The following is a 50,584-nucleotide window of genomic DNA, read 5'->3' as shown; positions in this document are numbered from 1 at the left end:
TGTATTGGGTGAGGAGAGGGGGCGCTGCCCCCATCGCCGTTCCGGCGACTCCCCCGGAGTTTATGGGCAAGATGAAGCTATATCAGCGCCATCACTAGCAGGTAGAGCGTCGCGAAGAAACCAATCGCCCAGATCACCGAGCGCCACGGCACCCAGCCAAAGACATAGGCGGGCACGTAGAGCACACGGGCGGCAAGGTAGATCGCGCAGGCAATGGCGGTGCGGCCGTCGCCCTGACCGGAATAGGTGATCACCATCACGGCGATGCCGAAGAGGATCAGGCCTTCGAAATGGTTGTTCATCGCCCGTTGCAGGCGGCCCGCCTTGCCGGTGAGTTGCACCGGCGTATCGCGTGGGCTGAGTGCCTTTTTGGTGCCGACCTGCATTTGGGCCGTGATGGAATAGGCCGCGAATTGCAGCACTTGCAGCAGGGCGGCGAGGGTGAGGGCGGTGAGTTCGGGGTTCATGGGCGCGTCCCGTGGTGCGTGAGATCACGCACCCTACCGACTGGCAGGGTGCGTGCGCACATTTTTACAGATCCATCAGCAATCGGCGCGGATCCTCGAGCGCTTCTTTCACGCGGACGAGGAAGGTCACGGCGCCTTTGCCGTCGACGATGCGGTGATCGTAGCTGAGCGCAAGATACATCATCGGGCGGATCTTGATCTCTCCGTTGATGACCATCGGGCGGTCCTGGATCTTGTGCATGCCGAGGATACCCGATTGCGGCGGGTTGAGGATCGGCGAGGACATGAGCGAGCCGTAGACACCGCCGTTGGAGATGGTGAAGGTGCCGCCCTGCATTTCGGCCATGGAAAGCTTGCCGTCACGGGCGCGGCGGCCTTTTTCGGCAATCGCTTTCTCGATCTCGGCAAAGCTCATCTGGTCGGCATCGCGGATGACCGGAACCACCAGACCCTGCGGCGTGCCCGCAGCGACGCCCATATGGACGAAGTTCTTGTAGACGATGTCGGTGCCGTCGATTTCGGCATTGACCTCGGGCACTTCTTTCAGAGCATGGCAGCAGGCCTTGGTGAAGAAGGACATGAAGCCAAGGCGCACGCCGTGTTTCTTTTCGAAGAGGTCCTTGTATTCGTTCCGGAGCGCCATGACCTCGGTCATGTCGACCTCGTTGTAGGTGGTCAGGATCGCGGCGGTGTTCTGCGCGTCCTTGAGGCGGCGGGCGATGGTCTGGCGCAGGCGGGTCATCTTGACCCGTTCCTCGCGGGCGGCGTCATCTGCGGGCACCGGCGCGCGCGGGGCGGCGGCGGGGGCAGAGGTCTGCGCCGGGGCAGAGGCGGCTGCGGCCACGGCCTTGGCCACGTCTTCCTTCATCACGCGGCCATCGCGGCCCGAGCCCTGCACCTGATCCCGGCTGACACCGGCTTCGGCCATGGCCTTCTTGGCAGCGGGGGCGTCTTCGACATCCGATTTCGGACGGCCATTGCCCGCGTCGGGGGTGGTGTATTGCTCACCGCCTGCCGCATCGCTGCCGGGTACGGTGGCTTCGCCGGTCACACCGGCACTGCCGCCGATCACACCAAGCTTGCCGCCTGCGGCAACGGTGCTGCCCTCGGGGGCGACGATTTCGGACAGGACGCCAGCGGCCGGGGCGGGCACTTCGACCGAGACCTTGTCGGTTTCCAGCTCGCAGAGCATCTCGTCCTGGGCCACGGTGTCGCCGACTTTCTTGAACCATGTGGAGACGGTTGCCTCGGACACGGACTCGCCCAGGGTCGGCACCATCACATCGACCGAAGCCCCACCGGAGGAGGCTTTGTTTTCGGCGGGCTTGGCAGAGGGCCGTTCCTCGGGGGTGGCCGATCCGGCCTCGCCGGCCTCGGCAATGTTGGCCAGCAGGGCATCAACGCCCACGGTGTCGCCTTCCTTGGCCACGATATCCGCCAGCTTGCCCGAGGCGGGCGACGGCACTTCGACCGTCACCTTGTCGGTTTCCAGCTCGCACAGCATTTCGTCCACGGCAACGCTGTCACCCGGCTTCTTGAACCATGTGGCGACCGTGGCTTCTGTCACGGATTCGCCCAGGGTGGGCACTCGCACTTCGGTTGTCATGTCTTAGTTCCCTTCGATCGTCAGCGCTTCGTTCACGAGCGCGGCTTGCTGTGCTTTGTGTTGGCTGGCCAGACCCGTTGCAGGCGAGGCCGATGTGGCGCGGCCCACGTAGCGCGGGCGCGGATGCGCGGCGTTGATGCGGCCCAGCACCCATTCAAGGTTCGGTTCCATGAAGGTCCAGGCCCCCTGGTTCTTGGGCTCTTCCTGACACCAGATCATCTCGGCCTGCGGGAAGCGTTCCAGTTCCTTGACCGCGGAGATGGCCGGGAAGGGGTAGAACTGCTCGAAGCGCAGGATGTAGATGTCGTCGATGCCCCGGGCGTCGCGTTCCTCGAGCAGGTCGTAATAGACTTTGCCCGAGCACATCACGACGCGCTTGATCTTGTCGTCACTGACCAATGTGGTGTCCGAGTTGCCATATTGCGCATCGTCCCAGAGCACCCGGTGGAAGCTTGACCCGGTGGTGAATTCGTCCGCCTTGGAAATCGCCAGCTTGTGACGCAGGAGCGATTTCGGGGTCATCAGGATCAGCGGCTTGCGGAAAGACCGGTGCAGCTGACGGCGCAGGATGTGGAAGTAGTTGGCCGGCGTCGAGCAGTTCGCCACGATCCAGTTGTCCTGACCGCACATCTGCAGGAAGCGTTCGAGGCGTGCGGAGGAGTGCTCCGGTCCCTGACCTTCGAACCCGTGCGGCAGGAGGCAGACGAGGCCCGACATGCGCAGCCACTTCGATTCGCCCGAGCTGACGAACTGGTCGAACATGATCTGCGCACCGTTGGCGAAGTCGCCGAACTGCGCTTCCCAGAGCGTCAGCGCGTTGGGTTCGGCCAGCGAATAGCCATATTCGAACCCAAGCACCGCGTATTCCGACAGGGCGCTGTCGATCACTTCGTAGCGCGCCTGACCTTCGCGGATGTGGTTGAGCGGGTAGTACCGCTCTTCGGTTTCCTGGTTCACGATACCCGAATGGCGCTGGCTGAACGTGCCGCGTGTGCTGTCCTGACCGGCAAGGCGCACCGGATAGCCTTCGGTGAGCAGCGACCCAAAGGCCAGCGCTTCGGCCGTCGCCCAATCGAAGTTGCTGCCGGAGTTGAACATCTCCTTGCGGGCGTCCAGCAGACGTTCGACGGTCTTGTGCACCGGGAACCCGTCGGGAAGACGGGTGAGCGCCTCGCCCACCTGTGCCATGGTCTCTGGAGGAATGGCGGTCTGGCCGCGCTGGTAGTCGTCCTTGTCCTGACGGTCGAGATGGCTCCAGCGCCCGTCAAGCCAGTCGGCCTTGTTGGGCTTGTAGGTCTTGCCGGTTTCGAACTCTTCGTTGAGATGCGCCTGGAACGCCGCCTTCATGTCCTCGATTTCGCCTTCGGGGATCAGGCCGTCCTTGACCAGACGCTCGGTATAGAGCGACAGCGTGGTCTTCTGCTGTTTGATCTTCTTGTACATCAACGGGTTGGTGAACATCGGTTCATCGCCTTCGTTGTGACCGAAGCGGCGGTAGCAGAACATGTCGATGACCACGTCCTTGCCGAATTTCTGGCGGAACTCGGTGGCGACTTTTGCGGCATGCACCACCGCTTCGGGATCGTCGCCGTTGACGTGGAAGATCGGGGCTTCGACCACCAGCGCGTTGTCCGTCGGGTAGGGGGACGAGCGCGAGAAGTGTGGTGCTGTGGTAAAGCCGATCTGGTTGTTCACGACGATATGGATCGTGCCGCCGGTCTTGTGACCGCGCAGACCCGAGAGGGCGAAGCATTCGGCCACGACACCCTGACCGGCAAAGGCTGCATCGCCGTGCAGCAGGATCGGCATCACCGCCTTGCGCTCGGCGTCGCCCAACTGGTCCTGTTTGGCGCGGACCTTGCCCAGCACAACCGGGTTCACCGCTTCGAGGTGCGACGGGTTCGCGGTCAGCGACAGGTGCACCGTATTGCCGTCGAATTCACGGTCGGAGGACGCGCCGAGGTGGTATTTCACGTCGCCGGATCCGTCGACATCCTCGGGCTTGAAGCTGCCGCCCTGGAATTCGTTGAAGATCGCGCGGTAGGGCTTCTGCATCACGTTGGCCAGTACCGACAGGCGGCCCCGGTGCGGCATGCCGATGACGATTTCTTTGACGCCAAGGTTGCCGCCGCGCTTGATGATCTGCTCCATCGCCGGGATCAGGCTTTCGCCACCATCGAGACCAAAGCGCTTGGTGCCCATGTATTTGACATGGAGGAATTTCTCGAAGCCTTCAGCCTCGACCATCTTGTTCAGGATCGCCTTGCGGCCCTCGCGGGTGAAGGCGATTTCCTTGCCGTAGCCTTCGATCCGTTCCTTGAGCCAGGCGGATTGCTCGGGATCGGAGATGTGCATGTATTGCAGCGCGAAGGTGCCGCAATAGGTGCGCTTCACGATGTCGAGGATCTCGCGCATGGACGCGATCTGAAGACCCAGCACGTTGTCGATGAAGATCGGACGGTCCATGTCGGCTTCGGTGAAGCCGTAGGATTTCGGATCAAGTTCCGGGTGGGCGGTCTGTTCGCGCATGCCCAGCGGATCGAGATCGGCGGCAAGGTGGCCCCGGATGCGGTAGGCGCGGATGATCATCAGGGCGCGGATGGAATCCAGCACGGCGCGCTGGATCGCGTCGTCCGTGACCTCGACACCCTTTTCCTGCGCCTTGGCCTTGATCTTGTCGCCGGCGCTTTTCGCTTCTGCCGGTGCAACTGGCCATTGGCCGTCGAGCGCTGCGGTCAGGTCGTCGTTCGGCATCGGCGGCCAGTCGGGGCGCGCCCAGCTTGGGCCGGTGGCCTCTTTCTTGACGCTGACTTCGTCATCGCCCAGTTGCCTGAAAAACGCCTGCCATGCTTCGTCGACCGCGTTGGGGTCGTTGGCGTAGCGCGCATACATCTGTTCCAGATAGGCCGCGTTATGCCCCTGCATGAAGCTGGACGCGTGGAAAAGATCGTTAGGGCTTTGATCCGTCATGTGTCGTGGTCCTCCCGAACCGGTCTGATCAAGCAGCAGGAAAGCGGATCTCGTGATCCGCTGTCGCGCGGCTTTCTGTGTGTGCGCAAGCCGGGCAATCGCCCGGCCTACAGGTTGTCTCGGCGGAGACCGGGCGGCTGCCCGGCCCATGGCTTAGCCTTTGATCGCCTCAAGCACCGCTTCACCCAGCTGGGCGGGGCTTTCGGCCACCACGATGCCTGCGGATTTCATCGCCTCGATCTTGTCTTCCGCGCCGCCTTTGCCGCCTGCAACAATTGCGCCAGCATGGCCCATGCGGCGGCCCGGAGGGGCGGTGCGGCCTGCGATGAAGCCTGCGGTGGGCTTCCAGCGGCCTTTCTTCTTTTCGGAGGCGAGGAATTCCGCGGCTTCCTCTTCGGCGGAACCGCCGATTTCACCGATCATGATGATGCTCTCGGTCTCGTCATCCGCCAGGAACCATTCCAGCACGTCGATATGCTCGGTGCCTTTGATGGGGTCGCCGCCGATGCCGACGCAGGTGGACTGGCCAAGGCCCACATCGGTGGTCTGCTTGACCGCCTCGTAGGTCAGAGTGCCCGAGCGCGAGACAACGCCGACGCTGCCGCGACGATGGATGTGGCCGGGCATGATGCCGATCTTGCAGGCGTCAGGTGTGATGACACCGGGGCAGTTTGGGCCGATGAGGCGCGACTTGGAGGTTTCGAGCGCGCGCTTGACGCGCATCATGTCCATGACCGGGATGCCTTCGGTGATGCAGACGATCACTTCCATCTCGGCGTCGATCGCTTCGAGGATCGAATCCGCGGCGAAGGGCGGCGGAACGTAGATCACGGTGGCGTTCGCTTCGGTGGCGTGCTTGGCCTCGTGGACCGAGTTGAAGACCGGCAGGTCGAGATGGGTCATGCCACCTTTGCCGGGCGTGACGCCGCCGACCATCTTGGTGCCATAGGCGATGGCCTGTTCGGTGTGGAAGGTGCCCTGAGAACCGGTGAGGCCCTGGCAGATCACTTTGGTGTTTTCGTCGATGAGTACGGCCACGGTGGCTCTCCTACTTCTGTCGTTCGGTCCGCGCGACGCGGAATTATTCGTAAATCTGGCTGTACCCGACCGAGAGGGAGACCCCCCTGTCGCGGATCCAGCTGTGCGAGACGGCGAAATGGCGTTCCTTGGGGACGCGGAAGACCCATTGGTGTGCGGCCTCGTGCGGAGACGGTTTGTCCATCTCGTCCGAGAGTGCACCGGGATATGTCGCGTCGATCCGTGACTGCATCGTATCTCTCAATGCAGTGAAGAACGCCTCGGTTCCGGGGTCGGGCGGGATGTTGAGCTGGCAGGCCATCGAGTCGATCCGGCGCGAGAACACCACATGCGCGCCACCGGGATTGCCAAACATGGCGGCCTCGTCCGAGGCCAACACCTGCGGCAACCCTGCGGCGGTTGCGAGTTCCTGCGCGGATGCGAAGAGCGCGTCGAAGTCGAGCGATGTGGTGACACATGCCTCGCCGATCAACGCGCCTGCGTCTGCCGGATCGTCAAACGGTCCGGCAGCGACCCAGCCGGGAATGGCCGCAACGGCAAGTGCGGTTATCCAGCCAGCGCGGTTCATCAGCCCTTGACCGCCTTCACGATCTTCTGCGCGCCGTCCTTGAGGTCGTCGGCGGCGATCACGTCGAGGCCGGAGTTCTGGATGATCTCCTTGCCCTTTTCGACGTTTGTGCCTTCGAGACGCACAACCAGCGGCACCTTGAGACCGACCTCTTTGACCGCCGCGATCACGCCTTCCGCGATCACGTCGCAGCGCATGATGCCGCCGAAGATGTTGACGAGGATGCCTTTGACGTTGGGGTCGGAGGTGATGATCTTGAACGCCTCGGTGACCTTTTCCTTGGTCGCCCCACCGCCCACGTCGAGGAAGTTGGCGGGTTCGGCACCGTAGAGCTTGATGATGTCCATCGTCGCCATGGCAAGACCCGCGCCGTTCACCATGCAGCCGATTTCACCGTCGAGCGCGATGTAGTTGAGGTCATACTTGGACGCCTCAAGCTCTTTCGGGTCTTCTTCGGTGGTGTCGCGCAGTTCGGCGATATCCGGGTGGCGGTAGATCGCGTTGCCGTCAAAGCCCATCTTGGCGTCGAGGCACTTGAGATCGCCTTCATCGGTGATGATGAGCGGGTTGATCTCGAGCATCTCCATGTCTTTTTCGACGAACATCTGGTAGAGTGTGCCCATCAGCTGAACGCATTGCTTCACCTGCTTGCCTTCGAGGCCGAGGTTGAACGCGATGCGGCGGCCGTGGAACGGCTGATAGCCGGTGGCCGGATCGACGCTGAAGCTGAGGATTTTCTCGGGTGTGCTTTCGGCCACTTCCTCGATGTCCATGCCGCCTTCGGTGGAGGCCACGAAGGACACGCGCGATGTCTGGCGGTCGACGAGAAGGGCCAGGTACATCTCGGTCTGGATGCCCGATCCGTCCTCGATATAGATGCGGTTGACCTGCTTGCCCGCGTCGCCCGTCTGCTTGGTCACGAGGGTGCGGCCCAGCATTTTCTTGGCTTCCTCGGCGGCTTCCTCAACCGACTTGGCAAGGCGCACACCACCGGCTTCGCCAGCGCTTTCTTCCTTGAACTTGCCCTTGCCGCGACCACCTGCGTGGATCTGGGCCTTGACCACCCAGAGCGGCCCGTCCATTTCGCCTGCCTTGGTCTTGGCCTCTTCGGCCTTGAGAACCACGCGGCCGTCCGACACCGGAGCGCCGTAGCTGCGTAGCAGGGCTTTCGCCTGATACTCGTGGATGTTCATCGGTCAACTGTCCCGTTTCTTGCTGTGATTTGCGGCGATATAAGGAGGGTAAGGGCCAACGCAGAACGGTTTTTTTGACGCAGGGTGGGCAAATCGGCAAAAAACCGACATTTGTGATCACAGGAAAAAAACGTGTGATCACAAATCATCGGCTTGCTGCGCGCCTGCGGCGATTGCCGCGCCCGAATGTTTGATTCTCTTTGGATGTCGCCATCCAGTTGCTTCAACGAGCCGTCAGGTCACGCGGATTTTTGCATCAAGACCCGCTGACCGTTTCCGTAGGCGGACTCGGTCAGCGTCGACACCGTGCCGACAGAAGAAAGCACCTTTGTTCCCCGCGCTGCGCGACCTGTTCTCAAATCCAGGATGACAGCACCACCCGGCTTTACGCCGGACTGGAAGAACTCGAGATATGTCTCACACGGATAGTGGAACCCGCATGAGATAAAACTCACCGCGAGGTTCACGGCAGGTTGGTCGGCCAGAGATGTTTTCTCGGGATTGACGCAGACAATGTCGTCTGGAGTGACGCCGTTCCGTTCAAGAAATCGGCGTGCGATCTCGAGGTTCGAATAGGCCGCGCCTTTGTCCTGGAACCCGAAATGGCGGTCGTCGCTCTGCTCGAGGTCGATCAACAAAAGCCTGCCGGGGTGATCCATCCAGAGAAACAGATCGAACAGCGCGTAGCCGCATCCGATGTCAGCGGTGGACTGGGGATGCATGGCGTCAATTGTCGGTTTGATCTCTTGATATTCCAGCCAGATGATTGCAGCGGCACGGCGGATCAAGTCGTCGCCCATCTTGTCGACCAGTGCCAGTGCAGGTCCGGCATTGCCGGCGGCCCAAGCCTGAACAACCTTCCCCGGACGCGGTTGGTCGCGGATGATCTCGGACCTTTGCAGAATGAGATTGACCACGTCGTCTGTTGAGAAACACGTGACATCAAGGGATTTGATTGTGTCCGTGTCACACGCTTCGAGCGATTGTTCAAACGTGATCAAAGCAAAGCCTCGCGCGCAGATGTGTGGACGCCGTGACCGAGATGCTAATTCGGTTCATAGAGTGCGACAACCGTCGTGATCTCTTTGCGGGATCGTGTGCGCTGTCCATGCGCCACAAAAAAACGCAGCGACTTGGGGTCGCTGCGTCTTGGCCGAATATCAGGTCGGCTTAATTCAGGCTTTCGTCGATGCCTTTGCACGCTTCAACTAGGCCTTTGACGGCGTTGACCGAGTTGTCGAACATCGCCTGCTCGTCCTTGGTGAGCGAGATGTCGACGATCTTTTCGATGCCGCCTGCGCCGATGATGGTGGGGACGCCCACGTAGAAACCATCGAGGCCGAATTCGCCGTCGCAATAGGCGGCGCAGGGCAGGAGGCGCTTCTGGTCCTTGAGGTAGGCTTCGGCCATTTCGATGGCGGAGGTCGCCGGGGCGTAGAAGGCGGAGCCGGTTTTCAGCAGGCCGACGATTTCCGCGCCGCCGTCACGGGTGCGCTGCACGATGGCGTCGAGCTTGTCCTGGGTGGTCCAGCCCATCTTGACCAGATCGGGCAGGGGGATGCCTGCGACGGTCGAATAGCGGGTCAGCGGAACCATCGTGTCGCCGTGACCGCCCAGAACGAAGGCGGTGACGTCTTTCATGGAGACATCAAATTCGAGGCTCAGGAAGTGACGGAAGCGGGCGCTGTCCAGAACGCCGGCCATGCCGCAGACCTTGTTGGTCGGCAGGCCCGAGAACTGCTGGAGCGCCCAGACCATCGCGTCGAGCGGGTTGGTGATGCAGATCACGAACGCGTCCGGTGCGTTGGCGGCGATGCCTTCGCCCACGGATTTCATGACCTTGAGGTTGATGCCCAGCAGGTCATCGCGGCTCATGCCCGGCTTGCGCGGGACACCGGCGGTGACGATGCAGACGTCTGCGCCCGCGATGTCGGCGTAATCCTGTGTGCCCTTGAGGCGGGCGTCGAACCCTTCGGAGGGGCCGGATTCGGCGATGTCGAGGGCCTTGCCCTCCGGGGTGCCTTCGGCGATGTCGAAGAGCACGACATCACCCAGTTCTTTGAGTGCCACGAGGTGAGCAAGGGTGCCACCGATCTGTCCCGCGCCGATGAGGGCAATCTTGGGTCTGGCCATGGAATTTGTCTCCGGTCCGTTTTGAATTTGCGCTGTGCTAGTCCGACTTAGGCTATTTCGCAAGTGCGGCGCAGAAGCACGTCAGTGCTGGCAGGTTGGGGCGTGGCGCGATATGTCAATGAATTGCCGTAGGAAAGTGGGGCTTTCATGGAGGCTTTGAGCTGGACTGTTTTTGCGCTCGGCGTGCCTGCGGTGGTGTTCGCGGGGGTGTCGAAAGGCGGGTTCGGGTCGGGGGCCGCCTTTGCCAGCGCGTCGATTCTGGCGCTGGTGGTGGAGCCCGCGATTGCGCTGGGGATCATGCTTCCGCTGCTCATGCTGATCGATGTGGCGAGCCTTCCGGCCTATTGGAAAAAGTGGAGCTGGCCGGAAACGCGGCTGCTCCTGTGGGGCGGTGTGCCGGGGACGTTTCTGGGCGCGCTGTTCTTTGGCTGGGCGGATGATGATGCGATCCGGTTCCTGATCGGTGGGATCTCGATTGCCTTTGTCCTGTGGCAACTGGTGCAGGCGGCGGGCTGGGTGAGGATCGGGGAACGGCCGATGTCGCCGACGGCGGGTGTCTCGGCGGGGGTCGCGCTGGGGTTCACTAGTTTCGTCAGCCACGCGGGCGGGCCGGTGGCGGCGGTGTATCTGCTGGGACGAAAGCTGAGCAAGACCGCGTTTCAGGCGACGACGGTGATCGTCTTCTGGGCGATGAACGTGCTGAAGGCGGGGATTTATGCCGCGATGGGCTTTTTCACGCTGGAGACGCTGACGCTGAACCTTGCGCTGGCGCCGTTTGCGATTTTGGGCACCTATCTGGGCGTCCGGGCACATCATATCGTGCCCGAACGGGTGTTTTTCGGCCTGACCTATGTGTTGCTCATGGTGACCGGATCAAAGCTGATCTTCGACGCGCTGACCTAGGCGTCCTCGGCCGGTGTCGGCAGGGTTTCCGTGATCCGTTCAAACGCCTGACCGCTGGCGACAAGGCAGGTAAGGCCGGAGGCGTTGGTGACGGTGATCGTCCATGTGCCGGTGGTGGTGGAGGCGAAGACCTCGACCATGGTGTTGTTCTGCGCAAGGCCGATGGATTGGCGCGTTTCGCCGTAGGCGCTGGCCAGTCGTTCGATCACCAGATCGCGTGCAGCGCAATTCTGCTGCGCCTGCGTCAGTGTCGATGAGGCCATCAATGCGCCAATGGCCAGCCCCGTCAGTGTCCAGAAGTCTCGTTTCATCGCCTTCCCCCTTTTCGGCTGTGATGGGGCAGAGCGTCCGGCGGATCGGTTTTAAATTGGTTAACGATACGTTCGAATGCGGGTGCAGCAGCTTTTTTCTGCGGTGCGGCAGATCACCTCTTGCAGTTTTTGCAAAAGAATGTAGCTCTCTGGCGCAACATTATTACTCGAGACTCGCTCAGGAGACCACCATGGACATGCGCAGCCGCCCCTATCGCTCGGTTCTTTACATTCCGGGGTCGAAAGACCGTGCGCTTGAAAAGGCGCGGGGTTTGCCTGTTGATGCAATCATCTTTGACCTCGAAGATGCGGTGGCTGTCGATGAAAAGCCCGCCGCGCGGGAAACGCTGAAAGCGGCGCTGGCGGCAGGTGGGTATGGTGCGCGGGTGCGGATCGTGCGGATCAACGGGCTGGACACCGAGTGGGGCCGGGCGGATGCCGAAGCCGTGGCGCAGATGGACTGCGATGCGGTGCTGCTGCCCAAGGTGGAAAGTGCTGCGCAGTTGGATGCGCTGGCCGAGATCACCGGCGATCTGCCGATCTGGGCGATGATGGAAACGCCGCGCGGAATCCTGAATGCCGCCGAGATCGCGGCGCATCCGAAGATGGCGGGGATGGTGATGGGCACCAATGACCTTGCCAAGGAATTGCAGACCCGGTTCCGCCCGGACCGCCTGCCGCTGCTGACCTCGCTGTCGATCTGCCTGCTGGCGGCCAAGGCCGAAGGGCTGGTGATCGTGGACGGTGTGTATAACGCGTTCAAGGATGATGAGGGGCTGAAGGCGGAATGTACGCAGGGCCGGGATATGGGGTTCGATGGCAAGACGCTGATCCACCCCGCGCAGGTGGACATTGCCAACACCGCCTTCGCGCCCGCGCCCGAAGAGATCGACCTTGCCCGCCGCCAGATCGCCGCGTTCGAGGCGGCGGAGGCCGAGGGGCAGGGGGTTGCCGTGGTGGATGGCAAGATCGTCGAGAACCTTCACGTTGCCACGGCCCGCGAAATACTGGCAAAAGCAGAGGCAATCGAAACCATCCAAGCGGGGTAAGCCATGATGGGTCTTCTTGTTCTCGGACTGCTGATTTGGGTCGGAGCCCATATTTTCAAGCGCGTCGCGCCCGAACAGCGCGCGGCGATGGGCGACAAAGGCAAGGGCGTGGTGGCGGTTCTGCTGCTGATCAGCCTTGGTCTGATGATCTGGGGCTATCGCGGGGCCGAGTTCATCCCGGTGTGGAACCCGCCTGCCTTCATGGTGCATATCAACAACCTGCTGATGCTGATTGCCGTGTTCGTGTTCGGCATGAGCGCCACGACCGGCCGTCTGCGGGGCAAGATGCGGCATCCGCAACTGACTTCGGTCAAGATCTGGGCGGTGGCGCACCTTTTGGTGAATGGCGATGTGGCGTCGATCATCCTGTTCGGCGGGATGCTGGCCTGGGCGGTTCTTGAGGTGATCCTTATCAACAAAGCCGTGCCGGTCTGGGATCGTCCGCAGCCGGGTGAGGCCAAGAAAGACGTCGTTCTTGTTGTGATCACGCTGGTGATGTTCGGGCTGATGACCGGCATTCACGCATGGCTCGGCGTTTGGCCGTTTCCGGGGTAAGCCATGAAGATCTATCGACTTTTGACCGAAGATGACACGTCGGCCTTTTGCCACAAGGTATCTCTGGCCCTGAGCAAGGGGTGGGAGCTTTATGGCGATCCCACCTATGCGTTCGATCATGCCAATGGCGTGATGCGCTGTGGGCAGGCGGTGACCAAAGAGATCGACACCCCCTACAGTCCGGAGATGAAACTTGGCGAACAGTGACACACTCGACCGACCCGCGACCACCGCAAAGGGCGCTGCGATGACGAAAACGAATGAAGGCCGTTTCTTTGAGGATTACGCGGTCGGGCAGGTGATCCGCCACGCGGTCCCGCGCACGGTGTCGGGTGGGGAGCGGGCGCTGTATCATGCGCTCTATCCGGCGCGGCATGCGCTTTATTCGTCGGACCTTTTTGCGCAGAACTGTGGTCTGCCGTCGTCGCCGATTGACGATCTCGCGGCGTTCCATGTGGTGTTCGGCAAGACGGTGCCCGATGTGTCGCTGAACGCGGTGGCCAATCTGGGTTATGCCGAGGGGCGTTGGCTGGCCCCGGTCTATGCAGGCGACACGCTGCGGTCGGAATCCGAGGTGATCGGGCTCAAGCAGAACTCGAACGGCAAGACCGGTGTGGTCTGGGTGCGCACACGCGGTCTGAACCAGAACGACCAGTTGGTGATGGACTATGTGCGCTGGGTCATGGTGCGCAAGCGGGACGCGGATGCGGCAGCACCCGAGACCGTGGTGCCGGAGTTGAAGACGGTTCTGTCCGTGGACGACCTGACCATTCCGCGTGGTTTGGACTTTACTAACTACGATTTCGAACTGGCGGGCGAGTCGCATCGTTGGGGGGACTACGCCATTGGCGAGAAGATCGACCATGTGGACGGCGTGACCATCGAGGAAGCCGAACACATGATGGCGACGCGGCTGTGGCAGAACACGGCCAAGGTGCATTTCGACGCCACGTTCCGGCCCGATGGGCAGCGGCTCATTTATGGTGGGCATGTCATCAGCATGGCGCGGGCGCTGTCGTTCAACGGGCTGGCAAATGCGCAGATGATCGTGGGCCTGAACGGCGGGGCACATGCGAACCCGTGTTTCAGCGGCACCACCGTGCGCGCATGGTCCGAGGTGCTGGGCAAGGCCGAAACCTCGGCCCCCGGTGTGGGCGCGGTGCGGTTGCGTCTGGTGGCGACCTCGGCGGGCGGGTCGATGGAGTTGAAAAGCGAGGACGGGAAGTACTTGCCGCATGTCTTGCTTGATCTCGATTATTGGGCCTTGATGCCTGTGTGAGATACGCGCTTGCCCTTTTGGCTGCCGGTGTCCCCGGCGGCCTGATGGCCGACGAGGCGGAGGATGCTTTCGTCGAAGCGAATATCCTTGGGATTTTCTATCACGAGCTGGGTCATGCCCTGATCGACGTGATGCAGATGCCTGTCTTCGGGCAGGAGGAAGATGCTGCGGATGTCGCGTCGATCCTGCTCATCGACCATCTGTTCGAGCCGGAGTCGGCGCTTGAGATGGCCTATGACGTGGCCAACGGGTTCTGGGCCGAGGCGGTGGCGAATGCCGATTATCCCGTGCCCTATTGGGACGTGCATGGGCCGGACGAACAGCGGTTCTACAACACCGTCTGCCTGTTCTACGGCGGAGATCCGGACACCCGGGACGATTTTGCCGAGGATATGGACCTGCCCGAGGAGCGGGCAGAGTATTGCGTCGAGGAATACGAACTTGCTGCCGACAGCTGGGGTGCGGTGTTCGACGACCTGACCCAAGGCGGGGCGCCGATGGTGTTTACTGCCGAAATCGAGGGCAGTTTCACTGCCGGGATCATCGAAGCCGAGGTCGAGGCGCTGAATGCGGATTTCGGGTTTCCAAGCACGATTCAGGTGATTTCTGGTCCCTGTGGTGAGGCGAATGCCTTTTACGATCCATCGGATCGGTCGATCACCATGTGCGAGGAATTCGAGGACCACTTGCGCATGTTGTATGGGATGCTTGACCAGCAATAGGCCGGGCAGCATTGGCAGGCGATCCCGGAATGCCGCCGCAAATGCGCAGCTTTCTGGATGTGATCACAGTTTTCCTACGTGTGATCACAAAAGTGGAAATTTCTGACCTGTTGCGCCAAAAAACCGCGCCTTTGATGCTTTGGGCGGAGTGACACGCTTTGCAAAACAAATAAAAAGGCACTCAGGAACCGGAAAGGACTCAGACCATGGCTGACGTCAATCGGGGCAATCGACCCCTGTCACCACACCTGCAAGTTTATCGCCCCCAGCTTACATCGATCACGTCGATCCTCACACGGATCACCGGCAACGCCTTGATTGTTGCGGCCCTGATGATCGTCTGGTGGCTTCTCGCGGCCTCGACAGGCCCCGAATATTTCGCTTTTGCCAACGGCTTCGTGACAAGCTGGTTCGGCGATCTCGTGATGTTCCTGTCGCTTTGGGCGCTGTGGTATCACACGCTGGCCGGCATCCGTCATTTGATCTGGGACAACGCCAAGATGCTGGAAATCGACCGGGCCGAGATGCTGGGCTGGATGGTTGTCATCGGCTCTGGCGTGCTGACCGTCTTTTCCGTCGTCGTGCTTTGGTAAAGGGGGCGCAACATGGCTTTTCTGACTGACCGCAAACGCGCCATCGGCATGGGTGCAGCTAAATCCGGGACCGAGCATTTCTGGGCGATGAAGAAATCGTCCGTCGCGCTGCTTGTTCTGATCCCGTTCTTCGTCTTCACGTTCGGCGGCATTCTAGGTTCGTCGTTCGAGGAGGTGCAGGCCTATTACGCCCGCCCGTTCCCGGCGATCATCGCGGCTCTGACCCTGATCGTGGGGTTCAAGCACTTCAATGACGGTTTCCAGGTTCTGATCGAAGACTATGTGCATGGCATCTGGGAGAAAATCCTGATCCTCGGCATGACCTGCATCAGCTACGGCGCGGCTGCCGTGGGCATCTTTGCCATCGCCAAGATGGCCCTTTGACTAGCGGAGTTTCCAGCAACATGGCTGCATACGAATACGAGACGCATGAATATGACGTCGTGGTCGTCGGCGCAGGCGGCGCAGGTCTGCGCGCCACGCTTGGCATGGCCGAACAGGGATTGCGCACAGCTTGCGTGACCAAGGTGTTCCCGACCCGGTCGCACACGGTGGCGGCGCAGGGCGGGATTGCCGCATCGCTCTCCAACATGGGCCCGGACCACTGGCAGTGGCACATGTACGACACCGTGAAAGGGTCGGACTGGCTGGGCGATACGGACGCGATGGAATACCTCGCCCGTGAAGCGCCCAAGGCGGTTTACGAGCTTGAACATTACGGCGTGCCGTTCTCGCGCACCGAGGAAGGCAAGATCTACCAGCGTCCGTTCGGCGGTCACACCACCGAGTTCGGTGAAGGCCCGCCCGTGCAGCGCACCTGTGCGGCGGCGGACCGGACCGGCCATGCGATCCTGCACACGCTCTATGGTCAGTCGCTGAAGAACAACGCCGAGTTCTACATCGAATATTTCGCCATCGACCTGATCATGTCATACGACGGCGCCTGCACCGGTGTCATCTGCTGGAAGCTTGACGACGGCACGATGCATGTCTTCAACGCCAAGATGGTGGTGCTGGCGACGGGCGGCTATGGCCGCGCCTATTTCAGCGCGACAAGCGCCCATACCTGCACCGGTGATGGTGGTGGCATGGTGGCCCGCGCTGGTCTGCCGCTTCAGGACATGGAGTTCGTGCAGTTCCACCCGACGGGCATCTACGGCTCGGGCTGTCTGATCACCGAGGGCGCACGCGGGGAAGGTGGATACCTCACCAACTCCGAAGGCGAGCGGTTCATGGAGCGCTATGCGCCCAACTACAAGGACCTTGCGCCGCGTGACTATGTCAGCCGGTCGATGACGATGGAAATCCGCGAAGGTCGCGGTGTGGGCGCAGAGGGCGACCATATCCACCTGAACCTGTCGCACCTGCCGAAAGAGGCTTTGGCCGAGCGCCTGCCCGGCATTTCGGAAAGCGCCAAGATCTTCGCCGGTGTCGACGTCACCAAAGAACCGATCCCGGTTCTGCCGACGGTGCATTACAACATGGGCGGTATTCCGACCAACTACTGGGGCGAGGTGCTGAACCCGACCAAGGACGACCCGAACGCGGTCGTGCCCGGCCTGATGGCCGTTGGCGAGGCGGGCTGTGCGTCGGTGCATGGTGCCAACCGTTTGGGTTCCAACTCGCTGATCGACCTTGTGGTGTTCGGCCGGGCTGCGGCCATCCGCGCAGGCAAGGTTGTGGACCGCGACAGCGCCGTGCCGTCGACCAACACCGCGTCGGTGGACAAGGCGTTCGACCGCTTCGACGGGCTGCGCAATGCCAAGGGGACCATCCCGACCGCCGAACTGCGGCTTGAGATGCAGAAGACGATGCAGGCGGATGCCGCTGTGTTTCGTACGTCGAAGACCATGAAGGAAGGTCTCGACAAGATGGTCACGATTGCGGGCAAGATGGACGACCTCAAGGTCACCGACCGCAGCCTTGTCTGGAACAGTGACCTGATGGAAACGCTGGAACTGACCAACCTGATGCCCAACGCGCTGGCGACGATCGCCGGTGCCGAGGCGCGCAAAGAAAGCCGCGGTGCGCATGCGCACGAGGATTTCACCGCGCGGGACGATGAGAACTGGCGCGTGCACACCATCGCGCGGGTTGAGGGCAACCAGATCGACCTGACCTATCGTCCGGTGGTGAAAGACCCGCTGACGACGGAAGAGCAGGGCGGGATCTCGCTTGAGAAGATCAAGCCGAAGGAACGTACGTTCTGATGCGGATTGTGCCCGCAGCGGTGCTTTTGGTTTTTGGGCTGTCCGGTTGCACTGGACCGCAACCGGCGGTTACGCCCGAAGCAGGTGAACGCATCGCGCGTTAGTGCATGCAGGAAACCAAGGCTCCGGGCACGTATTCGCTCTCTTTGAAGGTGCGCGGACGGTCATTCATGGATGGTCTGCCCAAAGCCACCCCGGTGGTCGGGCTTGGCGGAACGCAGGCGGGCGCAGATGCGATAAACGCCTGTACCCTGGCCAAGGCACATGGCGGGACCTATGAGGTCGAAACCGTCGGCGCGGGCGATGCAACGGTCGTCCATTACACCTACGGTACGCCGCCGTCCAAAACGGCGGCATCCCGCGACCGGGAGCAAATTCTTGCCGACATGCGTCGGGAGCAGCTTGGTGAACGCTCGTTCGGCTGTACACAGGACGCACCGGTGTTGTTCGGAGGCGCGCAATATTGCTTAAGACCCTGATCCTGACTGCCTTTGGGGTGATGCTTGCGGCCTGTTCGCCGCAGGTACAGGATCAGATCGCGCGTGATGCAGCGCGGTCGGCGATCACGCCTGTTCTGATCGAGCGGTTCCCCGGTGTACCTCTGGAGCCCGCTCTGGACTGCGTGATCGACAACGCAAGCGCGGTGCAGATACGGGCGCTGGCGCTGGACACGGTGACAGGTCCGACCGAGAGTACCGTGCAGATCGTGACGGACATCCTGTCCAAACCCGAAACGGTCCGATGCCTTGCCGTCGAAGGGTTGCCGGCTCTGCTGAACCAGCGGCTTTAGCCGTTAACCGCGTCGATATAGGCGAGGATGGCAGCTTCATCCGCTTCTTTGCGACGTTCGAGTTCATCCAGACATCGCAATGCGTAATCCGTGAACCCGTAGATCCCATCCGCGATCAGCGCCATTTTGCGCAACTGGTCGCTGGTCAGGTCATCGGGGCGGGACAGGTCGCGGAAATAAAGGATGTCTCCGTCCAGAAGATGGGTGCGGTGCGCATCGTTCAAGTGCCCCAGGTAGCGGGACCGGACGTGGCGCGCGACCGTGTGATAGAAGGAATGAGGGACAAAGCCGAGCTTGCGCAGGGTCACGTCGATGTCGCCAAAGCTGGGCTGATCGTCATAGAGCGGGAAGAAATTGATTTCCGAATGCACGGCGACGGCTGAAGCGATTTTGGTCTCGCCGTTCTCGAACACCATCTTTTCCGCGCCCTGAATGTCGATCTTGAGCAGGTCGATCCGCTGAATATCGTCAAGGTCATCCAGACGGCGCGTTTCCATTTCTGCGGTTTCGACCAGTTGGGCGGCGCGTTTGAGACCCATGAGGAAGAAAAGCGTCGGCCTGCGTATGGACAGAAGCGAGGTCAGGCCTGAGCCTTTGTAGACGTTCAGAGTGTGGGTCTTGCCGTCCCCGATGGCATGGGGCAGGTAACGGTCGCCTTCGCCGCGTCCTTCGGTGAGCGTGACCAGCGTTTCGGCCTGTGGATCGAACCCCGTGATCACCACATCGCCGTTTTCCTGAAGATCCTTGTAGGGCGCTTCGAAATGCATCGGATTGGCACCGACATCGGTGATGTGCAGCTTGTCATCATAGCGCAGGGCAGCGCGTAGGGTTCGGATACGGTTGGCGAACGCGGTCTGCATGGGGAACTTTCGAAAGGGATTACTGGGTAAGGAGTTTGGCGACCTGGGTGCCGATCTTGTCCGGTGCGCGATCCTTGGCGAAATCGAAACAGGCCTTGCGCAGTTTGCGCAGGTCCGTGTCAGACATCTCGATGAACTGCAGCATGCTGCGGATGAGGCCGCGCGGCGAAGCCGGGTCATAGAGCAGGTCGTGACAGGCCTCGGGTGTGGTTTCGCGCAATTCACGGATGTTCGGGCCGATGATCGGCAAGCCGAAGGTCAGCGCCAGCATCACCGATCCAGAGGTGAACATGGATTGGTAGGGTGCGAGAAAGACATGGGACGCGCCGAAGATGCCGGGGATGTCTTCGTCTGGGATGCGGTCGGTGCGCAGATCGACATTCGGGTTTGCGTCCAGCATGCGCAGCATCCGGGCCTGCGAGGAAAACGCCTTGCCGTACATGCGCAGGTGATAGGGTACCTGACGTTTGCTCAGCTTTCCGGCCACATCGGTGATGGTGTGGATGCCTTTGGGGCCACGGAACATGCCGAAGAACAGGAACTGGCGTCTGTCCGACCTGGTCAGTTTGCGCAAGAGCGTTCTGGCCGCCGGTTCGTAAGCGCCGAGATAGCTTGGATGCGGGATCACGTGGAGTTTCGAGCGCGGTGTTCCATAGGTGTCCGCCATGTGATCGGCGGCGTGGTCGGCATGGACATGGATCGCATCGGCCAATGTGCTCAGTTCTTGTCTGGCACGCTGGAAGGTCTCCAGATCGCGGGCCTTGTGCGGTGCTTCATTGTGGATGGTCCAGACGATCCGTCCACCATCCTGCCTGAAACGCCGCAGCGTGTTCAGCGCCAGGTCAAGGTCTGCCGCATTCGCGGCTGCGTCTTCAGAGCGGCCGAACATGCGGTCGTCCCAGTGAAGGTGGACAACGCTGAAATCCCCGCTGGCGAGCAGGTCAAGACCGCCGGGGCCGGCGAATTCGCTGTCGAAACCTTTGGGCAGTTTCGAATAGAGCAAGGATTGATAGGGATTGCCCGCCGTGGATGGCAGACACAGCATTTTCCTGTTCCGTGTCAGGGCCTTCGCCGCTGCGGCATTTTGCATCTTTGGTCTCTTTTTGCCTGTGTTTGCCTGTTATTTTTGGCCACGATCCCGTAGACGTGACACGTCGAAGATATACCATTCGCCACAGCAGCGATGCCGCTTTTTTTCAGCATCCCGAAGACGATGGCAGGAAGGCAACAGAGTTTACCATGGTTCAACTGACGCTCCCCAAGAATTCGACCATCCGCACGGGCAAGACATGGCCCAAGCCCGAAGGCGCGAAGAACGTGCGCAAATTCAGCATTTACCGCTGGAACCCGGACGATGGCGAGAACCCGCGCGTGGACACCTATTTCGTCGACATGGACAAATGCGGACCGATGGTTCTGGACGCGCTGATCAAGATCAAGAACGAGATCGATCCGACGCTCACATTCCGCCGGTCCTGCCGCGAAGGGATCTGCGGGTCCTGCGCGATGAACATCGATGGGATCAACACGCTGGCCTGCATCTACGGTCTGGACGAGATCGACGGCGACGTGAAGATTTACCCGCTGCCGCACATGCCGGTGGTCAAGGACCTGATCCCCGACCTTACCCATTTCTATGCACAGCACGCGTCGATCATGCCGTGGCTCGAGACCAAGACGAACCGTCCGGCAAAGGAATGGAAGCAGTCCATCGAGGACCGCAAGAAGCTTGACGGTCTTTATGAATGCGTGATGTGCGCGTCCTGTTCGACGGCGTGCCCGTCCTACTGGTGGAACGGCGACCGCTATCTTGGACCGGCCGCGTTGCTTCATGCGTATCGCTGGATCATCGACAGCCGGGATGAGGCGACTGGCGAACGGTTGGACGATCTGGAAGATCCGTTCAAGCTTTATCGCTGCCACACGATCATGAACTGCGCCAAGACCTGTCCGAAGGGTCTGAACCCCGCCAAGGCGATTGCCGAGATCAAGAAGATGATGGTCGAACGGCACGTTTGAGCGGTCACGACGCCAAGGTTTTACCAATCGGTAAAATTCGGATTTTGCAGGGGGCTGGCGGCACGTCAGCCCCTTCTTCGTTTATGCCTATCCGGTTGCAATGACTGGTGCGCAATCGATAGACAGGGGCCATGCCTATCCTCCTGATCCTTCTTCTGTTCGGCGTGCTGGCCTATCTTTACTGGCGGCACAAGACGACAACGCTGACGCGGGAATGTCGGTGGCGCAGGACGGCGGCGGGGCAATGGCGCTGTGCATTCTGTGGGGCGGAAATGACGTCGGAAACCAGCCCCGTGGTGTGTTTGCGACGCCGGGAGTGACCTGAGATTGTTATTTAGAGTCGGCAAAAACAATTCCTATTGCACCGACTCAAAATCGACTCCATATCCGCGGTTAGTGACGCCAACGCACGCGCCTCTGGCGAGGTGGGCAAGCAGGACCTGCACCCACGCGGTTACGTAGCGACGGTAACGTCTCTGAAAGAACTGAGCGGTCTGTGCCGAATAATTCGGAATGGCCGGGTCTATTGGAGATGACCAATGAACGCATACGTAACCGGGCTTTCCGCCCGCAACGAAACATCTGTGTCTCGCGCCGAGGCCTTCATCCTGAGCCATCGTTTCGAGCGCCCGACGCTTGTGATCGACACGGAGGCTGTCGCACGTCAATACGCGGCTCTGGCACAGGGTCTGGGTCGTGCGCGCATTCACTATGCGGTCAAGGCAAACCCGGCGCCGGAGATCCTGCAGACCCTGGTCGCGCTGGGCAGCAACTTTGACGCTGCGTCGCGCGCCGAGATCGAGATGTGCCTGAACGCAGGTGCGGACGCGTCGCGTGTGTCGTTTGGCAATACCGTGAAACGCCCGTCGGACATTGCCTGGGCGCATGAGATCGGGATCACCCACTTCGCGGCGGATTCCGAAGAAGAGCTGCACAAGCTGGCGCAGCACGCGCCGGGTGCTGCGGTCTATATCCGCCTGATCGTTGGGTCGCTGCACGCCGATTGGCCGTTGTCGCGCAAGTTCGGCTGTGCGCTGGACAAGACGCCGTCGCTCTTCCGTCTGGCCATTGACCTCGGTCTCAAGCCGGTGGGCCTGTCGTTCCATGTCGGCTCGCAGACCCGCCGTGCCGAGATGTGGGGCGAAACGCTGGATCAGGTGGCGTCCGTTTGGCACGGGCTCAAGGCGGATGGGTTTGACCTCACGCTGCTCAACATCGGGGGTGGGTTCCCGGCCTTCTACGGTCAGGAGCTGGACGCGCCTCAGACCTATGCGTCGGATGTGATGCGCCAGATCCACGACAAGTTCGGCGAGATCCCGTCGATCATGGCAGAGCCGGGTCGCGGCCTTGTCGCCGAAGCGGGTGCGATTGCCGCCGAAGTGTTGCTGGTGTCGCGCAAGTCGGACAGCGAGTTGCACCGCTGGGTGTATCTGGATATCGGCAAGTTCTCGGGTCTCGCGGAGACCATGGACGAAGCGATCCGCTACCAGTTCATCACCGACCGTGACCACGAGCCGACCGGTGCCTGTATTCTGGCCGGTCCGTCCTGCGACAGCGCCGACGTGTTGTATGAAAAGCAGCCGGTGCAGTTGCCGTTGGGCCTTCAGTCGGGTGACCGCATCGTGATCCGCAACTGCGGTGCCTATACCTCGACCTATGCGTCGGTTGGCTTCAACGGTTTCCCGCCGCTGGACGTGATCGCGATCTGATAGCGCACTTCGCGCTATCGAGACTCGGCCAAGAGGAGTACCCTCCCGCCATCTGCGGGAGGGCATCATGGCGGATATCACGGTACTGGTCGGCACGACCAAGGGCGCTTTTCTTCTGACATCGCAAGATGGTCGCGCAAACTGGGCGCTGTCTGGCCCCCATTGCGAGGGCTGGACGATCAACCATGTCAGCGGCGATCCCGAGACCGGGAGGCTGGCTGCAGGGGGTGGCAGTGACTGGTCCGGCGCCGGTGTCTTTGTGTCCGATGATGGCGGCGCGTCCTGGACGCTGACAAAGCTGTCGAAAGGCCAGATGGACGAATGGGCCGCCAATGATCCGGGTTTCGCCGCGATGATCGGTTGGGAGGACACGCCAGCACCATTTGACGGGCTCAAGGCGGTGTGGTCCGTGAAATACGTACACGGTGCACTTTATGCCGGGACCAACCCCGCGCAATTGCTGATGAGCCGGGACGGTGGCGCGCAGTTCGAGATGGTCGAAGGGATTTCGCAGCATCCGACCCGGGAGACTTGGAACCCCGGCGCGGCGGGAATGGTGCTTCATACCATCGTTCCGGATCCGGATGTTCAGGGGAAGATGTGGATTGGCATCTCTGCCGCCGGGGTGTTCGCGACCGAGGATGGTGGCGCGACATGGGACCGGCGCAACCGGTTGTCGAATGCGGAGGCCTGTCAGGATCACCATCACCCGGCGGCACCATCGAATGGTGAGATCGGGCATTGCGTGCACAACATGGTGCGCGCGGCGGGCAGCGACCTGCTCTATCAGCAGAACCACCATGGGGTCTGGCGATCACGCGATGGTGGCCGTCATTGGGACGACATCACCGAAGGGCTGCCGTCGACCTTTGGCTTTCCCGTGGCTGTACATCCGCATGATCCAGAAACGTTGTGGACGCTGCCTTTGAACGGGGATTCCGCCGGTCGCTATCCACCTGATGCGGCGGCTGCCGTCTGGCGGTCGCGTGATGGGGGCGACACCTGGCAGGATTGCCGCACAGGGCTGCCTCAGCAGTGCTACTTCACCGTGTTGCGGCAGGCGATGGCCACCGACCAGCAGGAACGGGCGGGCGTCTATTTCGGCACCAATTCCGGGTCGGTCTTTGCCAGCTTCGACGAAGGCGACAGCTGGGCCGAGATTGCCCGGCATTTGCCCACGGTCCTGTCGGTCGAGGTGCTGGATCGGACGCACTGAAAGGGCTTGTGCACAGCGTCGTCTGATCCCAATCATGGCAGCATGACACATGCGCCTGATGATGCCGAAGTCCGCCGCGCGATTGCGCCGGTGATCTGTTATCCCAACGAAACGCTGCCGGTGCCGGACATGGCGCTCTACGTACGTGCCTTGGCCGGGGCCGAGGTGGTGGATGTTTCGATCGCAGCACCTCGGGACGCCTGTACCTTCCGGGTGCCAGCAGGATCGTTCTTTCGCATCGTGAGTGTGGATGGGCCTCAGGTGGGAGATCTCAACCTGTGGAACGCCAGTGACCTGTCCGAGCGGTTCTATTCCGGCAAGACACGCGCCCTGCATGGGACACATGTCACGACGGGCGAACGGCTCTGGTCCTCGTTCCCGACGCTGCGGCCGATGGCGACCATCGTGGAGGACAGTCTTGGCTGGTACGGGATAGACGCCTATGGCGGGTCGGTGCATGACGTGATCGGCACGCGCTGCGATCCGTATACCGGCAACCTGTTGTCCGGTGTGCAGTATCACCATTGCTGCCATTCGAACCTGACGCGGGCGCTGGCGGATGCCACGGGGATGACCCTGACCGAGGCGGAGTCGCATGTGCACGACGTGCTCAACGTGTTCATGTGTACCGGGTTCACGCGGGATACGGGACAGTATTTCATGAAGGCCAGCCCGGTGCGTCCGGGGGATCATCTGACCTTTTTCGCCGAGATCGACCTGCTTGGCGCGTTGTCCGCGTGTCCGGGTGGGGATTGCTCGGCAGAGCATACCAGCGATGCGGCGGCGTGCTATCCGTTGCGGGTGGAGGTCCTGCGTCCTGCCGAGGGCGCGTTGGAGGGATGGGTGCCACCTGCGGTCAACGGCTATGACCGGAGTCATGGGCGCGGTTAATCGGTGCGTGATGTTGTCTTGTCGGGATGCGTCGCGACGATTGTCCAGTACATCAGGTAGTGCAGCGCGATGGGGCCAAGCGTAATTGCGATGATCCAGTCAAAGGCCGTGCCGTGGCGTGCAGCCATCTCATTGAGAAGGATCAATGCGACGAGGCGGATCACCTGCCAATTGGCCGCATTGCGCTGACCTTCGTCCCAGTCGCGGGCAAACCAGCCGATCTTTTCACCGTCTTCGAACAGGTAGAAGACCACGACGAACACGAAGAGGTAGATCGCAATCCCGATACTGAGCGCGACCTGCGCCGCCGCGAGAGAGGGCAGGGCCATGGCCCCCGCGTAGGCGGCCAGACAGATCAGGACAAGTTTCCCGCCGGCATTGCGCAGTCCGAGCCGTTCGAACGTGTGCAGGGAGTCAGGCATCTTGACCGCGATCACCGTAACATGGCCGAACAGCGCGCACATGACCGGGAGGACCAGCCCCACCTCTTTCAAGGTCGCATGGTGATGCGCCGTCAGTGTAAAGAGCGACAGGGTGATGACGCTGAACAGGAACAGCATGCGCGGGATCGGCACGCGGCTTGTCAGCAAGACATACATATCTATGACCCAATTCGGCATGACCGGACTGTGGCAGAGAATTGTGGCGGGAATTGGAAAGGGCCGGGACAATCGAAACTGTCCCGACCGAGAGTGTTGATCAGGCGAAAGCGGCAGTCAGCGCGATTTCGACCATGTCCCCGAAACTGCGTTCACGGTCTTCGGAGGGCAGGGCTTCTCCTGTCTGAAGATGGTCGGACACGGTCAGAACCGCCAACGCGCGGACCGAGTGGCGGGCCGCGAGATTGTAGAGTTCGGCCGCTTCCATTTCGACGCCCAGAATACCGTGCCGGGTCATCTGTTCATTCAGATCCGGTCGTTCGTCGTAAAATACATCCGAGGAATAAATGCCGCCAACATGGGTTTTGGTCCCCTTTGCTTCGGCCGCATCAGCGGCCGCGCGCAAAAGAGACCAATCCGCACAAGGCGCAAAGTTCAATTCCTTGAAAATCCCCCGCGAAGGTGTGGACAGCGTGCTGGCTGTCATCGCAAGGATCACGTCCCGTATTCCGACATGCGGCTGCATTCCGCCGCAGGAGCCGATCCGGATCAGGGTTTTTGCCCCGTAATCGCGGATCAGTTCATTGGCGTAAATGGACAGCGAGGGCATGCCCATACCCGACCCCTGAATGGTGACGGGATGGCCGTTCCATGTTCCGGTAAAGCCAAGCATGCCGCGCACTTCGTTTACGAGGCGGGTGTCTTTCAGAAAGGTTTCCGCAGCCCATTTCGCGCGATACGGGTCGCCGGGCATCAGCACGGTTTCCGCAATATCTCCGATCTGGGCGCCGATATGAATGGTCATGTCAGATCTTCAGATCGTCCATGGTCTTGCCGGCCTTGAGCGCGTCATTCACCCAATTCGGCTTGCGGCCTTTTCCTGTCCAGGTTTGGGTCGGGTCAGCCGGATTCTTGTATTTCGGAGCACTTTTCGACGCGGTCTTTTGCGGCCGGCCCAAGAGTTCGTCGAGGGAAAATCCGTATTCCTTGGCAGCTGACTCGGCAGCCTTTTTGGCTTCGGTCAGGCGGCGGGATTCAATCGTTTTGAGAGCTTTTTCTGCGTCCTTGATGAGCTTTTGCAGTTCGTCCTTGGACATGTTGTTCAGATCAATGCTCATGTGAGTCTCCGAGTGGTTTTGTTGTTTTTAATAAATGTGGGATACTCCTCTGCTGAATTAAGTCAATTCGAGAAGCATCTTTAGATAAAATCGGCGCCTCTTGGCGCAATACAGGGTTGACCAGAATTAAAAATATCGCAAGGGAGAGTTGTTTTGACGCTTAATGGCGTCAATTTCCCGCCATGGATTGCATCATTGCCGCCATGAAGCCGGACTCTTCCATTCGGTCCAGCATCACATCAGTCATCCCACATTCTTCATTGACTGAGATGGAGTAGTCCTCAGACACGCCTTCAGGCAAAAAATCAGTGTCGTCTTCAAAGGCATCGAGGTCCATTTCGGCCATTTCGGGAATGAAGGCTTCCATTCTATCGAGCATGTCATCCACGGCGGAACCGCTTGAGGCGGAGATGTATTTGTCCAGCACACAGGCGCCCGCTTCGCGGAAGGTGTCGTCCCATTCCAAGCTCGGGATGGCGGCCCGCAGCGGTTCGGGATTGCCGCCTTCCTTCTCGACCATGCGGATCATAGCGTCGAACATGGCATCGGTCATTTCTTCTGAAATCGCCTCAAGGCGATCGAGCCGCGGGTCAGCAAAGGCGGCTGCAGGAACCGAGGCGACAAGGGCGGCGATAATGAGATGTTTCATAAAACTCAGTCCAAATTGAAAACGGGTACGGCCGAAACCGTACCCGTTCAAAAGCATCAAGAAAAGCCTTTGCCCGTTTTATTCCGCAGCGACCGCCTTTGGATCGGCGAGGGTCACGATGTCCATCATGATCGCGTTCAGTTCGAAATCCTTGGGCGTATAGACTTTTGCCACGCCCATCGCCTTGAGGCGTTTGGCGTCTTCGTCCGGAATGATGCCGCCGACGATCACCGGGATGTGGCCAAGGCCCGCGTCGCGCATCTTGGTCATCATGTCCTCGACCAGCGGGATGTGGCTGCCCGACAGGATCGACAGGCCAACAACGTGGACCTCGTTGTCGCGCGCGGCGGTGACGATCTGGTCGGGGGTGAGGCGGATACCTTCGTAGTCGATGTCCATGCCGCAATCGCGGGCGCGGAAGGCGATCTGTTCGGCACCGTTGGAATGCCCGTCGAGACCCGGCTTGCCGACGAGGAACTTGAGACGGCGGCCCAGACGGTCGCTGACGGCGTTGACCGCCTCGCGGATGTCGTCCAGCCCTTCCGTCTTGTTGGACACCGATTTCGACACGCCGGTCGGGCCACGGTATTCGCCGTAGACCTTGCGCATTTCACCCGCCCATTCGCCGGTGGTGACACCGGCCTTGGCGCAGGCGATGGAGGCGGGCATGACGTTCGCGCCGTCCTTGGCCGCGGCACGCAGATCTGCGAGCGCTTTTTGCACCGCGTCGCTGTCACGTTCGGCGCGCCATGCATTGAGGCGGTTGATCTGGTCCTGTTCGACGGCGGGATCGACGACCATGATGCCGCCGTCTTCGGTCTGAAGCGGCGAAGGCTCGCCTTCGACCCATTTGTTGACGCCGACAACGATGGTCTCGTTGCGTTCGATCTTGTTCAGGCGGTCGGCGTTGGAATCGACCAGACGGCCCTTCATGTATTCGATGGCACCAATCGCTCCGCCCATGGAGTCGAGGTTGGCAAGCTCAGCGCGCGCACCTTCCTTGAGCTGTTCGACTTTTGCATCGACGGCGGGGTTGCCGTCGAACAGGTCGTCGAATTCCAGAAGGTCGGTCTCGTAGGCCAGGATCTGTTGCATCCGCATCGACCATTGCTGGTCCCACGGGCGGGGCAGGCCAAGTGCTTCGTTCCATGCGGGAAGCTGAACGGCGCGGGCGCGGGCTTTCTTGGACAGCGTCACGGCCAGCATCTCGATCAGGATGCGGTAAACGTTGTTTTCCGGCTGCTGTTCAGTGAGGCCCAGCGAGTTCACCTGCACGCCATAGCGGAAACGGCGGTATTTCGCGTCGGCCACGCCGTAGCGCTGTTCGAGGATTTCGTCCCAGAGATCGACGAAGGCGCGCATCTTGCACATCTCGGTGACGAAGCGGATGCCTGCGTTCACGAAGAAGCTGATGCGGCCACAGAGCGCGGGGAAGTCTTCGGCAGGGACGCGGGGCTTCAGCTCGTCCAGCACGGCAATGGCGGTGGCAAGGGCGAAGGACAGTTCCTGCTCCGGCGTAGCACCCGCCTCTTGCAGGTGGTAGGAACACACGTTCATCGGGTTCCATTTGGGGATATGGGTGTAGCAGTATTCGGCCACGTCCCCGATCATCTTGAGCGACGGTTTCGGCGGGCAGATATAGGTGCCGCGCGAGAGGTATTCCTTGATCAGGTCGTTCTGCACGGTGCCTTGCAGTTTGCTGACATCCGCGCCCTGTTCCTCGGCCACGGCGACATAGAGCGCGAGCAGCCAAGGCGCGGTCGCGTTGATCGTCATCGACGTGTTCATCTGTTCCAGCGGGATCTGGTCGAACAGCGTGCGCATGTCACCCAGATGGCTGACGGGGACGCCAACCTTGCCGACTTCACCGCGCGCCAGCACATGATCGCTGTCATAGCCGGTCTGTGTGGGCAGGTCGAAGGCGACCGACAGGCCCGTCTGTCCCTTTGACAGGTTAGACCGGTAAAGCGCGTTTGAGGCTTGGGCAGTGGAGTGGCCGGCATAGGTGCGGATGAGCCAGGGCTTGTCACGTGATGGGGTCTGTGCGTCGGTCATGTCGGCTCCGTCAGGCGGGATTCGCTGGTGTAATCTTGTTGCGTTCCGCGATGCATACGCGAAACTTTATGTCGCTGTCAATTCGCCGCACTGCGGCGTCGTCGGATTTGCTGCGTGACAGCATAGGACGTGTTGCGGTGTCAGGGAAAGCGCGGCGGTTGTCGCATCTTTCAACAAGATTGGGAGTGCTGCGCTTTGTCATTTACGGACGCCGGGTTCGTTGCAAGAGTGAAGTCATGACTTCGCAGGTGACACTCCCGCTCTGGGCCTTTCTGCTGATCCTGCTGTTTGCGGCGGTGACCTTTGCGTCGCATTTCCTGTTCCCCTCCGTACGATGGTTCTTCCGGCGGCGCATGGAGCGCGCGGTCAAGCGGCTCAATGCGCGGCTCGAGCGGCCGATCCAGCCGTTCAAGCTGTTGCGACGTCAGGACATGATCCAGCGGCTGGTCTATGATCCCGAAATCACGCAGGCCATCGTGGAGCATGCACAGGAAGAAGGCGTGCGCGAAGACGTCGCTTTCGAACGGGCGCGACGCTACGCCAAGGAAATCGTGCCGTCCTTTTCGGCCTCGGTCTATTTCGGCTTTGCGATCCGCGCGGCCCGGTTTCTGAGCACGTCGCTGTATCGGGTGAGGATGGTACACCAGGATGCCGGACTGGCAGAGGTCGATCCGGACGCGACTGTGGTCTTCGTGATGAATCACCGGTCGAACATGGATTACGTGCTGGTGACCTATCTTGCGGCGGATCGGTCGGCCTTGTCCTATGCGGTGGGCGAATGGGCGCGGGTCTGGCCTCTGTCGCGGCTGATCCGGGCCATGGGTGCGTATTTCATCCGGCGCAAATCGCGCAATGACCTGTACCGCAAGGTTTTGGCGAAATACGTGCAGCAGGCGACAGGGGCAGGGGTCACGCAGGCGGTGTTCCCGGAAGGGGGCTTGAGCCTTGATGGAAGTCTTGCGCCGCCCAAGGTGGGAATCCTGAAATACATCCTGGAAGGGGCCACCGCCGCCAAGCGGGATGTTGTCTTCGTCCCCATCGCGTTGAATTATGATCGTGTTCTGGAGGATTCGATCCTGTTGCACGCACAGGCGACCGGGGACCGCAAGTTCCGGGCGCGGATCAGTGTCGTGTTCCTGGCGATCCTGCGACAGATCAGGTTGCGGATCACCGGCAAGTTTCATCGCTTCGGGTATGCGGCTGTGAGTTTCGGAAAGCCCTTGGTTCTGAGCCACGTCGCGCTCGAGGACAGCACGCCGGATGCGTTGTCTGCCCAGATCATGAAGCGCATCGCCGATGCCGTACCGGTGCTGCCCGTGCCGCTGATTGCGTATCTGCTGCTCGAACAGGGGCCGATGAGCCGGGCAGAGTTGGAGATCGCTTTTGCGAGTGCTCTGACGCGGCTCGAGTCCGCGCAGGTGCATGTGCCGCGCAACAACCGCGACTATGCGGTCGAGTTCGGTCTGCGTACGCTGCGCAAGCGTGGCCTTGTTGTTCAGACGGGCGAAACCCTGGAGATCGCGACAGGTGGGGAGGCGCTGGCGCGGTTCTATGCCAATTCGATCCGTCACCTGATGTAGATGAATTCTGCGGGTGCAAAGATTTTTCTGCGTTCGCTCGGTCATAAAATTACAAAATAGACCGAAATCTTGTTGCATAATTTCAAGCTCGGTCCTATTTCAGGGTCAGACGCCGCGATTCTGCATTGCGGCACGCGTAACTGACCCTAGGAGGCTCCGATGGCACTGGACCAGCAGACCGGCATCGCGGCGTATGATGCGCCCGAGAAAGACTTGTACGAGATCGGCGAAATGCCCCCGCTCGGCTATGTGCCGAAGAAGATGTATGCTTGGGCCATCCGTCGCGAACGTCACGGCGAGCCGGAGCAGTCCTTCGAGGTCGAAGTGGTCGACACCTGGGAGATCGACAGCCACGAGGTGCTGGTTCTCGTGATGGCGGCCGGTGTGAACTACAACGGCGTCTGGGCCGGTCTTGGCGTGCCGATCAGCCCGTTCGACGGCCACAAACAGCCGTATCACATCGCCGGCTCCGATGCTTCGGGCATCGTCTGGAAAGTGGGCGACAAAGTAAAGCGCTGGAAGGTCGGCGATGAGGTTGTGATCCACTGCAACCAGGATGACGGTGACGACGAAGAGTGCAACGGCGGCGACCCGATGTTCAGCCCGACCCAGCGCATCTGGGGCTATGAAACCCATGACGGGTCCTTTGCCCAGTTCACGCGCGTTCAGGCCCAGCAGCTTATGCCGCGTCCCAAGCACCTGACCTGGGAAGAAAGCGCTTGCTACACGCTGACGCTGGCCACCGCGTATCGCATGCTGTTCGGGCACCAGCCGCATGAGCTGCGCCCCGGTCAGAACGTGCTGGTCTGGGGGGCGTCCGGTGGTCTGGGATCCTACGCGATCCAGTTGGCCAATACGGCGGGTGCCAATGCGATCGGCGTGATCTCGGACGAGGACAAGCGCGACTTCGTGATGTCGATGGGGGCCAAGGGCGTCATCAACCGCAAGGATTTCAAATGCTGGGGTCAGCTGCCCACGGTGAACACCCCTGAATACAAGGAGTGGTTCGCAGAGGCGCGCAAGTTCGGCAAGGCGATCTGGGACATCACCGGCAAGGGTGTGAACGTGGACATGGTGTTCGAACACCCCGGTGAGTCGACATTCCCCGTGTCGACGCTGGTCTGCAAGAAAGGCGGTATGGTCGTGATCTGTGCGGGCACAACCGGCTTCAACTGCACCTTCGACGTTCGGTACATGTGGATGCATCAGAAGCGTCTTCAGGGTTCGCACTTCGCGCATCTCAAGCAGGCGGCAGCGGCCAACCAGCTGATGGTGGAGCGGCGTCTGGATCCGTGCATGTCCGAAGTCTTCCCGTGGGATCAGATCCCGCAGGCGCATACCAAGATGCTCCGCAACGAACACAAGCCGGGCAACATGGCCGTTCTGGTTCAGGCTCCTCGCACCGGGTTGCGCACGTTCGAGGATGCGTTGGCGGCCAAATCGTAAGACTCTGCTTACGTCTCGTTGGTAGAACGAAACCCGCGCGCCGCTTGGCGTGCGGGTTTTTCGTTGGTGGCACCACCGGTCAAAGGGCGTCCAAGCGCCGCGCTTCCGTATCCTCACCAGATTTGGGGAGATGAAATCAGGGAGTTTGCCAAGATCTCGCCACATGTTATGGTTGAGTTAACGTTCTGTTAACTATCTCAAGGTGACAATGTCATGGGACATGACTGGATCATTGATGTGTTGACCGACCTCAAGACGTTCGCGGTTGCGAACGATCTGGACGCCTTGGCTGCCAAGCTGGACGATACGCAATTGGTAGCAGAGGCAGAGATCGGCGCGCGCGCTAAGGAAATGGGCCGTGGGCTTCTTGGAACGGGTGCCGCAGCTGGACGACGTGATCGTCCGGCTGGAGGACGCAGAACAACTTGAGGAATTGCAGACCATCATCGAATGGCTGCGGGATCACTACGCCGTACATGACATGGTGTATCACTGGGTGTCGAGCAATGGCACGCAATATGGTTGCGGTACCTATGATCCGAAATGGGTCGCGCGCTACCTTGAAAAGGGCTACCTGCGGATCGATCCGGTTGTCATCGGCTGTTATCAACGGTTTCACCCCGTAGATTGGAAGCGGCTGGACTGGTCGGGCAAGGCGGCGCGTGCCTTCATGCAGGATGCTGTGGCGCATGGGATCGGCAATCAGGGCTATTCCATTCCGATCCGGGGTCCAAACGGGCAGTTTGCCTTGTTCACCGTCAGTCACAGTTGCGATGACGACGACTGGTTCCGCTTTACCGAACGCAACCGGCGCGATCTCATCCTCTTGGCGCATTACTTCAACCAGAAGGCCCTGCAGCTGGAACCAGGACGGAAACCGGAACCGACGCAACCTCTTTCCCCACGGGAGGTCGAGACCATGACCCTTCTTGCGGTGGGGTACAGTCGGGCGCAGGTGGCTGAAACGCTGGCGATCTCGGAACATACGCTGCGGGTTTACATCGAAAGCGCGCGCTTCAAGCTTGGCGCGCTGAACACGACCCATGCCGTCGCCCGTGCCATGGTGCGCGGGCAGATCGTGGTCTGAAACGGAAGCCCGCCTTCGGTCTTGAACTCCGCGCAACGCGCGGTGGTGCAGGAGACGAGTCATCTCTTCACAGCAGCGTGCCCCTCCACACAGGAGGGGATGCTCATGATTCGATATCTTTACGGAGATCAACTGAAGACGGTTCCGCAACTGGCGCGCACCATGTTCGAAGACCGCGCGGATCAGTTCAAGACAAGGCTGGCGTGGGATGTGACGGTCGACGCATCCGGACAGGAGCGGGATGCCTACGACGATCTGAACCCCCTCTACGTGATCTGGGAAACCGCGACAGGCATGCACGGCGGGTCCATGCGGTTCCTGCCGACAACCGGGCGAACCATGGTCAACGAGCATTTTCTGGACCTGACAGATGGCGTGACGTTCCAGAGTCCGTTCATTTGGGAATGCACGCGCTTTTGTCTGTCCCGCAACGCCGAACCGGGGACGGCAGCGGCGTTGATGCTGGCGGGGGGCGAGATCATGCAGGGCTTCGGCATCAGGCATTTCGTTGGCGTCTTCGACGCAAGGATGGTGCGGATCTACAACCGGATTGGGGCTGCGCCCGAGGTTCTGGGCACGCAGGGCGAGGGACGGCAGGCGATCAGCGTCGGTCTGTGGGAGTTCAGCGCAGCCGCGCAACAGCGGGTCTCGCGGGCTGCGGGCATTCCATCGCAGACATCGCGCGGGTGGTTCGAGGCGTCCTTCGGGAACATGGCCTCGCAAAGCGACGTCAGCGACGCCTGACGCTGGTGCCTGCTGCGCGGGCGCTATAGGGTTCGCGCATGACCTTGCCTGCGCTTACATATTCCGAAGATCAGGCCGCCGCTCATGATGCGGTGGCCGATATGCTGCGCGAAGCGGGCATCGACCTTGATGACGGTCTGCTGCTGCCGCCGCGGGACGGCAAGACGAAGATCATGGCGATCACCGGCAAGGCTGGATCAGGCAAGACCTTGCTCTTGGCAGAACTGTGCAAATCCTTGCAGGCGGCGGGGGTCGAGGTTGTCTCGGGCGATTACGAAGGGCGCCGGCGCAAGGACCGTCGGACGCTGGCGGTGCTTGCCCCGACCAACAAGGCGGCGTTTGTGCTGCGGATGCGGGGTGTGCCTGCCACGACCATCCACCGAATTCTTTACACGCCGGTCTATGATCCGGAATACGAGCGCATCGCCGAATGGCTGATGGGCAATGGTGACAAGCCCGAGATCGAAGGCCTGACCGAAGAGGCGCTGGCCCGGGCGCAGGTCTCTTTCGAGTCGCACAAATCTGTTCCTGCCGCGTTGGCGGCGGCGGGTTTGCGTGGGTCGGATTTCATCACCGGCTGGAAGCGGCGAGAAGACCCTCTGGACATCGGCTTTGTCGACGAGGCGTCGATGCTGGATGAACGGCAGGTCGAGGACCTGCGCGAGATTTTCCCGAACCTTCTGCTGTTCGGCGATCCGGCGCAGCTCGCCCCGGTGAACCAGTCGGGCAAGATGGTGTTCGATACGCTTGCGCCCAGCCAGGTGCTGAACCTGAACCGCATTCACCGGCAGGATGCGGACAACCCCATTCTGGATCTCGCGCATGCGCTTGCCGATCCGAACCTGAGTTTCGACGGGTTCGAGCGCATGGTCGAGGACATCGCGCGGAGCGATGACCGGGTGGTGCTTGGTCAACGGGTCGAGGTCGATCTGATGGCGCGGTCGCCGGTTCTGGTCTGGCGCAACGCCACGCGCATCCGGCTGATCAATGCGTTTCGGTCGGTCTATGGCGCGCCCGAGGATTCGCTGCTGGAAGGTGAGCCGCTCATCTGTGACGGAATCGAACTGCCGCTCAAACATCGCAAGAAGCGGCTGGACCTTGAGGCGCGGGGGCTGATCAAGGGCGCGCAGGTGATTTACCTTGGGCCGGGGCGGAAACCGGGATTTTCGCGGCTGCATGTGATTGGGGCGGAAGACCCTCAGGTATCGGCGGCGTCGATTGTGAAGATCGAAAAGCCGGACGAGGAAGAGCCGTTCATCCCGTTTGCCGCGCGCATGGGGGCCACGTTCCTGCATGGAGCGGCGGTGACGATCCACAAGGCGCAAGGCTCGCAATGGGACGAGGTGCAGGTCTTTGCGCCCGACCTCTATGCGGCCGCGCGGATGGGGCGGAGCGAAGCGGGACAGCCTCTGTGGAAACGTCTGGCCTATGTTGCGATCACGCGCGCGCAGACGCGGCTTCATTGGGTGGTGCGCGCCCGGCTGTCAAAGCCGAGCGGACCGTTGCAGGTGGACGATCTGAGGGCGACACCCGCCGCCCCTCTGGCGCTTGAAGTCGAAGCTGATTTCTAAAGCTTGACGATCTGCTTGCCGGTGTTGCCGCCCTTGAGCATGGCGATGAACGCATCCGGCGCGTTCTCCAGTCCTTCGGCCACGTCTTCGAGATAGGCAATCTCGCCCTTGGCGACCTTGGGGCCAACATCCTTGAGGAAGGCCGGGTACTGATCCCAGTGGTCGAAGATGATGAAGCCGGACACCTGCAGGCGTTTGACGAGGATGCTGCGCCACATGCCGGGAAGCTGGTTTTCGGGTTGGATATTCGACCCGCCATACCACGCGATCATGCCGCAGACAGGAATGCGCCCGTGCACGTTCATCAGCGGCATCACGGCCTCGAGTACCTGACCGGCGACGTTTTCCCAGTAGATGTCGACGCCGTCTGGGGCTGCCTCGGCAATTGCGTTGCGCAGGGAGGCAGCGTCGTCATACGCGCGGTGGTCGATGGCGGCGTCAAAGCCGAAGGTCTCGGTCGCCAAGCGACATTTTTCGGCTCCGCCGGCAATGGCGATGGTGCGCAGGCCCATCTGTTTTGCCAATTGGCCGACCATGGAACCGACCGGACCGGTCGCGGCACCCACAACAAGCGTTTCCCCGGCTTTGGGTTTGCCGAATTCGTTCAGACCGACCCAGCCGGTCAGGCCAGGCATACCAAGTACACCAAGCGCGGTGGAGGGGGGCAGCGACGGGTCAAGCTTGCGCACTTCGCGGCCCGGCAGACAGGCATGGCTGGCCCATCCTGTCATGCCGGTCACCATGTCGCCTTCGGCAAACTCCTCTGCGTTGCTCGCAATCACACGGCCCACGCCCTGACCCGTCATTGTGCCGCCCAGATCGACCGAGGGCGCATAGCTTTTGACGTCATCCATGCGGCCGCGCATGTAGGGGTCGAGCGACAGATTTGTGACCTCGATCAGCACCTCGCCGACTTTGGGCGCAGGCAGCGGGCCGGTTTCCAGTTTGAAATCCTCGGGCACCGGCGCGCCTTTGGGACGGCGGGCCAGAGTGATGCGGGACATCGTGTCGGACATGGGATTGCTTCCTCGCGGTTAGGGGTTGCGCGTGTTCGGTCGGATCACCAGTGTATCTGGAACGACAGGGCAGAAGGCAAGGGAGGGCTTGATGCACGGAATGATGATGAACCGGCCATTGTCGGTGATCGAACTGCTGCGCTACGCGGCGGAAATCCACAGCGCCGGGGAAATCGTGTCGGTCCGGACCGAAGGCGATCTGCACCGTCAGACCTATGCCGAGACCTTCAAACGCACCGCACAACTGGCGCACGGGCTTGCGGCTTTGGGGGTCGAGCAGGGCGACCGTGTGGCGACGCTGGCGTGGAACGGGTATCGCCATTTCGAGCTCTACTATGCGATTTCGGGCATGGGGGCCGTGTGCCACACGATCAACCCGCGTCTGTCGGCGGAACAGATGCTTTACATCATCGGCCATGCCGAGGATCGGGTGCTGTTTGTCGACCTGACCTTTGTGCCGATCCTTGAGGCGCTCAAGGATCATCTGCCGTCCGGTTTGACTTTGGTGGTGATGACCGATGCGGCGCATATGCCCGAGTCTTCGCTGGAGCTGCAGTGTTATGAAGATCTGATTGCGCCGCACCCGACCGAGTATGACTGGCCCGACCTGCCCGAAGAAACTGCGGCGGGGCTGTGCTATACCTCTGGCACGACAGGCAATCCCAAAGGCTCGCTGTATACGCATCGCTCCACCGTGCTGCACGCGCTGTTCATTGCGGTGACGCTGCCGCGCTCCTTGCACGAAGGTGCGCGTCTTTTGCCGGTGGTGCCGATGTTCCACGTCAATTCCTGGGGCATGCCCTATGCCGCGCCCATTGTCGGCGCGTCGCTGATCATGCCGGGCGGCAAGCTGGATGGGCCGTCGCTCTATGATCTGATGGAAAGTGAGAAAGTGACGGCAAGCTGGGGTGTCCCCACCGTCTGGCTTGGTCTGCGGGCCGAGATCGAGAAGCATGGCAAGCCGCCCTCTGCCCTCGATCAGGTGGTGATTGGTGGCTCCGCCGCGCCGCGCAGCATGATCGAGTTCTTCGAGGCGCGGGATGTGGATGTCTGTCATGCTTGGGGCATGACCGAGATGAGCCCGGTGGGTACGACAGGTCAATTGCCGAACACCATGGCCGACACTCCGTTTGCCGACCGTATGGCGCGCAAAGCGCTGCAGGGGCGGCGGGTCTTCGGGGTTGATCTCAAGATTGTGGGCGAGGACGGCCAGCGCCTGCCGCATGATGGTAAGGCTGTTGGAGAGCTGTATGTGCGCGGCAATGCGGTGATCTCGGGCTATTTCAGGAATGATGAGGCCACGGCGGCGGCGATGGATGCAGAAGGGTGGTTCGGCACCGGCGATGTAGCCAGCATTTCGCCCGATGGCTACCTGAGTATTCAGGACCGGTCCAAGGACCTGATCAAGTCGGGCGGTGAATGGATCAGTTCGATTGATCTGGAAAACATCGCCATGTCCCATCCAGACGTCGCGAATTGCGCAGTAATTGCCATCGCGCATCCGAAATGGGACGAGCGGCCGGTTCTGGTGGTTGTGCCGAAAGAGGGATGCAAGCCAAGCTTGGACGATTTCCATACCTTGATGGAGCCGCATTTTGCCAAGTGGCAGTTGCCGGATGATCTTGTGTTCGTGGACGCGCTGCCACTGACGGCGACGGGCAAGGTGTCCAAGCTCACCCTGCGACAGCAGTTCGCCGATTACGTGTTGCCGGATGTCCGCTGACCTGTTGCGCGACATGCCTCCCAGCCTGTCGCGCTGGTACGAGATCGGGCAGGAGCGGATCAACGCCTTTGCCGATGTGACAGAGGATTGGCAGTTCATCCATCTGGACGAAGAGCGCATGGCCCCGCAGGGCGGAACCATGGCGCATGGGTTCCTGACCCTGTCCATGCTGTCGGCCATGTCCTATGACGTCCAGCCCGAGATCCCCGGTATGGTTCAGGGGCTGAACTATGGGTTCGACCGCATCCGCTTTGTCACCCCGGTGCGGGCCGGGCAGCGCATCCGCGGGCGGTTCAGCGTTGCCAATGTGGTGGAAAAGCCCGGGCGTTTCGACGTGACATGGGATGTCACTGTAGAGATCGACGGGGCTGACCGCCCCGCCATCGTTGCCAAGTGGATCAACGTGTTCGAGGTTGAGCGTTAGATCGACTTCCGGATCGCGCGGATGTTTTCGCCGTAGGGGGCAGGGTTCTGCACCGAGCCGCCTTTGAACACGGCAGAGCCTGCGACCAGCACGTCCGCACCTGCGGCCACGACCAAGGGTGCGGTGGAGGGATCAACGCCGCCGTCGATTTCGATATGCACCTCGCGGTCGCCGATCATCTCGCGGAGTTCGGTGACTTTCTGCACGCAGGAGTGGATGAATTTCTGACCGCCGAAGCCGGGGTTCACGGTCATCACGCAGATCAGGTCCACGAGGTCGAGCAGGGGGGCTGCCGCCTCGGCCGGGGTGCCGGGGTTGAGGGCGAGGCCCGCCTTGGCACCGGTGGCGCGGATGGCCTGAAGCGTGCGGTGGATGTGCGGACCAGCCTCGACATGAGCGGTGATCACGTCGGCCCCGGCATCGGCGAAGGCCTGAATGTAAGGATCGACGGGTGCGATCATCAGGTGCACGTCCATCACCGTCTTGATGTGCGGGCGGATCGCGGCGCAGGTCGCGGGGCCGAAGGTGATGTTGGGCACGAAATGGCCGTCCATGACATCGACGTGTATCCAGTCCGCGCCCTGTGCCTCGACTGCCTCAATCTCGGCACCAAAGTTGGCGAAGTCGGCAGAGAGGATGGAGGGGGCGATTTTTACCGAACGGTCAAATTTCATGGCAGCAGCTCCTGACAGGTTGGTGCGGGCTTAGTACCCGGCGTCCCGGTCCACAAGATGCAAGAACGGCTCACCGGCCTCGCCCCGGCGGATATTCTCGGCAATGGCACGCGAGGCGCTGGGCGCGCGGGTCTCGGACGCGATGTGCGGGGTAACCGTCACTTTGGGGTGTGCCCAGAAGGGGTGATCCTGCGGCAGTGGTTCGACGCGGAACACGTCGAGCGTGGCGTGCGCGATGTGGCCAGAGTCCAAAGCCGCAAGCAGGGCGTCGTCGTCGATGAGGGGTCCGCGTCCCGGATTGATGATGAACGCGCCCTTGGGGAGCATCGCAAGCGTTTCGGCGTTGAGCGTGTTCTCGGTCGCGGGGGTGCTGGGGAGGAGCAGGATCAGGATCTGCGACTGGCGCAGAACCGTGTGTAACCCGTCGGTGCCGGTCTGGCATGTGATGCCGTCGATCTGTTTCTGGCTGCGCGCCCAGCCGCTGACCGGGAACCCGAGCCGGGCGATGGCCTGACCGCAGGCCGTGCCAAGTTCCCCAAGACCAAGGATGCCGACAGGACGATCCGCTGCGACGGGCGGCGCATCCGGCACCCATGTGTGGTCGGGGTTCACGATATGCGCGTCCATGCCCAGATGGTGCCGCAGGGTGTGTCCCGTCACCCATTCGACCATGCCCTGGGTCAGGCCTTCGTCATCGACCATGCGGGCGAACGGCACCTTGAGTGTGGGGTTGCCGACGGCGTCTTCGACCCCGGCCCAAAGGTTCAGAACCGCCTTCAGTCGTGTGTAGGGCGTAAAGTCCTGCACGTCCGAGTTCGGCGCGTAGACGATGTAATCGACCTTTTCCGGGGGCAGGTCGGTGCCCAGTGTGTACTCCACGCCGATGTCGTCCAGCGCTATACGCAAAGGGGCTTCGTATTGCGCCCAGCGTTTTGCGTGGGCGGCGAAGAGGACGTTGATCGGCATGGCTTACCTCGGTCGGTGGATATGTGCGCTCTGTACCAAGCCGAACGCGAGCATCAAGACCAACATGGCTGATCCGCCATAGCTGACCAGTGGCAGCGGCACACCGACCACCGGGGCCAAGCCCATCACCATCGACATGTTGACGGCGAAGAACAGGAAGAACGTTACGCCGATCCCGAGGATCAGCAGCGAGGAATAGCGGTCGCGGTTCTGCAAGGCCGAGACGATGCAGAAGACAAGGATCAGGACATAGAGGGTGAGCAATGAGAAGCCACCGACAAAGCCGAATTCCTCGGCCAGGGTGTTGAAGATGAAGTCGGTGTGTTTTTCCGGCAGGAAGTTAAGCCGCGACTGGGTGCCCTGCATGAAGCCCCGTCCGGTCCAGCCGCCAGAGCCCATGGCGATCTTGGCCTGCGTGATGTGATACCCTGCACCAAGCGGGTCGGAAGACGGGTCGAGAAAGGTGTCGATGCGTCGGAACTGGTAGTCCTTGAGCAGCTGCCACTCGGTTCCCCGACTGAGGAACACGGTGTAGATGCCGCCAATGCCTGCGGCGATCACCGTGGCGAAATAGGCCCAGTGCACGCCTGCTAGGAACATCATCAGTCCGCCACCGGCCACCAGCAGGATGGCAGTGCCGAGGTCGGGCTGCGTCAGCACGAGGAAGGTGGGCAGCAGGATGATGAAGACCGGCACGAGGACCCAGAACGGATGCGAGGTCTTCTTGATCGGGAGCCAGTCGTAATAGGCGGCAAGAACCATCACCATGGCGATCTTCATCAACTCGGACGGTTGCAGCCGCATGAAACCGAGGTTGATCCAACGCTGTGCGCCCATGCCGACCGTGCCGAAGAACTCGACCGCGACCAGCAGCGCGAGAGCGATCAGATAGGCCATCACGGACATGTTGCGCCAGAACCAGATCGGCACCATGGCAACGACGAACATCACCGCCAGACCCAGCGCGTAGCGCTTCATCTGTGGTTCGGCCCAGGGTGTCATGGACCCACCCGCAACCGAGTAGAGCATCAGCAGCCCGACGCCCGCGATGGCGGTCAGCAGGATCACCAGCGGCCAGTTGATGAACAGCATCTTGCGCCAGCCGCTTGGGACGGTCTTGACGGTATATTCAAGATAACTCATGCGCGGCTCCGACCGTCCAGGGCGTTCTCGCGCAGGACCTGCTGCAGACGTTCCTGTTGGCTCCGGATGCGTTCGCGATCCTTGGAGGGATAGGCGTCCAGCGGCGGGTCTTCGCCGTAGAGCGCCTGAAGCGTGACATCGCGCGCAATGGGAGCCGCCGCCGCCGATCCGCCGCCGCCATGTTCGACCACGACGGACACCGCGATCTTTGGCGCGTCATACGGTGCGTAGTTCACGAAGAGCGCGTGATCGCGGCGGTTCCAGGGGAGGTCTTCGTTGCGGGTCACGCCGCGCGCGCGTTCGGCCGCGGTGATGTTGCGGACCTGGCTGGTGCCGGTTTTTCCCGCCATCCGAAAGGCTTCTTCGATGATGCGCGAGCCATAGGCCGTGCCGCGCCGGTTGTTCGTGACGGCGTACATGGCGCGTCGGATCTGGCGCAGGTGGTTTTCATTGAACCCAAGATCAGCGGCCGCCGCCTCGGGGGGCTCGGTTCCGCCGATCCGGCGCACGAGGCGAGGCGTCACTTCTTTCCCGGTCGCTAGACGCGCGGTCATCACGGCAAGCTGCAAGGGTGAGCTCAGGACAAAGCCCTGCCCGATCGAGGCGTTGACCGTATCGCCGATCACCCAGCTTGCGCCACGTTCGCGCTGCTTCCATTCCATATTGGGGACGAGCCCTTCGGTCACGGCGGACATGCCGATACCAAAGGCGTGACCCAGCCCAAGCCGCCGCGCGGTTTCCGCGATGCGTTCGATCCCGACTTTCAGCGCGAGGTCGTAGTAATAGACATCGCAGCTTTCGCGCAGGGATTGTTCGAGGTTCATGTGCCCATGGCCCGCGCGTTTCCAGCAATGGAAGCGGCGTCCCCCCACCTCCATATGGCCGGGACACCAAACGGTTTCATCCGGGGCCACCACTCCGGCGTCAAGCGCGGCCAGAACCGTCACCATCTTGAAGGTCGATCCGGGAGGATAGGCATCCTGCACGGTTTTTGATGCAAGCGGGCGGTGGTCGTTGTCGCGCAACTCGCCGAAATCGGCTACCGAGATGCCCCGCACGAATTTGTTCGGGTCGTAGGAGGGCGACGATGCAATGCCCAGAAGATCGCCATTGTTCACGTCCATCACGACGACCGAGGCGCTTTCCTCGCCCAGACGGGCCTGAATGTAGGATTGCAGCGTGCTGTCGACGGTCAGCTGCATGTCCGCACCGGGCGTGCCTTCGCGGCGGTCCAGTTCGCGCATCACGCGGCCGACGGCGTTGACCTCGACCCGCTTGGCACCGGCACGTCCGCGCAGCACCTCTTCGTGGCGCGCCTCGATGCCGACCTTGCCGATCTGAAAGCGGGGGATTCGCAGCACGGGATCGGGTGTTTCATACCGCGCCAGATCCCGTTCGCTGACCGGGCCGACATAGCCCACTACATGGGCGAAATCGCCCCGGCGGGGATAGATTCGCGACAGGCCCACCTCGGGGGTGACGCCCGGCAGGGCAGGTGCGTTGACGGCGACGCGGCTGATGTCGTCCCAGGTGACGCGTTCGGCCACCGTGACGGGCAGGAACGGCGCGCTGCGGTCCATCTCGGTCAGGGCGCGGTTCAGCTCGTCTTCGTCAAGCTCGACCAGGGAAGACAGCCGCGCGATCACGTCGTCCACGTTGCCGGCGTCCTCCTTGACCATGGTGATCCGGTAAGAGGGTTCGTTGCCGGCGAGAATGACACCGTTGCGGTCGAAGATCTGACCGCGCGTGGGCGGGATCAGGCGGATATTGATGCGGTTTTCTTCGGCCAGCAGGCGGAATTCGTCGGCCTGTTCCACCTGGAGATGCTGCATCCGCAGCCCCAAGGCACCGGCGAACGCCAGCTGCACGCCACCAAGGATCAGGCCGCGACGCGAGATCTTGCGGACGCTTTCCGCGGTGTCCTTCGGCGCTCTTCTCATAGGCTCCGCCCCAAACGATCCATATCTCCGGGTGCGGATTTCCGCACGCCGAAGAGGAAATAGGACACGCCCACCACCGCCGGATAGACGAAGATTGTCATCATCACCTGTACCAGGCTGAGCATGAGCGTGCCGGGTGCAAGAATAAGGATCATCATCACCGTCCGGTAGAGGATCGTGATCACGATCAGGGTACCGGCGAAGGTCAGCCATTCAAGGACAAATGTCGTTTCCCGTTGCCGACGTTCGCGCGATTTGAGCCATTCCGCCGCGCAAACGACCAGAACCGACCACAAACCGGGCGGGCGCTGCAACATCAGATCGGCCAGCAGCATGACCCCGGCAACCAGCAGGATAGGCACATATTCGGGACGGCGCACCGCCCAGGCGAAAACCATAGCCACCAGCACATCGGGACCTGCCCACCGACTGGGTGCCGGATCGAGCGGCAGCAGATGGAAAAAGAGCACCAGCAGCGTCACCAGCACGAAGAGCGCCCGCATGCCCCAGAGTCTGAGCAGACCCGAATCCATCACTGACCCGGTTCGGCGGCGGCCGCGTCGGTTTCGCCGGGCGGTGTTTCCGGCAGGATCAACGCGGAGGGGTTGGACACGCGCCGTGCTCCGTGGTCCCGCAGAACGCGCAGAAATTCGAGCCGTTCATAGTCGGCGGCAAGACGGGTGCGCAGGCGTCCACCGGGGTCCTGTGCCACCTGACCGATCAAGAGGCCCGGTGGGAAGACGTCGCCATCACCCGATGTGACGATACGGTCGCCCGGGCGGACCTGGTCGGGGTTTTCCAGGAAGTCGATGGGCGGGGCCGACGTGTTGTCACCGACGATCAGGGCGCGCTGGCCCGATGGCTGGATCGTGGCGGGGATGCGGCTTGTCGCGTCGGTGAGCATGATCACGCGGCTGGTGTTCGGGCCGACGCCAGAGATGCGGCCCACAAGGCCAGTGCCGTCCATTGTTGCCCATCCGTCGACAATCCCGTCGCGGGACCCGACATTGATCAGAACCGATTGCCGGAAGGGCGATCCGGAATCCGCCAGAACCACGCCGGTGATGTAGGTCAGCCGGGGATCGAGACGCACGTTGTTCAGGTCGCGCAGTTTGGCGTTTTCCTGTTCCAGCTGAAGTGCCGCCTCTTTCCAGGCCGTCATCTGGCGGAGTTCGCGGCGCAGTTCCTGGTTCTGTTCGTAGATGCGCTGATAGCTGCGGAAATCGCGGGCAATGTTCACCGTTGCAGTTACGGGCGCCATGGCCCAGTCAAAGCTGGGCATGACCGTGTCGATGACGGCAGCGCGGAACCGCTCTACGCGCGGACTGTCGATGCGCCAGATGAAAAAGAGCCCCAGAAGACACAGGATGACAACCGCCAGCAGCAGACGCCGCAGCGGGGTTGTGTAGTCTTCGCTGTTGGTGCCGTTCTTTGCCAAGGCGTCCCTTTCCAAGCGCAACCCGAAAAGAGGGAACCGGTTTTCGGATCAGGTTGCGCGCACTCTTACCATATACTCGGGCAAATGGGGTGTCGGATCAGCTGTCGTAGTCGATGGCGTGCCGAAGCTGTTTTTCGTACTCCAGCGCCTTGCCCGTGCCCAGGGCCACGCAATTCAGGCTTTCGTCGGCGATGGAGACAGCAAGCCCGGTCTGTTCGCGCAGCGCCAGATCGAGATCTCCAAGCAATGCGCCGCCACCGGTCAGCATCACGCCACGGTCCACGATATCGGCTGCCAGGTCCGGCGGCGTGGCTTCGAGCGCGGTCATCACCGCCTCGCAGATTGCCTGCACCGGTTCGGAAAGGGCTTCGGCCACCTGTGCCTGACTGATCTCGGTTTCCTTGGGAACGCCGTTGAGCAGGTCGCGGCCCCGGATCTGCATGGAGCTGCCCCGCCCGTCATCGGGCATGCGGGCGGTGCCGATGGAGGTCTTGATCCGTTCTGCGGTCGATTCGCCAACCAGCAGGTTCTGCTGGCGGCGCAGGTAGTTGATGATCGCTTCGTCCATGCGGTCGCCCCCGACGCGGACCGAGCGCGCGTACACGATGTCGCCCAGCGACAGGACGGCCACTTCGGTTGTCCCGCCGCCGATGTCGACGACCATGTTACCGGTCGGATCGGTGATCGGCATGCCCGCGCCGATGGCGGCGGCGATGGGTTCGGCGATCAGCCCGGCCTTGCGCGCACCGGCAGACAGCACGGATTGGCGAATCGCCCGCTTTTCGACCGGGGTCGCACCATGTGGCACACAGACGATGATCTTGGGCTTCGAGAAGGTCGAGCGTTTGTGAACCTTGCGGATGAAGTGCTTGATCATTTCCTCGGCGACATCGAAGTCGGCGATCACACCTTCGCGCATCGGCCGGATCGCTTCGATGCTGCCGGGGGTGCGGCCCAGCATCAGCTTGGCATCTTCGCCCACGGCAAGCACTTTCTTCTGTCCGTCCTTGATGTGGTAGGCCACCACCGAAGGCTCTGAGAGGACAACGCCCCGCCCCTTGACATAGACCAGCGTGTTCGCTGTCCCAAGGTCGATGGCCATGTCCGACGAAAACATGCCCAACATTCTGTCCAGTCCAAACATCTGCGATCTGCCCCGCGCCAATACCTCTTAGGCCGGCGACTCTCTGGGTCGCAAGCCGAGGGTCTTATAGGTGTCGTTTGGCAGGTGCGAAAGGGCCAGAACGCCCTTAGGCAGCGTGAATCTGCCACAGGCCCCGGGTAAGGCTTTGGGCAGGCTTTTACCCGTTTTGACCATGGATCGTTTCGAATTTGCGGACAGATCGTGCAAGTGCAAAGCACTGGTGACGGATCGGGGCCGGTTTCGGCGCAACTGCCTTTATGTGGCCAGCTTTCGACCGCATTGCGACCGCTTTGCCGACCTATAAAGGCCGCAAGTCTGCCTGGGGTTCTTATGATCGGTAAACTGATAAAGAGTGTCTTCATGCTCTGCTTTTACGCAGCGGGCCTGTGTGTCGTTGTAGGAACGTGGGATTACACGCGACAGGCCAAGGCTGCTGGATACGACTATTCCTTCGACGAATACAAACTGTCGGTCATGGATCGCTATGGCGCCGAGGCCGAAATCGCCTTTGCGGTTCTCGACATGGTCAAGGCGACGGTGATGCAGGGACTTGTCCTTGTTGACGAGACCGGTGTTCTCAAGCGGGTGGGGCTCGAATTGCCTGAGCCTGGAACGATTCCCCCGGATTCGACCTCCGGAGCGCTTTCGCCAGTAGTAGCGCCCCTTGTTCTGGCCTCTGCTGCTTCGGTCTTTGCGCCGGAAACCTCGCTCTATCCCAAGGCGCGCGCTGTGCGCTGAGAGCAGGAAACGACAGCGCGTCGTTTTCCTGCTGCAACGTGTCGGGTCGGTTTGGTGGCGTATTTGCGCGGGCGGTATTCACGGGGTCAAACGCCTTGGAGTGAAGACCCATGAAAACGCATGTCAAAGCTTTGGTTGTCGGTGGCGGCGCCGTCGGCACCTCGATCGCCTATCACCTTGCCCGCGCTGGTTGGGACGACGTGATGCTGCTGGAACGGGACGAACTGACGTCCGGTTCGACCTGGCATGCGGCGGGCCTGCTGCCCTATTTCAACATGTCCTATGCGACCACGCATATCCACGACTACTCGATCAAGTTCTATAAGACGCTTGAGGAAGAGACCGGTCTCGATGCGGGGTTCTTTGTCGTCGGCAACCTGCGTATGGCGCAGACCGATGAGCGCATGGATGAGTACCGTCTTTATGCGACGACGGCAGAGACCTGCGGTGTCCCTTACGAGTGGATGACACCGTCCGAGATCAAGGCGCGCTGGCCGCTGATCCACACCGATGACCTGAAGGGCGCGATCTATCACCCGACGGATGGCTACATCAACCCGGCGGACGTGACGATGGCGATGGCCAAGGGGGCCCGTCAGCGCGGCGTAGCGATCGAGCGGAAATGGCAGGCGGATGCCTTCGAGTGGAAGGGCGACCACTGGGACGTGACTTGCACGAAGATGGTCGAGAAGGGCGGCAACCTTGTTCCGTCCGACGAGCAGATCGTGATCTCGGCCGAGCATGTCGTGACCGCGTCGGGCAACCACGCGCAGCGCACGGCGAAAATGCTGGGCATCAAGATGCCGGCGATCCCGGTCGAGCACCAGTTCATTGTGACCGAACCCGATCCGGCGCTGGTCGAATATCGCAAGACCAATGAACAGCACCCCGTGATCCGCGATGCGGATGCCAAATGGTATGTGCGTGAAGAGCGTGGTGGCTGGATCCTGGGTCCGTATGAGCTGAACGCACCCGCGCGGTTCGAATATGGTGTGCCGGACAGCTTCCGCGCCGACCTCTTCCCGCTCGATCTGGAGCGGATCGAGGAGGAATACATGAGCATGATCCACCGGATTCCGTCGTCGGAAACCGTGGGTCTCAAGGACGATTTCAACGGTCCGATCTGCTACACGCCCGATGGCAACCCGCTGGTCGGCCCCGCGCCCGGTCTGCGCAACATGTGGCTGGCCGAAGGGTTCTCGTTCGGGATCACCGCTGCCGGCGGCACCGGCTACTACCTGGCCCAGCTTATGGTCGAGGGCGAGGCCGAGATCGACATGGCGTCACTCGATCCCAAGCGCTACGGCTCGTGGATGACGACCGAATACGCCGCGCGCAAGAACGAAGAGGCGTATGAGCATGTCTACATCCTGCACCACCCGGATGAAGAGCGTCCTGCGTGCCGTCCGCTTCGGACCGCTCCGGCCTATGACCGTCAAAAGGCGCTGGGCGCGCAGTTTGGCCATGTGAATGGCTGGGAGCGTCCGAACTATTACGGGCCTTTGGATGCAGACGAAAACTTCGACCATGACGCACGGTCCTTCCGTCGGGGTGGCTGGTGGCAATATGCCGTCGAAGAGGCCAAGGCCGTGCGCGAAGGCGTCGGTCTGATCGATGCGACCGCGTTCACCAAACATGTCGTCAAAGGACCGGGTGCCACCCAGTTCCTGGATTGGTTCACCTGCAACAAGCTGCCCAAGGTTGGTCGGATCAACCTGACCTATGCGCTGACCGCCAAGGGCACGACGCGCACGGAATACACCATCGTCCGTCTGGCCGAGAACGAGTATTACCTTGTCTCTGCCGGTGCCTGGACAGCCTATGACGCGGATTTCCTGCGCAAGGCCGCCGAGGACAAGATGGGCGAGTTCGGGTATATCGAAATCCAGGATGTGACGACCCAGTGGGGTGTCTTCGCCATCGCCGGACCGAAGTCGCGCGATGTGCTGAAGGAAATCGTCAAGGACGCCGATCCGGAAACCGTTCTGGGCAACAAGCGGTTCCCGTGGCTGACCTGCCGCGACATTGAACTGGGCATGTGCCCGGTGCGCGCGATCCGCGTGGCCTATACCGGTGAGCTGGGCTGGGAGCTGCATCACCCGATCGAGATGCAGAACTACCTCTGGGATCAGCTGATGGCGGCGGGGGCCAAGCATGGGCTCAAGCTGGTGGGGGCGCGGGCGCAGAACTGGCTGCGTCAGGAGAAATCCTACCGTGCCTTCGGCAACGAACTGGGCCGCGATGCGACCCCGCTGGAAGCCGATCTGCCGCGCTTTGTGGACCTCGACAAGGACTTCCACGGGAAGGATGAACTGGTCGCCACCGGCGTTCGGGTGAAGTGCTGCACCTTCCTGATCGACGGACCGGCGGATGCCGATCCGTGGGGCCGGGAGGCGCTGTACGATGGAGAGACCCGCGTGGGTCGTCTGACCTCGGGCGGGTATTCCGTGGCCTTCGGCAAATCCATCGGGATGGGCTACGTGAAGCCGGAACTGGCCGAGGTTGGCACCAAGCTCAAGGTCAAGATCCTGAACGAGCTTTGGGATGCCGAGGTGGTCGAGGACAGCCCCTACGACCCGAAGAACGAGGTCATCCGCAAAGACGGGTGATCATGGTGGAACCGGACGCGTCGACGCGTCCGGTTTTTCCGTTGACGGAAAAACGCCCCTGTCGGGCGGGGTGTCTCATCCCCGGCCGAAATCGGCGGCGGTGACGACGCCATCGCCATTGCGATCCATCGCCTCGAACCATGCGGGCACGGCGGCCATGAATTCCTCGCGGGTCACGTTGCCGTCGCCATCGGCATCCGTCACGTCGCGCAGCATGCCATTGGCCGGATTGCGCCCGCCGCCGCCATGGCCCATGCCGTTCTGCTCCATGTCCTGCGCGCGCGCTTCGTCGAAGAGGTCATGCTCTTCGCTGGTCAGAATGCCGTTCTCGTCTGCGTCGAAGGTCAGGAACACGTCGCCGCGCCGTTCCGTCGCTTCGGCCAGCGTGACCTGACCATCGCCGTCGAGATCCCAGTTTTCCACGAAATGACCGCCGGGATTGCCCTGCTGGGCAAATGCGCTGGTCGCAGAGAAAACAAGGGCGAGGATCATTGAAGATTTGGGCATCTGTGCCTCCATCATATTAATTATTTGGAATATGTATGGGGCGATCCACTGAAGTGCATTACCCCAAAGTGTCGCAGGGTCAGTCGGCCAATTCGTCGTACACATCCAAGGCTTTGCCCGCGTACATCAGGCCGGGACCACCGCCCATCTGGATGCAGGTCGCCAGCACCTCCGACACCTCCTCGCGGGTGGCGCCAAGACGGATCAGGGCTTCGGTGTGGAACAGGATGCAGGGTTCACAGCGGGTGGCGACGGCGATGCCAAGCGCGACATATTCCTTTTCCTTGAAGGTCAGCGCTGCGTCTGTCTTGACCGTCTTGCCCAAAGCCCC

General features: G+C 61.4%; 52 protein-coding genes. 26 read left to right on the top strand and 26 right to left on the bottom strand.

The features are described 5' to 3' along the window. Window positions 1-77: 77 nt before the first annotated feature. The 8 genes from MRY75_RS02360 to mdh all read right to left on the bottom strand — a co-directional run bounded on the left by MRY75_RS02360 (window position 78) and on the right by mdh (window position 9,975). Window positions 78-467: an MAPEG family protein gene (locus tag MRY75_RS02360; RefSeq protein WP_292305541.1), complete on the bottom strand. Its 390-nt coding sequence runs from the start codon at window positions 465-467 to the stop codon at window positions 78-80. Window positions 468-531: 64 nt separating this feature from the next. Next, window positions 532-2,073 carry a 2-oxoglutarate dehydrogenase complex dihydrolipoyllysine-residue succinyltransferase gene (gene odhB / locus MRY75_RS02355; RefSeq protein WP_292305540.1) on the bottom strand — a complete coding sequence of 514 codons (1,542 nt, stop codon included), beginning with the start codon at window positions 2,071-2,073 and terminating at the stop codon, window positions 532-534. 3 nt (window positions 2,074-2,076) lie between these two features. Next, on the bottom strand, window positions 2,077-5,043 hold the full coding sequence (locus tag MRY75_RS02350; protein WP_292305539.1) for a 2-oxoglutarate dehydrogenase E1 component: 2,967 nt from the start codon (window positions 5,041-5,043) through the stop codon (window positions 2,077-2,079). A 153-nt stretch (window positions 5,044-5,196) separates the two neighbouring features. Further along, entirely contained in the window at window positions 5,197-6,081 is an 885-nt protein-coding gene (gene sucD, locus MRY75_RS02345; protein ID WP_292305538.1) for a succinate--CoA ligase subunit alpha, read from the bottom strand. Window positions 6,082-6,124: 43 nt separating this feature from the next. Then, on the bottom strand, window positions 6,125-6,649 hold the full coding sequence (locus tag MRY75_RS02340) for a hypothetical protein (RefSeq protein ID WP_292305537.1): 525 nt from the start codon (window positions 6,647-6,649) through the stop codon (window positions 6,125-6,127). After that, window positions 6,649-7,842, bottom strand: a complete 1,194-nt coding sequence (sucC, locus tag MRY75_RS02335) for an ADP-forming succinate--CoA ligase subunit beta (RefSeq protein ID WP_292305536.1) — start codon at window positions 7,840-7,842, stop codon at window positions 6,649-6,651. Before sucC ends, MRY75_RS02340 begins: the two co-directional genes overlap by 1 nt. 239 nt (window positions 7,843-8,081) lie before the next feature. Then, a complete protein-coding gene (locus tag MRY75_RS02330; RefSeq protein ID WP_292305535.1) occupies window positions 8,082-8,630 on the bottom strand; it encodes a hypothetical protein in 549 nt (182 codons plus the stop codon). 382 nt (window positions 8,631-9,012) lie between these two features. After that, complete coding sequence (mdh, locus tag MRY75_RS02325; RefSeq protein ID WP_292305534.1) at window positions 9,013-9,975, bottom strand: malate dehydrogenase; 963 nt, start codon at window positions 9,973-9,975, stop codon at window positions 9,013-9,015. 147 nt (window positions 9,976-10,122) lie between these two features. On the opposite strand from mdh, the gene MRY75_RS02320 reads away from it, so the two are divergent. After that, window positions 10,123-10,878, top strand: coding sequence for a sulfite exporter TauE/SafE family protein (locus MRY75_RS02320; RefSeq protein ID WP_292305533.1), 756 nt, complete (start codon window positions 10,123-10,125; stop codon window positions 10,876-10,878). On the opposite strand, the gene MRY75_RS02315 is transcribed toward MRY75_RS02320, so the two are convergent. Continuing rightward, complete coding sequence (locus MRY75_RS02315) at window positions 10,875-11,189, bottom strand: hypothetical protein (protein ID WP_292305532.1); 315 nt, start codon at window positions 11,187-11,189, stop codon at window positions 10,875-10,877. The genes MRY75_RS02320 and MRY75_RS02315 overlap by 4 nt on opposite strands. A gap of 191 nt (window positions 11,190-11,380) precedes the next feature. Here MRY75_RS02315 and MRY75_RS02310 point away from each other — a divergent pair, with 191 nt between their 5' ends. From MRY75_RS02310 to MRY75_RS02265, 10 genes are all read left to right on the top strand, one after another. Next, complete coding sequence (locus MRY75_RS02310; protein WP_292305531.1) at window positions 11,381-12,238, top strand: CoA ester lyase; 858 nt, start codon at window positions 11,381-11,383, stop codon at window positions 12,236-12,238. A gap of 6 nt (window positions 12,239-12,244) precedes the next feature. Beyond that, window positions 12,245-12,793, top strand: a complete 549-nt coding sequence (locus MRY75_RS02305; protein ID WP_292305543.1) for an NnrU family protein — start codon at window positions 12,245-12,247, stop codon at window positions 12,791-12,793. A 3-nt stretch (window positions 12,794-12,796) separates the two neighbouring features. Next, complete coding sequence (locus MRY75_RS02300) at window positions 12,797-13,000, top strand: DUF1737 domain-containing protein (RefSeq protein WP_085628053.1); 204 nt, start codon at window positions 12,797-12,799, stop codon at window positions 12,998-13,000. Window positions 13,001-13,040: 40 nt separating this feature from the next. Then, entirely contained in the window at window positions 13,041-14,072 is a 1,032-nt protein-coding gene (locus MRY75_RS02295) for a MaoC family dehydratase (RefSeq protein ID WP_292305530.1), read from the top strand. Further along, entirely contained in the window at window positions 14,069-14,794 is a 726-nt protein-coding gene (locus tag MRY75_RS02290) for a DUF4344 domain-containing metallopeptidase (RefSeq protein ID WP_292305529.1), read from the top strand. Before MRY75_RS02295 ends, MRY75_RS02290 begins: the two co-directional genes overlap by 4 nt. Window positions 14,795-15,000: 206 nt before the next feature. Continuing rightward, on the top strand, window positions 15,001-15,387 hold the full coding sequence (gene sdhC, locus MRY75_RS02285; RefSeq protein WP_292305528.1) for a succinate dehydrogenase, cytochrome b556 subunit: 387 nt from the start codon (window positions 15,001-15,003) through the stop codon (window positions 15,385-15,387). A gap of 12 nt (window positions 15,388-15,399) precedes the next feature. After that, on the top strand, window positions 15,400-15,771 hold the full coding sequence (gene sdhD / locus MRY75_RS02280) for a succinate dehydrogenase, hydrophobic membrane anchor protein (protein WP_292305527.1): 372 nt from the start codon (window positions 15,400-15,402) through the stop codon (window positions 15,769-15,771). A gap of 20 nt (window positions 15,772-15,791) precedes the next feature. Next, window positions 15,792-17,597 carry a succinate dehydrogenase flavoprotein subunit gene (sdhA, locus tag MRY75_RS02275; protein ID WP_292305526.1) on the top strand — a complete coding sequence of 602 codons (1,806 nt, stop codon included), beginning with the start codon at window positions 15,792-15,794 and terminating at the stop codon, window positions 17,595-17,597. 107 nt (window positions 17,598-17,704) lie between these two features. Then, complete coding sequence (locus MRY75_RS02270; protein ID WP_292305525.1) at window positions 17,705-18,076, top strand: hypothetical protein; 372 nt, start codon at window positions 17,705-17,707, stop codon at window positions 18,074-18,076. Then, the gene (locus MRY75_RS02265) at window positions 18,061-18,387 is read left to right on the top strand and encodes a hypothetical protein (RefSeq protein ID WP_292305524.1); all 327 of its coding nucleotides are present in this window, start codon (window positions 18,061-18,063) and stop codon (window positions 18,385-18,387) included. The genes MRY75_RS02270 and MRY75_RS02265 overlap by 16 nt, the downstream gene beginning before the upstream one ends. Here the strand turns inward: MRY75_RS02265 and MRY75_RS02260 are convergent. Then, window positions 18,384-19,247 carry an FkbM family methyltransferase gene (locus MRY75_RS02260; RefSeq protein WP_292305523.1) on the bottom strand — a complete coding sequence of 288 codons (864 nt, stop codon included), beginning with the start codon at window positions 19,245-19,247 and terminating at the stop codon, window positions 18,384-18,386. The genes MRY75_RS02265 and MRY75_RS02260 overlap by 4 nt on opposite strands. 19 nt (window positions 19,248-19,266) lie before the next feature. After that, the gene (locus MRY75_RS02255; RefSeq protein WP_292305522.1) at window positions 19,267-20,337 is read right to left on the bottom strand and encodes a glycosyltransferase family 4 protein; all 1,071 of its coding nucleotides are present in this window, start codon (window positions 20,335-20,337) and stop codon (window positions 19,267-19,269) included. A 149-nt stretch (window positions 20,338-20,486) separates the two neighbouring features. Here MRY75_RS02255 and MRY75_RS02250 point away from each other — a divergent pair, with 149 nt between their 5' ends. The 5 genes from MRY75_RS02250 to MRY75_RS02230 all read left to right on the top strand — a co-directional run bounded on the left by MRY75_RS02250 (window position 20,487) and on the right by MRY75_RS02230 (window position 25,082). Then, a complete protein-coding gene (locus MRY75_RS02250; protein WP_292305521.1) occupies window positions 20,487-21,266 on the top strand; it encodes a succinate dehydrogenase iron-sulfur subunit in 780 nt (259 codons plus the stop codon). Window positions 21,267-21,397: 131 nt separating this feature from the next. After that, complete coding sequence (locus MRY75_RS02245; RefSeq protein ID WP_292305520.1) at window positions 21,398-21,586, top strand: hypothetical protein; 189 nt, start codon at window positions 21,398-21,400, stop codon at window positions 21,584-21,586. Between the two features lie 219 nt (window positions 21,587-21,805). After that, window positions 21,806-22,975 carry a type III PLP-dependent enzyme gene (locus MRY75_RS02240; RefSeq protein WP_292305519.1) on the top strand — a complete coding sequence of 390 codons (1,170 nt, stop codon included), beginning with the start codon at window positions 21,806-21,808 and terminating at the stop codon, window positions 22,973-22,975. A 67-nt stretch (window positions 22,976-23,042) separates the two neighbouring features. Beyond that, window positions 23,043-24,191, top strand: coding sequence for a sialidase family protein (locus MRY75_RS02235; RefSeq protein WP_292305518.1), 1,149 nt, complete (start codon window positions 23,043-23,045; stop codon window positions 24,189-24,191). Window positions 24,192-24,233: 42 nt separating this feature from the next. Continuing rightward, window positions 24,234-25,082: a DUF1989 domain-containing protein gene (locus MRY75_RS02230; protein ID WP_292305517.1), complete on the top strand. Its 849-nt coding sequence runs from the start codon at window positions 24,234-24,236 to the stop codon at window positions 25,080-25,082. Here MRY75_RS02230 and MRY75_RS02225 read toward each other — a convergent pair. The 5 genes from MRY75_RS02225 to MRY75_RS02205 all read right to left on the bottom strand — a co-directional run bounded on the left by MRY75_RS02225 (window position 25,079) and on the right by MRY75_RS02205 (window position 29,503). Continuing rightward, entirely contained in the window at window positions 25,079-25,681 is a 603-nt protein-coding gene (locus MRY75_RS02225) for a hypothetical protein (protein ID WP_292305516.1), read from the bottom strand. The genes MRY75_RS02230 and MRY75_RS02225 overlap by 4 nt on opposite strands. 100 nt (window positions 25,682-25,781) lie before the next feature. Further along, complete coding sequence (gene deoD, locus MRY75_RS02220; protein ID WP_292305515.1) at window positions 25,782-26,486, bottom strand: purine-nucleoside phosphorylase; 705 nt, start codon at window positions 26,484-26,486, stop codon at window positions 25,782-25,784. A gap of 1 nt (window position 26,487) precedes the next feature. Beyond that, window positions 26,488-26,799 (bottom strand): H-NS histone family protein, encoded by a 312-nt coding sequence (locus tag MRY75_RS02215; RefSeq protein ID WP_292305514.1) that lies wholly within the window; start codon window positions 26,797-26,799, stop codon window positions 26,488-26,490. Window positions 26,800-26,968: 169 nt separating this feature from the next. Further along, the gene (locus MRY75_RS02210) at window positions 26,969-27,448 is read right to left on the bottom strand and encodes a hypothetical protein (protein ID WP_292305513.1); all 480 of its coding nucleotides are present in this window, start codon (window positions 27,446-27,448) and stop codon (window positions 26,969-26,971) included. Between the two features lie 78 nt (window positions 27,449-27,526). After that, window positions 27,527-29,503, bottom strand: coding sequence for a protein meaA (locus MRY75_RS02205; protein ID WP_292305512.1), 1,977 nt, complete (start codon window positions 29,501-29,503; stop codon window positions 27,527-27,529). Window positions 29,504-29,739: 236 nt separating this feature from the next. Between MRY75_RS02205 and MRY75_RS02200 the strand changes: the two genes are divergently transcribed. The 6 genes from MRY75_RS02200 to MRY75_RS02175 all read left to right on the top strand — a co-directional run bounded on the left by MRY75_RS02200 (window position 29,740) and on the right by MRY75_RS02175 (window position 35,931). After that, window positions 29,740-31,083: a 1-acyl-sn-glycerol-3-phosphate acyltransferase gene (locus MRY75_RS02200; RefSeq protein WP_292305511.1), complete on the top strand. Its 1,344-nt coding sequence runs from the start codon at window positions 29,740-29,742 to the stop codon at window positions 31,081-31,083. Between the two features lie 159 nt (window positions 31,084-31,242). Further along, on the top strand, window positions 31,243-32,529 hold the full coding sequence (gene ccrA / locus MRY75_RS02195; RefSeq protein WP_292305510.1) for a crotonyl-CoA carboxylase/reductase: 1,287 nt from the start codon (window positions 31,243-31,245) through the stop codon (window positions 32,527-32,529). Between the two features lie 213 nt (window positions 32,530-32,742). Beyond that, window positions 32,743-32,958 (top strand): hypothetical protein, encoded by a 216-nt coding sequence (locus MRY75_RS02190; RefSeq protein ID WP_292305509.1) that lies wholly within the window; start codon window positions 32,743-32,745, stop codon window positions 32,956-32,958. Next, a complete protein-coding gene (locus tag MRY75_RS02185) occupies window positions 32,897-33,616 on the top strand; it encodes a LuxR family transcriptional regulator (RefSeq protein ID WP_292305542.1) in 720 nt (239 codons plus the stop codon). The genes MRY75_RS02190 and MRY75_RS02185 overlap by 62 nt, the downstream gene beginning before the upstream one ends. 105 nt (window positions 33,617-33,721) lie before the next feature. After that, window positions 33,722-34,360 (top strand): acyl-homoserine-lactone synthase, encoded by a 639-nt coding sequence (locus tag MRY75_RS02180; RefSeq protein ID WP_292305508.1) that lies wholly within the window; start codon window positions 33,722-33,724, stop codon window positions 34,358-34,360. Between the two features lie 38 nt (window positions 34,361-34,398). Continuing rightward, on the top strand, window positions 34,399-35,931 hold the full coding sequence (locus MRY75_RS02175) for an AAA family ATPase (RefSeq protein ID WP_292305507.1): 1,533 nt from the start codon (window positions 34,399-34,401) through the stop codon (window positions 35,929-35,931). Here the strand turns inward: MRY75_RS02175 and MRY75_RS02170 are convergent. After that, a complete protein-coding gene (locus MRY75_RS02170; RefSeq protein ID WP_292305506.1) occupies window positions 35,928-36,947 on the bottom strand; it encodes an NADP-dependent oxidoreductase in 1,020 nt (339 codons plus the stop codon). The two genes, MRY75_RS02175 and MRY75_RS02170, sit on opposite strands and share 4 nt — an antisense overlap. Before the next feature lie 91 nt (window positions 36,948-37,038). Here MRY75_RS02170 and MRY75_RS02165 point away from each other — a divergent pair, with 91 nt between their 5' ends. After that, window positions 37,039-38,670 (top strand): long-chain fatty acid--CoA ligase, encoded by a 1,632-nt coding sequence (locus MRY75_RS02165; protein WP_292305505.1) that lies wholly within the window; start codon window positions 37,039-37,041, stop codon window positions 38,668-38,670. Further along, window positions 38,660-39,094, top strand: a complete 435-nt coding sequence (locus tag MRY75_RS02160; protein ID WP_292305504.1) for a MaoC family dehydratase — start codon at window positions 38,660-38,662, stop codon at window positions 39,092-39,094. The genes MRY75_RS02165 and MRY75_RS02160 overlap by 11 nt, the downstream gene beginning before the upstream one ends. Here MRY75_RS02160 and rpe read toward each other — a convergent pair. The 7 genes from rpe to MRY75_RS02125 form a co-directional block, all read right to left on the bottom strand. Beyond that, window positions 39,091-39,768, bottom strand: a complete 678-nt coding sequence (rpe, locus tag MRY75_RS02155) for a ribulose-phosphate 3-epimerase (protein WP_292305503.1) — start codon at window positions 39,766-39,768, stop codon at window positions 39,091-39,093. The genes MRY75_RS02160 and rpe overlap by 4 nt on opposite strands. A 30-nt stretch (window positions 39,769-39,798) precedes the next feature. Beyond that, window positions 39,799-40,734: a glyoxylate/hydroxypyruvate reductase A gene (locus MRY75_RS02150; protein WP_292305502.1), complete on the bottom strand. Its 936-nt coding sequence runs from the start codon at window positions 40,732-40,734 to the stop codon at window positions 39,799-39,801. A gap of 3 nt (window positions 40,735-40,737) precedes the next feature. Beyond that, window positions 40,738-41,877 (bottom strand): rod shape-determining protein RodA, encoded by a 1,140-nt coding sequence (gene rodA / locus MRY75_RS02145; RefSeq protein ID WP_292305501.1) that lies wholly within the window; start codon window positions 41,875-41,877, stop codon window positions 40,738-40,740. Next, window positions 41,874-43,817, bottom strand: a complete 1,944-nt coding sequence (gene mrdA, locus MRY75_RS02140) for a penicillin-binding protein 2 (protein ID WP_292305500.1) — start codon at window positions 43,815-43,817, stop codon at window positions 41,874-41,876. The genes rodA and mrdA overlap by 4 nt, the downstream gene beginning before the upstream one ends. Beyond that, on the bottom strand, window positions 43,814-44,350 hold the full coding sequence (locus MRY75_RS02135; protein WP_292305499.1) for a rod shape-determining protein MreD: 537 nt from the start codon (window positions 44,348-44,350) through the stop codon (window positions 43,814-43,816). Before MRY75_RS02135 ends, mrdA begins: the two co-directional genes overlap by 4 nt. Beyond that, a complete protein-coding gene (mreC, locus tag MRY75_RS02130; protein WP_292305498.1) occupies window positions 44,350-45,255 on the bottom strand; it encodes a rod shape-determining protein MreC in 906 nt (301 codons plus the stop codon). Before mreC ends, MRY75_RS02135 begins: the two co-directional genes overlap by 1 nt. A 97-nt stretch (window positions 45,256-45,352) precedes the next feature. Then, complete coding sequence (locus tag MRY75_RS02125; protein ID WP_292305497.1) at window positions 45,353-46,399, bottom strand: rod shape-determining protein; 1,047 nt, start codon at window positions 46,397-46,399, stop codon at window positions 45,353-45,355. Window positions 46,400-46,759: 360 nt separating this feature from the next. Between MRY75_RS02125 and MRY75_RS02120 the strand changes: the two genes are divergently transcribed. Next, the gene (locus tag MRY75_RS02120) at window positions 46,760-47,137 is read left to right on the top strand and encodes a hypothetical protein (RefSeq protein ID WP_292305496.1); all 378 of its coding nucleotides are present in this window, start codon (window positions 46,760-46,762) and stop codon (window positions 47,135-47,137) included. A 110-nt stretch (window positions 47,138-47,247) separates the two neighbouring features. Continuing rightward, a complete protein-coding gene (locus MRY75_RS02115; RefSeq protein WP_292305495.1) occupies window positions 47,248-49,746 on the top strand; it encodes an FAD-dependent oxidoreductase in 2,499 nt (832 codons plus the stop codon). Between the two features lie 75 nt (window positions 49,747-49,821). On the opposite strand, the gene MRY75_RS02110 is transcribed toward MRY75_RS02115, so the two are convergent. Then, a complete protein-coding gene (locus MRY75_RS02110) occupies window positions 49,822-50,253 on the bottom strand; it encodes an EF-hand domain-containing protein (RefSeq protein WP_292305494.1) in 432 nt (143 codons plus the stop codon). Window positions 50,254-50,332: 79 nt separating this feature from the next. Further along, a partial coding sequence (locus tag MRY75_RS02105) for a carboxymuconolactone decarboxylase family protein (RefSeq protein WP_292305493.1) occupies window positions 50,333-50,584 on the bottom strand: 252 nt, incomplete at its 5' end.

This window comes from Marivita sp., from assembly GCF_022763305.1.
GTDB lineage: Bacteria > Pseudomonadota > Alphaproteobacteria > Rhodobacterales > Rhodobacteraceae > Marivita.
The sequence above is the reverse complement of the archived record's forward strand: the minus strand, read 5'-3'. Positions and strand labels throughout refer to the sequence as shown.

Bases quoted from the DNA above. Each gene is read 5' to 3' on its own strand.
- MRY75_RS02360 (WP_292305541.1), bottom strand. From the start codon at position 467: ATGAACCCCGAACTCACCGCCCTCACCCTCGCCGCCCTGCTGCAAGTG.
- odhB (WP_292305540.1), bottom strand. From the start codon at position 2,073: ATGACAACCGAAGTGCGAGTGCCCACCCTGGGCGAATCCGTGACAGAA.
- MRY75_RS02350 (WP_292305539.1), bottom strand. From the start codon at position 5,043: ATGACGGATCAAAGCCCTAACGATCTTTTCCACGCGTCCAGCTTCATG.
- MRY75_RS02340 (WP_292305537.1), bottom strand. From the start codon at position 6,649: ATGAACCGCGCTGGCTGGATAACCGCACTTGCCGTTGCGGCCATTCCC.
- sucC (WP_292305536.1), bottom strand. From the start codon at position 7,842: ATGAACATCCACGAGTATCAGGCGAAAGCCCTGCTACGCAGCTACGGC.
- mdh (WP_292305534.1), bottom strand. From the start codon at position 9,975: ATGGCCAGACCCAAGATTGCCCTCATCGGCGCGGGACAGATCGGTGGC.
- MRY75_RS02320 (WP_292305533.1), top strand. From the start codon at position 10,123: ATGGAGGCTTTGAGCTGGACTGTTTTTGCGCTCGGCGTGCCTGCGGTG.
- MRY75_RS02315 (WP_292305532.1), bottom strand. From the start codon at position 11,189: ATGAAACGAGACTTCTGGACACTGACGGGGCTGGCCATTGGCGCATTG.
- MRY75_RS02310 (WP_292305531.1), top strand. From the start codon at position 11,381: ATGGACATGCGCAGCCGCCCCTATCGCTCGGTTCTTTACATTCCGGGG.
- MRY75_RS02305 (WP_292305543.1), top strand. From the start codon at position 12,245: ATGGGTCTTCTTGTTCTCGGACTGCTGATTTGGGTCGGAGCCCATATT.
- MRY75_RS02300 (WP_085628053.1), top strand. From the start codon at position 12,797: ATGAAGATCTATCGACTTTTGACCGAAGATGACACGTCGGCCTTTTGC.
- MRY75_RS02295 (WP_292305530.1), top strand. From the start codon at position 13,041: ATGACGAAAACGAATGAAGGCCGTTTCTTTGAGGATTACGCGGTCGGG.
- sdhC (WP_292305528.1), top strand. From the start codon at position 15,001: ATGGCTGACGTCAATCGGGGCAATCGACCCCTGTCACCACACCTGCAA.
- sdhD (WP_292305527.1), top strand. From the start codon at position 15,400: ATGGCTTTTCTGACTGACCGCAAACGCGCCATCGGCATGGGTGCAGCT.
- sdhA (WP_292305526.1), top strand. From the start codon at position 15,792: ATGGCTGCATACGAATACGAGACGCATGAATATGACGTCGTGGTCGTC.
- MRY75_RS02270 (WP_292305525.1), top strand. From the start codon at position 17,705: ATGCAGGAAACCAAGGCTCCGGGCACGTATTCGCTCTCTTTGAAGGTG.
- MRY75_RS02260 (WP_292305523.1), bottom strand. From the start codon at position 19,247: ATGCAGACCGCGTTCGCCAACCGTATCCGAACCCTACGCGCTGCCCTG.
- MRY75_RS02255 (WP_292305522.1), bottom strand. From the start codon at position 20,337: ATGCAAAATGCCGCAGCGGCGAAGGCCCTGACACGGAACAGGAAAATG.
- MRY75_RS02250 (WP_292305521.1), top strand. From the start codon at position 20,487: ATGGTTCAACTGACGCTCCCCAAGAATTCGACCATCCGCACGGGCAAG.
- MRY75_RS02245 (WP_292305520.1), top strand. From the start codon at position 21,398: ATGCCTATCCTCCTGATCCTTCTTCTGTTCGGCGTGCTGGCCTATCTT.
- MRY75_RS02240 (WP_292305519.1), top strand. From the start codon at position 21,806: ATGAACGCATACGTAACCGGGCTTTCCGCCCGCAACGAAACATCTGTG.
- MRY75_RS02235 (WP_292305518.1), top strand. From the start codon at position 23,043: ATGGCGGATATCACGGTACTGGTCGGCACGACCAAGGGCGCTTTTCTT.
- MRY75_RS02230 (WP_292305517.1), top strand. From the start codon at position 24,234: ATGACACATGCGCCTGATGATGCCGAAGTCCGCCGCGCGATTGCGCCG.
- MRY75_RS02225 (WP_292305516.1), bottom strand. From the start codon at position 25,681: ATGTATGTCTTGCTGACAAGCCGCGTGCCGATCCCGCGCATGCTGTTC.
- deoD (WP_292305515.1), bottom strand. From the start codon at position 26,486: ATGACCATTCATATCGGCGCCCAGATCGGAGATATTGCGGAAACCGTG.
- MRY75_RS02215 (WP_292305514.1), bottom strand. From the start codon at position 26,799: ATGAGCATTGATCTGAACAACATGTCCAAGGACGAACTGCAAAAGCTC.
- MRY75_RS02210 (WP_292305513.1), bottom strand. From the start codon at position 27,448: ATGAAACATCTCATTATCGCCGCCCTTGTCGCCTCGGTTCCTGCAGCC.
- MRY75_RS02205 (WP_292305512.1), bottom strand. From the start codon at position 29,503: ATGACCGACGCACAGACCCCATCACGTGACAAGCCCTGGCTCATCCGC.
- MRY75_RS02200 (WP_292305511.1), top strand. From the start codon at position 29,740: ATGACTTCGCAGGTGACACTCCCGCTCTGGGCCTTTCTGCTGATCCTG.
- ccrA (WP_292305510.1), top strand. From the start codon at position 31,243: ATGGCACTGGACCAGCAGACCGGCATCGCGGCGTATGATGCGCCCGAG.
- MRY75_RS02190 (WP_292305509.1), top strand. From the start codon at position 32,743: ATGGGACATGACTGGATCATTGATGTGTTGACCGACCTCAAGACGTTC.
- MRY75_RS02180 (WP_292305508.1), top strand. From the start codon at position 33,722: ATGATTCGATATCTTTACGGAGATCAACTGAAGACGGTTCCGCAACTG.
- MRY75_RS02175 (WP_292305507.1), top strand. From the start codon at position 34,399: ATGACCTTGCCTGCGCTTACATATTCCGAAGATCAGGCCGCCGCTCAT.
- MRY75_RS02170 (WP_292305506.1), bottom strand. From the start codon at position 36,947: ATGTCCGACACGATGTCCCGCATCACTCTGGCCCGCCGTCCCAAAGGC.
- MRY75_RS02165 (WP_292305505.1), top strand. From the start codon at position 37,039: ATGCACGGAATGATGATGAACCGGCCATTGTCGGTGATCGAACTGCTG.
- MRY75_RS02160 (WP_292305504.1), top strand. From the start codon at position 38,660: ATGTCCGCTGACCTGTTGCGCGACATGCCTCCCAGCCTGTCGCGCTGG.
- rpe (WP_292305503.1), bottom strand. From the start codon at position 39,768: ATGAAATTTGACCGTTCGGTAAAAATCGCCCCCTCCATCCTCTCTGCC.
- MRY75_RS02150 (WP_292305502.1), bottom strand. From the start codon at position 40,734: ATGCCGATCAACGTCCTCTTCGCCGCCCACGCAAAACGCTGGGCGCAA.
- rodA (WP_292305501.1), bottom strand. From the start codon at position 41,877: ATGAGTTATCTTGAATATACCGTCAAGACCGTCCCAAGCGGCTGGCGC.
- mrdA (WP_292305500.1), bottom strand. From the start codon at position 43,817: ATGAGAAGAGCGCCGAAGGACACCGCGGAAAGCGTCCGCAAGATCTCG.
- MRY75_RS02135 (WP_292305499.1), bottom strand. From the start codon at position 44,350: ATGGATTCGGGTCTGCTCAGACTCTGGGGCATGCGGGCGCTCTTCGTG.
- MRY75_RS02125 (WP_292305497.1), bottom strand. From the start codon at position 46,399: ATGTTTGGACTGGACAGAATGTTGGGCATGTTTTCGTCGGACATGGCC.
- MRY75_RS02120 (WP_292305496.1), top strand. From the start codon at position 46,760: ATGCTCTGCTTTTACGCAGCGGGCCTGTGTGTCGTTGTAGGAACGTGG.
- MRY75_RS02115 (WP_292305495.1), top strand. From the start codon at position 47,248: ATGAAAACGCATGTCAAAGCTTTGGTTGTCGGTGGCGGCGCCGTCGGC.
- MRY75_RS02110 (WP_292305494.1), bottom strand. From the start codon at position 50,253: ATGCCCAAATCTTCAATGATCCTCGCCCTTGTTTTCTCTGCGACCAGC.